The following is a 52,127-nucleotide window of genomic DNA, read 5'->3' as shown; positions in this document are numbered from 1 at the left end:
TCGAGGCTCATCTCGCCGTTCTGCACCATGTCCAGCGCCTGTTCCCAGATCGCCGTGGTACCGGGGTCGGCGATGGCGCGGGGCACCGCATCGATCAGGCTGAACGCCGCCGGAGTGGCAGACAGCGCCTTGCCGTTCTTGACCAGGTAGCCGCGGTCGAGCAGGCCCTGGATGATGCTGGCGCGGGTGGCCTCGGTGCCGATACCGGTGGTCTCCTTGAGCTTTTGTTTCAGGCGTGGGTCGTCCACCAGCTTGGCGACGTTCTTCATCGCCTTGATCAGGTCGCCCTCGGTGAACGGCTTGGGTGGCTGGGTCCACAGGTCCTTGAGCAGCAGGTCGTGCAGCGCGCAGTCCTGGCCTTCGCGCAGCGCGGGCAGGACCTGTGCCGGGGGCGCCTCGCGGCCCTTGGCCGGGCTGAGCGCCTCGGGCAGCGCGCGGCGCCAGCCGGGTTCGACGATCTGCTTGCCCACCGCCCGCAGGGCGTGGCCGGCGCAGTCGAACTCGGCCTGGGTGCGGTCGTATTCGTGGTTGGGCAGGAACTGCGCCAGGTAGCGGGCGCGGATCAGGGTATAGACCGCCTTGTACTTGGGCGGCAGGCGCGCCGGATCGCTGGCTGCGGCGGTGGGGATGATGCCGTGGTGGGCACTGACCTTCTGGTCGTTCCAGGCCCGCGAGCGGCGCTGCGCGTCGAGGTACGGCTGCAAGGGGGCCAGGCTGGCGTCGGCGCGTTGCAGCGCGGCCAGGATGCCGGCTGCCTCGCTGTGCTGGCTGAGCGGCAGATAGCCGCTGTCGCTGCGCGGGTAGGTGATGAGCTTGTGGGTCTCGTACAGGGCCTGGGCGATATCCAGGGTCTCCTGGGCGCCGAGGCCGAGCTTTTTCGAACACAGCTCCTGCAGGGTGCCGAGGTCGAAGGGCAGGGGCGCGGCCTCGCGCACGCGTTCGGTGGCGACCTTCAGCACCCGCGCGCCGGCAGCGGCCTGCATGTCGGCGGCGGCCTGTTGCGCCAGTGCCTGGTTCAGGCAGCGGCCCTGGTCGTCGCAGGCATCCTCGGGGGCGCGCCACTGGGCGTTGAACACTTGCCCTGCGCCTTGCAACTGCACATCGATGGCCCAGAACGGCACTGGCACGAAGTCGGCGATGCTGCGGTCACGGTCGACCACCAGGCGCAGCGTCGGTGTCTGTACCCGGCCCACTGGCAGCACGCCCTGATAGCCGGACTGGCGACCGAGCAGGGTGAACAGGCGACTCATGTTCATGCCGATCAACCAGTCGGCGCGGGAGCGCCCCAGGGCCGAATGGTACAGGCTGAAGGTCTCCTGTCCCGGCAGCAGGCGTGCCAGGGCCTTGCGGATCGAGGCGTCGTCCAGCGCCGACAGCCACAGGCGCTGGATCGGGCCGCGGTAGCGGCAATGCTCGACCAGTTCGCGGGCGATCATCTCGCCCTCGCGGTCGGCGTCGGTGGCGATCACCAGTTCGCGGGCCTCGCCGAGCAGGCGCTTGACCGCCTTGAACTGGCTGGCGGTCTTGGGCTTGACCGTCATCTTCCATTTCTCCGGGATGATCGGCAGGTCCTCGAGGCTCCAGCGCTTGTAGCGCGCGTCGTAGCTGTCAGGCGGCGCGGTCTCCAGCAGGTGGCCGATGCACCAGGTCACGCAGACGTCGGTGCCTTGCCAGCAGCCGTCGCCACGGCGCTGGGCACCGAGCACCTTGGCGATGTCTTTTGCCTGGGAGGGTTTTTCGCAGAGAAAGAGGCGCATGGCCGGCAACGCTTCATCGTGGGAGTTGCGCACTAGAATGCGCAAGCCAGGGCGTGCAGGCAAGCGATATCTGTATGCATGTACAGGTTTTTCGCCCGCACCTTTGGCAGGGTAGCCGCCTGTTCGCGTTGGACGTAATGCCGAGTGCGTGCCAGCTTTGCCTTTCGCCCGTCAGTTGTGTCACCGGACGATGTCGCTGGGGTGCTACTTCCTACAACAAGAACAGGGATGTGAACCAATGGCCGTATTCGATTACCGACAGCTCGACCGCACTGCCTCTTCCGCGCTCTACAAGGACGCCATGGCCCTGGCCACCTATGCCTACCATGGCATCGACGATGGTTTTACCGCCGGCTACCAGAAACATGGTTTCGGCCTTGGCCTGCCGGCCACGCTGGTCAAGGCGCTGATCGGCGGCACCGACAGCCAGGGCGTGATCCCCGGCATTCCGTGGAATCCCGACGCCGAGGCCAAGGCCCTGGTCCAGGTCAAGGCTGCCGGTTGGACGCCGATCAGCGCCGCGCAGCTGGGCTACCAGGGCAAGACCGACCAGCGTGGCACCTTCCACGGCGAGACGCCTGGCTACACCAGTGCCCAGGTGGAGATCCTCGGTCGCTACGATGATGCCGGCCGGCTCAGTGGTATTGGCGTTGCCTTCCGCGGCACCAGTGGCCCGCGGGAGAATTTGCTGGGCGACACCCTGGGCGACGCCATCAACGACCTGCTGGCCGCGATCGGCCCGGCCGGCTACGCCCGCGACTACACCGGCAATGCCTTCGACCGCCTGCTCGGCGATGTGGCGACGTTCGCCAAGGCCAATGGCTTGAGCGGCGCCGACGTCACCGTCAGCGGCCATAGCCTTGGCGGCCTCGCGGTCAACAGCCTGGCGGACCTGAGTACCTCGCGCTGGGGCGGTTTCTATCAGGACGCGCGATACGTCGCCTTCGCCTCGCCGACCCAGGCCGCCGACGCCGACAAGGTGCTCAATATCGGCTACGAGAACGACCCGGTGTTCCGCGTGCTCGATGGCACTTCGGCGACCTGGGCCACCCTGGGCGTGCATGACGGCGCCAAGGCTTCGGCCACCAACAACATCGTCAACTTCAACGACCACTACGCCTCCGATGCCTGGAACCTGCTGCCGTTCTCCATCGGCAACATCGCCACCTGGCTGTCGCACTTGCCGTCGGCCTACACCGATGGTCTGGGCCGGGTGCTGGGCTCATCGTTCTATCAGTGGACCAGCCGCGACTCGACCGTGGTGGTCAGCAACCTGTCCGATACGACGCGTGGCTCGACCTGGGTCGAAGACCTCAATCGCAACGCCGAGCCGCACAAGGGCAGCACCTTCATCGTCGGTTCGAACGGCGACGACCTGATCCATGGCGGGCGTGGCAATGACTACCTCGAGGGGGGCGCGGGTAATGACATCTTCCGCGACGACGGCGGCTTCAACCTGATCGACGGCGGGGCCGGGCATGACACCCTCAAGCTCCAGGACGCCCTGGCCAACCTGAGCATTGCCCGGGACGGCGAGGGCACGCTCTACGTGCGTGACGCCCAGGGCGGCATCAGCCTGGTGCGCAATGTCGAGACGCTGGTCAGCAAGGAGTCCAGCCTGCTGATCTTCAGCAAGGAGGTCAGTCACCAGGTGGGCGCCGGGGGGCTGCTGGACAGCGGCAAGATCAACCCGTATGCCCTCTCGCACAGTGGTGGCCAGGGCAACGACCAACTGCGGGCCGGGGACCAGGGGCAGTGGCTGTTCGGCCTCGGTGGGGATGATCGCCTGGTGGGCGGGGCGGGTAACGATGTGCTGGTCGGCGGCACGGGCAACGATGTGCTCAGTGGCGGTGGCGGTCGCGACACCTTCCTGTTCAGTGGGCATTTCGGCCAGGATCGGGTGCTGGACTTCAGCGGGCAGGACCGGCTGGTCTTCATCGGTGTCGAGGGCGGTACGGCGGCGCCGGACTGGCGGGCGCATGCCAGCCAGGAAGGGGCTGACCTGGTGCTGAAGTTCGGTTCGGACAGCGTGACCCTGGTGGGGATCGCGGGGCAGGGGCTGGGTGACGGGCAGGTGGTGATCGCTTGATCGCAGGGCCACGTTGTGGCCCATTCGCCGGCAAGGCCGGCTCCTACAGCGACCGTAGGAGCCGGCCTTGCCGGTGAGCATGATGGGTCAGGCGATCTCGCGTGAGTCGCGGACCATGTCCACGTGCGGGATGCCGGCTTCGAGGAACTCCTCGCTGACCACTCGGAAACCCAGGCGCTCGTAGAACGGCGTGGCATGTACCTGGGCACTGAGCATCTGCTGCCTGAGGTCACGCTGCTGCGCCTCGACGATCACCGCGCGCATCAGCGCGTCGCCGACCTTCAGGCCGCGCCAGTCCTTGAGCACCGAGACCCGGCCAATGGTGCCGTCGGGCAGCAGGCGGGCGGTACCGATCGGGTAGTCGCCCTCCATGGCCAGGAAGTGCACGGCGGTCGGGTCCTCTGCGTCGAACTCGAGCTCAGGCGGCACGTGCTGCTCGGCGACGAACACGGCGCTGCGGATACGGTGGATATCGGCGTTGTCTTTGTGCCAGTCGGCCAGTCGAACGCTGATCTTATTCATTGGCAAACCCCAGGCTTCCTTGTTTGACCAGCTGGCATACCAGCATCAGGCCTTCTTCGTCTTCCAGCCACTGTGCCAGATTTTCCATGTGCAGGGCATCGGCGGCGCAGATCAGCTTCAGCAGCTCGCGCAGGTGGCCAGAGAGCAGGCGGCTCTGGCCGCTGGCGAACAGCAGCAGGTTGTCGTCGACTTCCGACCAGGCCAGACGCGCGCTCGGGTTGCGAATCAGGATCGCACCCTGTTCCAGGCTGTAGATCAGGTCTTCTTCGCTGAGCTCCTCGCCGCTGACCATTTCCGGGTAGCGCGGCTCGGTCATGAACTGGCCGAACCAGGTCAGCAGCAGGCGCTCGTCGCCCATGTGCTCGGCCAGCAGGGCCTTGAGGCGGTCGAGGGCGTCGTGCTGGATCTGGTGCGGGTCGGCCACTGGCTGGGCGTCGGCGTCGCTGTAGCGCTCCTCGTCCGGGAGGAACTGGCTGAGGAAATCGGTGAAGTGGGTCAGCACTTCGGCGGCGCTCGGGGCGCGGAAACCGACCGAGTAGGTCAGGCAGTCATCCTCGGCCACGCCGTAGTGGGCCAGGCGCGGCGGCAGGTAGAGCATGTCGCCCGGCTCCAGGGTCCACTCGCCGCTCTGTTCGAACTCGGCGAGGATGCGCAGGTCGGCATGTTCGATCAGCGGGCTGTCGCTGTTGCACATCTGGCCGACTTTCCAGTTGCGTTTGCCATGGCCTTGCAGCAGGAACACGTCGTAGTTGTCGAAGTGCGGGCCGACGCTGCCACCGGGGGCGGCATAGCTGATCATCACATCGTCGATGCGCCAGCTCGGCAGGAAGCGGAAGTGCTCCAGCAGCTCGGCGACTTCCGGGACGAACTGGTCCACTGCCTGGACCAGCAGGGTCCAGTCACGCTCGGGCAGGTCGGCGAAGGCGTCTTCGGCGAACGGGCCGCGGCGCAATTCCCAGGGGCGCTCGCCGTGCTCGAGCACCAGGCGCGATTCGACTTCCTCTTCCAGTGCCAGGCCGGCCAGCTCGTCCGGATCGATCGGGCTTTCGAAGTCCGGGAAGGCCTGGCGCACCAGCAGCGGTTTCTTCTGCCAGTAGTCGCGCAGGAATTCACGGGCCGTCAGGCCGCCCAGCAGTTGCAGTGGAGTATCAGAATTCATGTTCAACCTATTGAAAAAACGTAGTTTTCAGACGGGAATAAAAACGCCCGGCCAGGCCGGGCGTCGTGCGCGACGGTCAGCTTAGATGCGTTTGGCCTGGGCCACGGCATTGCCGATGTAGGTCGCCGGGGTCAGTTGCTTGAGCTCGGCCTTGGCTTCGGCTGGCATGTCCAGGCCGTCGATGAAGGTCAGCAGCGCTTCAGGGGTGATGCCCTTGCCACGGGTCAGCTCCTTGAGCTTCTCGTAGGGGTTCTCGATGTTGAAGCGACGCATCACGGTCTGGATCGGCTCGGCGAGGACTTCCCAGCAGGCGTCCAGGTCGGCGGCGATACGGGCGGCGTTGACTTCCAGCTTGCCGATACCTTTCAGGCTGGCCTCGTAGGCGATGACGCTGTGGGCGAAGCCCACGCCGAGGTTGCGCAGCACGGTGGAGTCGGTCAGGTCACGCTGCCAGCGCGAGATCGGCAGCTTGCTGGCCAGGTGCTGGAACAGCGCGTTGGCGATGCCCAGGTTGCCTTCGGAGTTCTCGAAGTCGATCGGGTTGACCTTGTGCGGCATGGTCGAGGAGCCGATTTCGCCGGCGACGGTCTTCTGCTTGAAGTAGCCCAGCGAGATGTAGCCCCAGACGTCGCGGTCGAAGTCGATGAGGATGGTGTTGAAGCGGGCGATGGCGTCGAACAGCTCGGCGATGTAGTCGTGCGGTTCGATCTGGGTGGTGTAGGGGTTGAACACCAGGCCCAGTTCGTCCTCGATGAAGGCGCGGGCGTTGGCTTCCCAGTCGATCTGCGAGTAGGCCGACAGGTGAGCGTTGTAGTTGCCCACGGCGCCGTTGATCTTGCCCAGCAGCGGCACGGCGGCCACCTGGGCGATCTGGCGCTCCAGGCGGTAGACGACGTTGGCCAGTTCCTTGCCCAGGGTGGTCGGCGAGGCCGGCTGGCCGTGGGTGCGCGACAGCATCGGCACATCGGCGTGGGCGTGGGCCAGGGCGCGGATGGCGTCGGCGATCTGGCGCATCAGCGGCAGCAGCACGTCGTCACGGCCGGCGCGCAGCATCAGGGCGTGGGACAGGTTGTTGATGTCCTCGCTGGTGCAGGCGAAATGGATGAACTCGCTGACCTTGGCCAGTTCCGGCAGGGTCGCGGCCTGCTCCTTGAGCAGGTACTCGATCGCCTTGACGTCGTGGTTGGTGGTGCGCTCGATCTCTTTGACGCGTTCGGCGTGCTCGAGCTTGAAATCAGTGGCCAGGCTGTCCAGCAGGGCGTTGGCTTCGGCGGAGAATACCGGCACTTCGCCAATCTGTGGGTGGGCGGCCAGACGCTGCAGCCAGCGCACTTCGACCAGGGCACGGAAACGGATCAGACCGAATTCGCTGAAGATGGGGCGCAGGGCCTGGGTTTTGCCGGCGTAACGGCCGTCTACAGGGGAAACCGCAGTGAGCGAAGAGAGCTGCATGGGGTGTTCTCGGACAGTCAGGCTTTTGGAAGGGCGCATATCATACATGAAAAACACGCCCGGGTCGGGTGGCTGACCAAAGGTCTGGCCTGTGAAGCATGTGCCGGGTGTGCGGCGCTCAATCAGCGCTGCGCATCATCCCGTACAGTTCGTTGAGCAGCTTGCGCCGGCTGAACACCAGTTGCCAGCGATGCCCGCCGAGCTGGCGCCACAGGCGCGCGGCGCGGATACCGGCCAGCAGCAGGGCGCGGATCTTCGAGGCGTTGCTGGCCTGCTGCAGGAAGCGCATGTCGCCATGCACCTGGATGCGTTGGCGCAGGGTGCTCAGGGTGTCCTGGTACAAGGCTCCGCTGGAGGCGATGACATTATCGTGAACCAGGCCGAAATGCTCAGCCTGGGACTGGATCTGCGGCAGGCGGTTGCCAATGGTCTCGAGCAGGTCGCCGCGCTTGTTCAGCTGGCGTTCCAGGCCCAGCATCGACAAGGCGTAGCGCAGCGGTTCGCGCTGCAGGCTGCCGGGGTCGCGCTCGAGGGCACTGGCCAGCGCGCGGTAGCCGTCGCGCAGGTTGAGGTCGTCACCGCCGAACACCTCGAGGGTGTCCTTCGGGTCGACCACCAGCAGGCTGCCGAGCATGCAACCGATGTGAGCCTCGCTAGCCTGGCCGGTGCGGGCGATGCGGTCGACCAGCACGGCGGCCTGGAACACGCCGCCCAGGGCAATCAACTGCTCCTGGAGATTGTTCATGCGCGCGGGCTCCACGGCTCGGCGACTTCGATCACGCCGCCACCCAGGCACACCTCGCCGTCATAGAACACCACCGACTGGCCCGGGGTGACCGCGCGCTGCGGCTCGTCGAACACCGCGCGGTAGCCTTCGGCGGTACGCTCCAGGGTGCACTGCTGGTCGCCCTGGCGGTAGCGCACCTTGGCGGTGAGTTTGCGTGGGCTGCTCAGGTCGATCGGATTGACCCAGAAGATCTCCGAGGCGAGCAGGGCGCGGGAGAACAGCCACGGGTGTTCGTTGCCCTGGCCGACCACCAGCACGTTGCGGGTCAGGTCCTTGTGCAGCACGTACCACGGCTCGTCGCCGGCGTCTTTCAGGCCGCCGATGCCAAGGCCCTGGCGTTGGCCGATGGTGTGGTACATCAGGCCGTGGTGACGACCGATCACTTCACCTTCGGTGGTCTCGATGTCGCCCGGCTGGGCGGGCAGGTACTGCTTGAGGAAGTCGCTGAAGCGGCGCTCGCCGATGAAGCAGATACCGGTGGAGTCCTTCTTCTTCGCTGTGGCCAGGCCGTGTTTCTCGGCGATGGCGCGGACTTCGGGCTTTTCCAGTTCACCCACCGGGAACAGGGTGCGGGCGATTTCCTTGCCGCCGACGGCGTGCAGGAAGTAGCTCTGGTCCTTGTTCGGGTCCAGGCCCTTGAGCAGTTCGGTGAGCGTGCCGGTATCGCGGCGACGCACGTAGTGCCCGGTGGCGATCAGGTCGGCACCCAGCGACAGGGCGTAGTCGAGGAACGCTTTGAACTTGATCTCGCGGTTGCAGAGGATGTCCGGGTTCGGCGTGCGACCGGCCTTGTATTCTTCGAGGAAGTGCTCGAACACGTTGTCCCAGTATTCGGCGGCGAAGTTGGCGGTGTGCAGCTTGATGCCGATGCGGTCGCACACGGCCTGGGCGTCGGCCAGGTCTTCGCGGGCGGTGCAGTATTCGGTGCCGTCGTCCTCTTCCCAGTTCTTCATGAACAGACCTTCCACCTGGTAGCCCTGCTCCATGAGCAGGAGGGCGGAGACGGAAGAATCCACGCCGCCGGACATGCCGACGATGACGCGGGTCTTGGCGGGGTCTTTGAGTGCTGGGCTGGTCATGGCTACCGGTGTGTATCAGAGGGGAAAAACGTCGATTCTATCAAACCCGTGGCCGCGCGTCAGTCGCGCAGCAGAGCCAGGCTGTGCAACGGGCCGTCGAGGTAGTCGTCCAGGCAGCGTGGCACCAGTTCGCTGCGCCAGCGCGAGGGATCGGCCAGCAGTTCCTCGCGGGTCAGCCAGACGGCGCGGACGATGTCGCTGTCCAGGGCCAGGTCGGCATGGTGACGCAGCGGGCGGGCGGCGAAGCAGATGCGCTGGTAGGTGACGCCATTGCTCGGGGCGGTATAGAGGTAGATGCCAACCACGCCGGTGAGCTCGACTTCCCAGGCGGTTTCTTCCAGGGTTTCGCGCAGGGCGGCCTGGGGCAGCGTCTCGTTGGGTTCGAGGTGGCCGGCGGGCTGGTTGAAGACGTGCTGGCCGGCCTTGAACTCCTCGACGAAGAGGAACTTGCCCTCGTGCTCGACGACGGTGGCGACGGTGATGTGGGGTTGCCAGGTCATGAAAGGAGCCTCTGGGTATTTCAGGCCGTTCCTGCAAAGGCTGAGCCTGTCTTTCAGAAAGCACAAACCCCGGTGCGTGGCCGGGGTTTGTGCCGTTACTTCAAGCGAGCCTTACAGGGCGGCAATGGCGCTGTTCAGGGTCTGGCTTGGGCGCATCACCTTGGCGGTCAGCTCGGCATCCGGTGCGTAGTAGCCACCGATGTCGGCCGGCTTGCCCTGGACGGCGTTGAGCTCGGCGACGATGGTCGCTTCGTTCTCGCTCAGGGTCTTGGCCAGTGGGGCGAAGCGCGCCTGCAGGGCGGCGTCGTCGGTCTGGGCGGCCAGGGCCTGGGCCCAGTACAGGGTCAGGTAGAAGTGGCTGCCGCGGTTGTCGATACCGCCGACCTTGCGCGAAGGCGACTTGTTGGTGTCGAGGAACTTGCCGGTAGCCTGGTCGAGGGTGTTGGCCAGGACCTTGGCGCGCGGGTTGTCGTAAGTGTTGCCCAGGTGCTCCAGGGAGGCGGCCAGGGCCAGGAACTCACCCAGCGAATCCCAGCGCAGGAAGTTCTCTTCCACCAGTTGCTGCACGTGCTTCGGTGCCGAGCCGCCGGCGCCGGTCTCGAACAGGCCGCCACCGCTCATCAGCGGCACGATCGACAGCATCTTGGCGCTGGTGCCCAGTTCCATGATCGGGAACAGGTCGGTCAGGTAGTCGCGCAGCACGTTGCCGGTCACCGAAATGGTGTCCTTGCCTTCGCGGATGCGGGCCAGGGAGAACTTGATGGCATCGACCGGGGCCAGGATGCGGATGTCCAGGCCGGAGGTGTCGTGATCCTTCAGGTACTTCTGCACTTTCTCGATCATCACGCCGTCGTGGGCGCGGACCGGGTCCAGCCAGAACACCGCCGGGGTGTTGCTCAGGCGGGCGCGGTTGACGGCCAGCTTGACCCAGTCCTGGATCGGCGCGTCCTTGGTCTGGCACATGCGGAAGATGTCGCCCGCCTCGACGTTCTGCTCCAGCAGGACCTTGCCCTTGCCGTCGACCACGCGCACGACGCCATCGGCCTTGACCTGGAAGGTCTTGTCGTGGGAGCCGTACTCTTCGGCCTTCTGCGCCATCAGGCCGACGTTCGGTACGCTGCCCATGGTGGTCGGGTCGAAGGCGCCGTTGGCCTTGCAGTCCTCGATGGTGGCCTGGTAGATGCCGGCGTAGCAGCGGTCCGGGATGACGGCCTTGGCATCCTGCAGTTCACCGGCGGTGTTCCACATCTTGCCCGAGTCGCGGATCATCGCCGGCATCGAGGCGTCGACGATGACGTCGCTCGGCACGTGCAGGTTGGTGATGCCCTTGTCCGAGTTGACCATGGCCAGGGCCGGGCGAACGGCGTACAGGGCCTGGATGTCAGCTTCGATCTCGGCCTGCTTGTCGGCTGGCAGGTCCTTGATGCGGGCGTACAGGTCGCCGATACCGTTGTTGGCGTTGAAGCCCACTTCGGCCAGGGCGCTGGCGTGCTTGGCCAGTACGTCGTTGTAGAACTCTTCGACGATGACGCCGAACATGATCGGGTCGGAGACCTTCATCATGGTGGCTTTCAGGTGCACCGACAGCAGCACGCCCGAGGCCTTGGCGTCGGCGATCTGCTCGGCGATGAAGGCTTTCAGGGCCTTGCGGCTCATGGTGGCGCAGTCGATGACCTCGGCGGCCTTCACTGCGGTCTTTTCCTTCAGCACGGTGGTGCTGCCGTCTTTGGCGACCAGCTCGATGCGCAGGCTGTCGTCAGCCTCGATCAGCGCGGCTTTCTCGCTGCCGTAGAAGTCGCCCTGGGTCATGTGGGCAACATGCGACTTGGAGTCGGCGGCCCAGGCGCCCATCTTGTGCGGGTGCTTGCGTGCGTAGTTCTTGACCGACAGCGGCGCGCGGCGGTCGGAGTTGCCTTCGCGCAGGACCGGGTTCACGGCACTGCCCTTGATGCGGTCGTAGCGGGCGCGGGATTCTTTCTCTGCGGCGCTGACCGGTTCGTCGGCGTAGTCGGGGATGTTGAAGCCCTTGGCCTGCAGTTCCTTGATCGCCGCCTTCAGCTGCGGTACCGAAGCGGAGATGTTCGGCAGCTTGATGATGTTGGCTTCAGGCGTGGTGGCCAGCTGGCCCAGTTCCGCCAGGTGATCGCCTACCTGCTTCTCGGAGCCCAGTTGCTCGGGGAAGGCCGCGAGGATACGACCGGCCAGGGAGATATCGCGGGTTTCGACGGCGATGTCGGCCGAAGCGGTGAAGGCCTCGACGATCGGCAGCAGCGAGTAGGTGGCGAGGGCGGGAGCTTCGTCGGTGAAGGTATAGATGATCTTGGAACGGGTGGGCATGCGGGTTAACTCTCTATGTGCTGAGCGTACTCGAGTCTCGAGGTGCGCAGGGTAGGCGCTTCGCCCTGGCGACGCCATGAGCGGAAAGTCGAGAGGCTGCGAGCGGTGATGGTGGATGCATCAGTCGAGCGTCAAGTGCTGGGCAGCGGTAACCACCCAGGCTTCGTGGCCGTTCTCGGCCAAGGGCGAGCCGCATTTTTCCAAGGGTTCGCCCCGATGACCCTGCGGTCGCGGCGCAGTATATCAAACCCTCCGGACGATTCAGCAAGGCGAAGTGGTATCAGCGCATTTATAAGACCAAAGACGTAGGGGCAATGTGGCGTAGTGACGCAGGCCGAGCCCCTGTGTTCGGGGCGCCGGCTTGCAGGTCGGCGGATGTGGTTTAGGCTCATTGCATCGCACGATTTCCAAACACACCAGCGAAAAGCGGAGTAGTGCAGCATGGGATACCAGAAAATCAAGGTTCCGACCGACGGCAGCAAGATCACCGTCAATGCAGACCATTCGCTCAATGTTCCCGACAACCCCATCATTCCCTACATCGAGGGCGATGGCATCGGCGTGGATGTCTCGCCGGTGATGATCAAGGTGGTCGATGCTGCCGTGCACAAGGCCTATGGCGGCAAGCGCAAGATTGCCTGGATGGAGGTCTATGCCGGCGAGAAGGCCACCCAGGTATACGACCAGGACACCTGGTTGCCCCAGGAAACCCTGGATGCGGTCAAGGACTACGTGGTGTCGATCAAGGGGCCGCTGACCACCCCGGTCGGCGGCGGCATCCGTTCGCTCAACGTGGCGCTGCGCCAGCAGCTCGATCTCTACGTGTGCCTGCGCCCGGTGGTGTGGTTCCAGGGCGTGCCGAGCCCGGTGAAGAAGCCTGGCGATGTCGACATGGTGATCTTCCGTGAGAACTCCGAGGACATCTACGCCGGGATCGAGTGGAAGGCCGGCTCGCCGGAGGCGAACAAGGTGATCAAGTTCCTCAAGGAGGAAATGGGCGTCACCAAGATCCGCTTCGACCAGGACTGCGGCATCGGCGTCAAGCCGGTCTCGAAGGAGGGCACCAAGCGTCTGGTGCGCAAGGCCCTGCAGTACGTGGTGGACAACGACCGCAAGTCGCTGACCCTGGTGCACAAGGGCAACATCATGAAGTTCACCGAGGGCGCGTTCAAGGACTGGGGCTACGAGGTGGCGCGCGACGAGTTCGGCGCCGAGCTGCTCGATGGCGGGCCGTGGATGAAGTTCAAGAACCCCAAAACTGGTCGCGAGGTGATCGTCAAGGATGCCATCGCCGACGCCATGCTCCAGCAGATCCTGCTGCGCCCGGCCGAATACGACGTGATCGCCACCCTCAATCTCAACGGTGACTACCTGTCCGATGCCTTGGCGGCTGAGGTCGGCGGCATCGGTATCGCCCCGGGGGCCAACCTGTCGGACACGGTGGCCATGTTCGAGGCTACCCACGGTACCGCGCCCAAGTATGCCGGCAAGGACCAGGTCAACCCAGGGTCGGTGATCTTGTCTGCGGAGATGATGCTGCGGCACATGGGCTGGACCGAGGCCGCCGACCTGATCATCAAGGGCACCAATGGCGCTATCGCCGCCAAGACCGTGACCTACGACTTCGAGCGCCTGATGGACGGCGCGACGCTGGTCGGCAGTTCGGGCTTTGGCGAGGCGCTGATCAAGCACATGTAAGCGCAAAGAAAAACCGGCCGCTTCCTTATTAAAGAAGCGGCCGGTTTCTACGTATACCGGCAGATGCTCGGGGATCAGGCTTTGATGGTGTCGCCTGGCGTTTTCTCCGAGGTCTGCTGGGCGTCTTTGCCGGCGCCTTTGATCTCGGTTGCGTGCAGCCCTTTGGGGCCCTGGATGATCTCGAAGTTCACGCTTTGCCCTGCTTTCAGCGTCTTGTAGCCGTCCATCTGGATCGCTGAATAGTGGGCGAACAGATCATCTGTCTTGCCGTCTTCATTGATGAATCCGTAGCCCTTGGCATTGTTGAACCACTTGACTTTACCGCTTGCCATCCCTATGTCCCTCTGCAAAGGACTCCATCACTGGAGTATCATCCACTTCATCCGCATACGAACCGTGCGAGAAAATCTGGTTGACTGCGCGGATCTTTATCGACCACGGTGGGCTCTTATTGGTTGTAACACCGTTTTGCCGATAGTCAAGGTCAGGCGGGCCCGTGTAGACGGCGGCCTGCGCGGTCAACCCACAACCCTAAACCGTCGATATGATGAAATTCTTTCCATGCATCCGATCAGCCAGATTCGACTAACATTCAATCAGGATCGCCCGCAGCCGCATGAGGACGGGCATGAGGACGATGGTGCCGGTCTTGCGGTCCAGGAGGCCAAGCCACTTCTGCAGGCGCCACCGATGTACAAGGTGGTTTTGTTCAACGATGACTACACACCGATGGATTTCGTCGTCGAAGTGCTCGAGACGTTCTTCAATCTGAACCGCGAGCTGGCGACCAAGATCATGCTGACCGTCCATACCGAAGGGCGGGCAGTGTGCGGATTGTTTACCCGGGACATCGCCGAAACCAAGGCCATGCAGGTCAACCAATACGCCAGGGAAAGCCAGCATCCGCTACTCTGTGAAATCGAGAAGGACGGTTAATCGCCGACCACTTGGGTATGAGGTGAAGCTATGTTAAACCGCGAGCTCGAAGTCACCCTCAATCTGGCCTTCAAGGAGGCCCGTTCGAAACGTCATGAGTTCATGACCGTCGAACACCTGTTGTTGGCACTCCTTGACAATGAAGCCGCCGCGACCGTTCTGCGCGCCTGTGGCGCCAATCTCGAAAAACTCAAGCATGACCTGCAGGAGTTCATCGATTCGACCACGCCGTTGATCCCCGTGCATGATGAGGACCGTGAAACGCAGCCGACGCTGGGCTTCCAGCGCGTGCTGCAGCGTGCCGTGTTCCATGTGCAGAGCTCCGGCAAGCGTGAAGTGACCGGTGCCAACGTGCTGGTGGCGATTTTCAGCGAACAGGAAAGCCAGGCCGTGTTCCTGCTCAAGCAGCAGAGCGTGGCGCGCATCGACGTGGTCAACTATATCGCCCACGGCATCAGCAAGGTGCCGGGCCATGGGCCGCACACCGACAGCGACCAGGACATGCAGGACGAGGAGGGCGGCGAGGCGTCGTCCTCGAGCAATCCGCTGGACGCCTATGCCAGCAATCTCAACGAGCTGGCCCGGGCTGGTCGCATCGACCCGCTGGTCGGTCGCGAGCAGGAGGTCGAGCGCGTTGCGCAGATCCTGGCCCGCCGACGCAAGAACAACCCGCTGCTGGTCGGCGAGGCCGGTGTCGGCAAGACTGCCATCGCCGAAGGCCTGGCCAAGCGTATCGTCGATGGCCAGGTGCCCGATCTGCTGGCGCAGAGCGTGGTCTACTCCCTCGACCTCGGCGCGCTGCTGGCCGGCACCAAGTACCGCGGCGACTTCGAGAAACGCTTCAAGGCGCTGCTCGGCGAGTTGCGCAAGCGCCCGCAGGCAATCCTGTTCATCGACGAGATCCACACCATCATCGGCGCCGGGGCGGCGTCCGGCGGGGTGATGGATGCCTCCAACCTGCTCAAGCCGCTGCTGTCCTCGGGTGATATCCGGTGCATCGGCTCGACCACCTTCCAGGAGTTCCGCGGCATCTTCGAGAAGGACCGTGCCCTGGCGCGGCGCTTCCAGAAAGTCGATGTCAGCGAGCCGTCGGTGGAAGATACCGTAGGTATCCTGCGCGGACTCAAGGGGCGTTTCGAGACCCACCACAACATCGAGTACAGCGACGAAGCGCTGCGTGCCGCCGCCGAACTGGCCTCGCGCTACATCAATGACCGGCACATGCCGGACAAGGCCATCGACGTCATCGACGAGGCCGGTGCCTACCAGCGCCTGCAGCCAGAGGCCAACCGGCTCAAGCGCATCGACGTGCCGCAGGTCGAGGACATCGTCGCCAAGATCGCGCGGATTCCGCCAAAGCACGTCACCAGCTCGGACAAGGAGCTGCTGCGCAACCTCGAACGTGACCTGAAGCTGACCGTGTTCGGCCAGGATGCGGCGATCGACTCGCTGTCCACTGCGATCAAGCTGTCGCGCGCGGGCCTGAAGGCGCCGGACAAGCCGGTCGGCTCGTTCCTGTTCTCCGGCCCCACCGGGGTCGGCAAGACCGAGGTCGCTCGCCAGCTGGCCAAGGCGCTGGGTGTGGAGCTGGTGCGCTTCGACATGTCCGAGTACATGGAGCGCCACACCGTGTCGCGGCTGATTGGCGCGCCGCCCGGCTACGTCGGGTTCGACCAGGGCGGCTTGTTGACCGAGGCGATCACCAAGCAACCGCACTGCGTGCTGCTGCTCGATGAGATCGAGAAGGCCCATCCGGAAGTCTTCAACCTGCTGCTGCAGGTGATGGACCACGGCACCTTGACCGACAACAACGGGCGCAAGGCGGACTTTCGCAACGTGATCCTGATCATGACCACCAACGCCGGTGCTGAAACGGCCGCGCGGGCCTCGATCGGTTTCACCCATCAGGACCACTCGTCCGACGCCATGGAAGTCATCCGCAAGAGTTTCACGCCGGAGTTCCGCAACCGCCTGGATACCATCATCCAGTTCGGTCGCTTGTCTCACGAGACGATCAAGAGCATCGTCGACAAGTTCCTCATCGAGCTGCAGGCGCAGCTGGAGGACAAGCGTGTGCAACTGGAAGTCAGCGATGCCGCTCGTGGCTGGCTGGCGACCTCGGGCTACGACGTGCAGATGGGCGCCCGACCGATGGCGCGGCTGATCCAGGACAAGATCAAGCGGCCACTGGCCGAGGAGATCCTGTTCGGCGAGCTGGCCGAGCACGGTGGCGTGGTGCACGTGGACCTGCGCGACGGCGAACTGGTGTTCGACTACGAGACCACGGCAGAGGTCGCGTAAGCTCGCCGGGTTCGCCGGCAAGCCGCTCCGACAGCCTCTCCGGGCCGTAGGAGCTGGTCTTGCCGGCGAATCATCCGGTTGGCGAGCATTTTCAACGCCCATGAAAAAGCCCGGCACATGGCCGGGCTTTTTCATGGCTTGAGCTTAGCGCGCACGGTAGGTGATGCGGCCCTTGCTCAGGTCGTACGGCGTCAGTTCGACGCGGACCTTGTCGCCAGTGAGAATACGGATGTAGTTCTTGCGCATCTTTCCGGAGATGTGCGCGGTAACGACGTGCCCGTTTTCCAACTCCACGCGGAACATGGTGTTGGGCAGGGTGTCGACGACAGTGCCTTCCATTTCGAAGCTGTCTTCTTTCGACATGCAGTAAAGCCCTCGGTATCCAGTGATGGCCCGACGCGAGACTGCACCGGGCAAAAAAAGTGGCGTGGATTATGCCCGAAAACTGTGTTTCAAGCCAATGCTTTCAATTGAGCGTGACCCAGCGCTGGTTGATCAGCAGCTCGATAGGGCGGTACTGGGTCTTGTAGTTCATCTTCTTGCAGTTCTTGATCCAGTAGCCCAGGTATACGGCGTCGAGGTTCTGGCGCAGGGTTTCGCCAATCTGCCAGAGGATGGCGTAGCGGCCGAGGCTGCGTCGTTCTTCGTCAGGCTCATAGAAGGTGTAGACCGCCGACAGCCCGTTGGGCAGCAAGTCGCACACGGCTACCGCCAGCAGGCGCTCTGCGAGGCGGAACTCGTAGAACCAGCAGAACGGCAGGTCGCGGACCAGGAACGTGGAGAACTGGTCGCGGCTGGGCGGGTACATGTCGCCATCGGCGTGGCGCTGCTCGATGTAGCGTCGGTAGAGGTCGAAATACTCTTCCTTGAACGCAGGGCGGGCGGGGCTGACGGTCAAGTCGGCGTTGCGCTTGAGAATGCGCCGTTGCTGGCGGTTGGGGACGAAGCGGGCGGCAGGGATGCGCGCCGGTACGCAGGCGTTGCAGTGCTGGCAATGGGGGCGATAGAGGTGGTCGCCACTGCGGCGAAAGCCCATTTCCGAGAGGTCGGCGTACACGTGCACGTCCATCGGCTGGCTCGGGTCGAGAAACAGCGTGGTCGCCTGCTCGTCGGGCAGATAGCTGCAGGAGTGGGGCTGAGTGGCATAGAACTTCAACCGCGCCAGCTCTGTCATGATCAACCCCTTCGGTGAGACTTTGTCTCTAAGTGTAAGCCAGCTGTGGCAACTCGCCTAGGCGACCCAGCTGGCGCCGTTGGGCTGGTCGAGGTACTTCGCCAGGTGCTCGGCGAAGTGCTTGCGGCTGACGGTGCGAGCGCCAAGGCTGTGCAGATGATCGGTTGGCATCTGGCAGTCGATCAGCACGAAACCGGCCTGGCGCAGGTGCTCGACCAGCGTCGCAAACCCGACCTTGGAGGCATTGTCGGCGCGGCTGAACATCGATTCGCCGAAGAACAGCCGGCCCATGGCCAGGCCATACAGGCCGCCAACCAGTTCGCCGTCCTGGCGTACTTCTACCGAATGGGCGATACCCCGGCGGTGCAGTTCGCAGTAGGCGGCGCGCATGCTGTCGGTGATCCAGGTGCCGTCGGCATAGTCGCGCGGCGCGGCACAGGCCGCGATCACTGCCGGGAAGTCGGTATCGAAACTCACCTGGTAACGGCCCTGACGGATCAGCTTGGCCAGCGAGCGCGAGACGTGCAGCTCTTCGGGGAACAGCACGGTGCGTGGGTCGGGCGACCACCAGAGGATCGGCTGGCCGTCCTGGTACCAGGGGAAGCAGCCGTGGCGATAGGCGGCCACCAGGCGCTCGGGGGTCAGGTCGCCGCCAGCGGCGAGCAGCCCGTTGGGGTCGTGCAGGGCCTTTTCCAGGGGCGGGAAGGTCAGCGAGTCGCGGGTCAGCCAGGTGAGCATGGTCTATCGTGCGGTGGGGGAGGGGAGAGCGGTCAGCATGGCGTGGCTTGGAGAAGAGGTCAACGGCCGGGCTTCGCGGGCACAGGTTCATCCCGTCGCCGGGTGTTTTGTCCGGCCTTTGGCACCATCTGGCGCATTTGCTGTCACACCTGTGCAAAAACACAGCATAAGCCTTTGTCACAAAAGAAAATGCGTGCTCAAATTGCACCTATGTGAAAGTAGCCCCCGTTCACGCCTCGAGCGGCGTGCCGCCATGGCGGCTGGCGGGCAGTAATGTTAAAAGTAGTGGTTCATTGGCCAGTCACCGGCCGATCACTATTGGACGCGCAGCACGCGCAGGAATAGACGCGTTTTGAAGAAATCCACCGCAACCCCAGCTCCCTTGCCCGTGCCCCTGTGGCGGCAGCAGCTGCACTACCGCCTCAAGGAAGGTGCGCTGATCGCCGTTGGCGCCTTGTGCCTGTACCTGTGGATGGCCCTGTTGACCTACGACACGTCCGACCCAGGCTTCAGCCACACCAGCAATGCCGACCAGGTGCTCAACGCCGCGGGGCGCGCCGGCGCCTACTTCGCCGACATCCTGTTCATGGTGCTCGGCTACTTCGCCTATATCTTCCCGTTGCTGCTGGCGATCAAGACCTGGCAGATCTTCCGCGAGCGTCACCAGCCGTGGCAGTGGAGTGGCTGGCTGTTCTCCTGGCGGTTGATCGGCCTGGTTTTCCTGGTGTTGTCTGGCGCGGCGCTGGCCCATATTCACTTCCACCAGTCGGCGAGCATGCCGTTCTCCGCAGGTGGTGCCCTCGGCGAAAGCCTTGGCGACCTGGCGCGCAACCTGCTCAATGTGCAGGGCAGCACGCTGATGTTCATCGCCCTGTTCCTGTTCGGCCTGACCGTGTTCACCGACCTGTCGTGGTTCAAGGTGATGGACATCACCGGCAAGATCACCCTCGATCTGTTCGAGCTGGTACAAGGGGCGGCCAACCGCTGGTGGGAAGCGCGCAACGAGCGCAAGCGCCTGGTTGCGCAATTGCGTGAAGTTGACGAACCGGTCTTCGACCTCGGGGCGAAGAGCGCCGAGAAACGCGAGCCAGTCAAGCCGCAGGCGCGTGAGCGCATCAGCGAGCCGGACGAGCCTCCTGTCCGTCCGATTGCCCCGCGTGAGCCCACGATCGCGCGCGAGCCGGTCGTGCCACGTGAGCAGCCCGTGGCCCCGGTGATCATCCCGCCCACTCCGGCAAAAGCAGCGGAGCCCAGCAAGCGGGTGATGAAGGAGAAGCAGGCGCCGCTGTTCGTCGACAGCGCCGTGGAAGGCACCTTGCCGTCGATTTCCATCCTTGATCCGGCCGAGCAGAAGAAGATCGAGTATTCGCCAGAATCCCTGGCGGGTGTTGGCCAACTGCTGGAAATCAAGCTCAAGGAGTTCGGCGTGGAAGTCTCGGTGGACTCGATCCACCCAGGCCCGGTCATTACTCGTTACGAAATCCAGCCCGCAGCGGGCGTGAAGGTCAGCCGTATCGCCAACCTGGCCAAGGACCTTGCGCGCTCCCTGGCGGTGACCAGCGTGCGGGTGGTCGAGGTGATCCCCGGCAAGACCACCGTGGGTATCGAGATCCCCAACGAAAACCGGCAGATGGTGCGTTTCTCCGAAGTGCTTGCCACGCCGGAGTACGATGAGCAGAAATCGCCGGTCACCCTGGCTCTGGGCCACGACATCGGCGGCAAGCCGGTGATCACCGACCTGGCCAAGATGCCGCACCTGTTGGTGGCTGGTACCACCGGTTCCGGTAAGTCGGTGGGGGTGAACGCGATGATCCTGTCGATCCTGTTCAAGTCGGGCCCGGAAGACGCCCGGCTGATCATGATCGACCCGAAGATGCTCGAACTGTCGATCTACGAAGGCATCCCGCACCTGCTGTGCCCGGTGGTCACCGACATGAAGGACGCCGCCAACGCCCTGCGCTGGAGCGTCGCCGAGATGGAGCGCCGCTACAAGCTGATGGCGGCCATGGGCGTGCGTAACCTGGCGGGCTTCAACCGCAAGATCAAGGATGCCCAAGAGGCCGGCGAGGTCATCCACGACCCGTTGTACCGCCGCGAGAGCATGGACGACGAGCCGCCTGAACTGAAGACGTTGCCGACCATCGTGGTGGTGGTCGACGAATTCGCCGACATGATGATGATCGTCGGCAAGAAGGTCGAAGAGCTGATCGCCCGTATCGCCCAGAAGGCGCGGGCCGCTGGCATCCACCTGATCCTCGCTACCCAGCGTCCGTCGGTGGACGTGATCACCGGTCTGATCAAGGCCAACATCCCGACCCGCATGGCGTTCCAGGTGTCGAGCAAGATCGACTCGCGGACCATCATCGACCAGGGTGGCGCCGAGCAGTTGCTCGGCCATGGCGACATGCTCTACATGCCCCCGGGCACCAGCCTGCCGATCCGCGTGCACGGCGCGTTCGTCTCCGACGACGAGGTGCATCGCACGGTCGAGGCGTGGAAGCTGCGCGGCGCCCCGGACTACAACGACGACATCCTCAACGGCGTCGAGGAGGCCGGCAGCGGCTTCGACGGCGCTGGTGGCGGTGGCGGCGACGGTGATGATGCCGAAACCGACGCGCTCTACGACGAAGCGGTGCAGTTCGTCCTGGAGAGCCGCCGGGCGTCGATTTCCGCGGTGCAGCGCAAGTTGAAGATCGGCTACAACCGCGCCGCACGGATGATCGAGGCGATGGAGATGGCCGGCGTGGTCACCCCGATGAACAGCAATGGCTCGCGTGAAGTGATTGCACCGGGCGGTCCGCGCGATTGATGATCACCCTGCCGGGCGCCAACGAGGGCGCCCGGCCCACTAACCGTTCTACGAGGATTCCCATGCGCGCGATTCGCATGCTGTTGGTTTCTGCCCTGGCCGCGGCCAGCCTGTCGGCCCAGGCCGGCGACAAGGACGTGCAGCGTCTGACCCAGTTGCTGGAGAAGTCGCAGACCATCGAGGCCAATTTCTCCCAACTGACCCTGGACGCCAGTGGCACCAGCCTGCAGGAAGCCAACGGCACCATGACCGTCAAGCGTCCCGGCCTGTTCTACTGGCACACCGACGCCCCGCAGGAGCAGGTGGTGGTGTCCGACGGCAAGAACGTCACTCTGTGGGACCCGGACCTGGAGCAGGCGACCGTCAAGAAGCTCGACGTGCGCCTGAACCAGACCCCGGCGCTGCTGCTGTCCGGCGATGTGTCGAAGATCAGCCAGAGCTTCGACATCACTTCCAAGGAGCAGGGCGAAGTCATGGACTTCACCCTCAAGCCCAAGACCAAGGACACCCTGTTCGACTCGCTGCGCGTGTCGTTCCGCAAGGGCCTGATCAATGACATGCAGCTGGTCGACAGCGTCGGCCAGCGCACCAATATCCTGTTCAATGGCGTCAAGGCCAACCAGGCGGTGCCGGACAGCAAGTTCAAGTTCGACATCCCCAAGGGCGCGGACGTCATCAAGGAGTAAGCGGAGCCCGTGATGGACCTGTTTCGAAGCGAACCTGTCGCCCAGCCCCTGGCCGCTCGCCTGCGTCCGTCCAACCTGGACGAGTACGTCGGCCAGGAGCACCTGCTGGCGCGCGGCAAGCCGCTGCGCGAGGCGCTGGAGCAGGGGGCGCTGCACTCGATGATCTTCTGGGGCCCGCCGGGGGTCGGCAAGACCACCCTGGCGCGGCTGCTGGCGCAGTTCTGCGACGCGCATTTCGAGACCGTGTCGGCGGTGCTGGCCGGGGTCAAGGAGATCCGCCAGGCGGTCGAGGTGGCCAAGCAGCAGGCCGGCCAGTACGGCCGGCGCACCATCCTCTTCGTCGACGAGGTACACCGCTTCAACAAGTCGCAACAGGACGCCTTCCTGCCCTACGTGGAGGACGGCACGCTGATCTTCATCGGCGCGACCACCGAGAACCCTTCGTTCGAGCTGAACAACGCCTTGCTCTCGCGGGCGCGGGTCTATGTGCTCAAGAGCCTGGACGAGGCCGCCCTGCGCAAGCTGGTCGACCGTGCCCTGAGCGAGGAGCGCGGCCTGGGCAAGCGCCAGCTGCGGGTCGGTGACGAGGCCTTCAAGATGCTCATGGCCGCCGCCGACGGCGATGGCCGGCGCATGCTCAACTTCCTCGAGAACGCCTCGGACCTGGCCGAGGACGGCGGCGAGATCGGCGTCGAGCTGCTGCAGAGCCTGCTCGGCGACAGTCGTCGGCGGTTCGACAAGGGCGGCGAGGCGTTCTACGACCAGATCTCGGCGCTGCACAAGTCGGTGCGCGGCTCCAATCCCGACGCCGCGCTGTACTGGTATGCGCGCATGCTCGACGGTGGCTGCGACCCGCTGTACATCGCCCGGCGCGTGGTGCGCATGGCCAGCGAGGACATCGGCAACGCCGACCCGCGCGCGCTGAGCCTGTGCCTGGCGGCCTGGGACGTGCAGGAGCGCCTGGGGAGCCCAGAGGGCGAGCTGGCGGTGGCCCAGGCCATCACCTACATCGCCAGTGCCCCGAAGAGCAACGCCGTGTACATGGGCTTCAAGGCGGCGATGCGCGAGGCGGCCGAGCACGGTTCGCTGGAAGTGCCGCTGCACTTGCGCAATGCGCCGACCAAGCTGATGAAGCAGCTCGGCTACGGCGAGGAGTACCGCTACGCTCACGATGAGCCGGACGCCTACGCCGCCGGCGAGGACTATTTCCCCGAGCAGCTCGAGCCGCGCCATTACTATCAACCGGTGCCGCGCGGCCTGGAGCTGAAGATCGGCGAAAAACTGCGCCACCTCGCCGAACTTGACCGCAGCAGCCCGCGGCAACGGAGAAAACCGTGATCGCACTCATCGCCGCCGTCAGTGCCGGCGGCATCGCCGGTACCCTGCTGCGCTTCGCCACCGCCAACTGGGTGGCTGCCCACTGGCCACGGCACTTCTATCTGGGTACGCTGGCGGTCAACCTGGTCGGCTGCCTGCTGATCGGCTTGCTCTATGGCCTGTTCCTGCACAAGCCACTGGCGCCGGTCGAGCTGCGCGCCGGGTTGATCGTCGGCTTCCTTGGCGGCCTGACGACTTTTTCTTCCTTCTCGCTCGACACTGTGCGCCTGATGGAAAGCGGGCAGGCCCCGCTGGCCATCGGCTATGCCGGGGTCAGCGTGATGGGTGGGCTACTGGCCACCTGGGCCGGCCTGTCCCTGACCCGATTCTGAACCAACACCTATACCTGACGAGAGAACGATATGCTCGATTCCAAACTGTTACGCGGCCAACTTCAGGAAGTGGCGGATCGCCTGGCTTCCCGTGGCTTCAGCCTGGATGTCGCGCGCATCGAATCGCTGGAAGAGCGCCGCAAGTCGGTGCAGACCCGTACCGAGCAACTGCAGGCCGAGCGTAATGCCCGTTCCAAGTCGATCGGCCAGGCCAAGGCCAAGGGCGAGGACATCGCGCCGCTGATGGCCGACGTCGAGCGCATGGCTAACGAACTGGCTTCCGGCAAGGTCGAACTGGACGCGATCCAGGCCGAGTTGGACGGTATCCTGCTGACCATCCCCAACCTGCCGGACGCCAGCGTGCCGGTCGGTGCCAGCGAAGACGACAACGTCGAAGTGCGTCGCTGGGGTACCCCGCGCAGCTTCGATTTCGAGATCAAGGATCACGTGGCCCTGGGCGAGATCAGCGGTGGCCTGGACTTCGAGGCAGCAGCCAAGATGTCCGGTGCGCGCTTTGCCGTGCTGCGCGGGCCGATCGCCCGTCTGCACCGCGCCCTGGCGCAGTTCATGATCAACCTGCACACCGGCGAGCACGGCTACGAAGAGGCCTATACCCCGTACCTGGTGCAGGCGCCGGCCCTGCAGGGCACTGGCCAGTTGCCGAAGTTCGAGGAAGACCTGTTCAAGATCAGCCGCGAAGGCGAGGCCGATTTCTACCTGATTCCGACTTCCGAAGTGTCGCTGACCAACCTGGTGTCTGGTGAGATCCTCGATGCCAAGCAATTGCCGGTGAAGTTCGTCGCCCATTCCCCGTGCTTCCGCAGTGAAGCCGGCGCGTCGGGTCGTGATACCCGCGGGATGATCCGCCAGCACCAGTTCGACAAGGTCGAGATGGTCCAGGTGGTGGAACCGAGCAAGTCCATGGAAGCCCTGGACAGCATGACCGCCAACGCCGAGCGTGTGCTCCAGCTGCTGGAGCTGCCTTACCGCGTGCTGGCCTTGTGCACCGGCGACATGGGCTTTGGCGCGGTGAAGACCTTCGACCTGGAAGTCTGGGTGCCGAGCCAGGACAAGTACCGCGAGATCAGCTCCTGCTCCAACTGTGGTGACTTCCAGGCTCGCCGCATGCAGGCGCGCTGGCGCAACCCGGAAACCGGCAAGCCGGAGCTGGTGCATACCCTCAACGGCTCGGGCCTGGCCGTTGGTCGTACCTTGGTGGCCGTGCTGGAAAACTACCAGGAAGCCGACGGTTCGATCCGTGTGCCTGAGGTGCTCAAGCCGTACATGGGCGGTGTCGAGGTCATCCGCTAAATGGATTACCTGCCGCTGTTCCACAAGCTGCAGGGCGGTCGGGTGCTGGTCGTCGGCGGTGGCGAGATCGCCCTGCGCAAAGCGCGTCTGCTGGCCGATGCCGGCGCCGCGCTGCGGGTGGTGGCGCCGGACGTCGACGGCCAGCTCGCCACGCTGGCCCGTGAGGGCGGTGGCGAAGTCCTGGTACGGGGCTACCAGGTGGCTGACCTGGACGGTTGCCGCCTGGTGATCGCGGCCACCGACGACCCCGGGCTCAATGCCCAGGTCTCGGCGGATGCACAGGCGCGCAGCCTGCCGGTCAACGTGGTGGACGCCCCGGCCCTGTGCACGGTGATCTTCCCAGCCATCGTCGACCGTTCGCCATTGGTGGTGGCGGTGTCCAGCGGCGGCGACGCCCCGGTGTTGGCGCGGCTGATCCGCGCCAGGCTGGAAGCCTGGATTCCTTCCGCCTATGGCGAACTGGCCGGCCTGGCCGCGCGCTTTCGCGACAAGGTCAAGGCCTTGTATCCGGACGTCAACCAGCGCCGCGGCTTTTGGGAAACAGTGTTCCAGGGGCCGATCGCCGAGCGCCAGTTGGCGGGGCAGGGTGGTGAGGCCGAGCGCCTGTTGCAGGCGATGGTCGATGGCGCGCCGGTGCAGCAAGGTGGCGAGGTGTACCTGGTCGGTGCCGGCCCGGGTGATCCGGACCTGCTGACTTTCCGCGCCCTGCGCCTGATGCAGCAGGCCGATGTGGTGCTCTACGACCGCCTGGTGGCACCCGCCATCATCGAAATGTGCCGGCGCGATGCCGAGCGCATCTACGTGGGCAAGCGCCGCGCCGACCATGCCGTGCCCCAGGACCAGATCAACCGCCTGCTGGTCGACCTGGCCCGTCAGGGCAAGCGCGTGCTGCGCCTCAAGGGCGGCGATCCGTTCATCTTCGGCCGTGGTGGCGAAGAGATCGAGGAGCTGGCCGAGCAGGGCATTGCGTTCCAGGTGGTGCCGGGCATCACTGCAGCCAGCGGCTGCTCCGCCTACGCAGGGATACCGCTGACCCACCGCGATTATGCCCAGTCGGTACGTTTCGTCACCGGCCATTTGAAGGACGGTACCAGCAACCTGCCCTGGCATGATCTGGTGGCGCCGGCCCAGACCCTGGTGTTCTACATGGGGCTGGTCGGCTTGCCGACCATCTGTGCGCAGTTGATCCGGCACGGTCGTGCCGCCAGCACGCCTGCGGCACTGGTGCAGCAAGGCACCACGCGCAATCAGCGGGTGTTCACCGGTACATTGGCAGACTTGCCAGACCTGGTGGCCCGGCATGAAGTGCATGCGCCGACCCTGGTGATCGTCGGGGAAGTGGTGCAGCTGCGCGAGAAGCTGGCCTGGTTCGAAGGTTCGCAGCACAGTTGAAATCGCTTGGGCCGCATTGCGGCCCTTTCACGATACAAGACCGCTCTTGTGCAGGCGCGGCCTTGTATCGTGAAAGGGCTGTGAAGCAGCCCCGGCTATTTCAAGCGTGCCAGATCCCCTTGCCCGACAACCGTTCCCGGTCGTGCGGCAGGGTGAAGTCCTGCAGCGGCCCCTTGGGCACGATCCCGTTCGGGTTGATGGTCTTGTGGCTCATGTAGTAGTGCTTCTGGATGTGTTCCATGTTCACCGTGCCCGCCACGCCTGGCCATTGGTACAGCTCGCGCAGCCGGTTGGACAGGTTCGGGTAGTCGGCCAGGCGGCGCAGGTTGCACTTGAAGTGACCGTGGTACACCGCGTCGAAACGCACCAGCGTGGTGAACAGGCGCACATCGGCCTCGGTCAGGTATTCGCCGGCCAGGTAGCGCTGGCGGCCCAATAGCGCGTCGAGATGGTCCAGTTCGTTGAACACGTCGTCGAAGGCACTTTCGTAGGCGTCCTGCGAGGTGGCGAAGCCGGCGCGGTATACCCCATTGTTCACGGCTGGGTAGATCCGCTCGTTGAGGGCGTCGATGGTGGCGCGCAGCGGTTCGGGATACAGGTCCAGGGTATTGCCTGTGAGTTCGTTGAATGCGCTGTTGAAGATGCGGATGATCTCGGCCGACTCATTGTTGACGATGCGCTTCTCCTGCTTGTCCCACAGCACGGGCACGGTTACGCGGCCGGTATAGCGCGGGTCATCCTGGGTATAGCGCTGGTGCAGGTACTGCAGGGCGTCGAGATGATCGCCGCTGGAGCCCTCACGCTGGTCGAAGGTCCAGCCGTGTTCGCCCATCAGCCAGCTGACCACGGATACGTCGATCAGCGGCTCCAGGCCCTTGATGGCACGCAAGATCAGGGTGCGGTGGGCCCAGGGGCAGGCCAGCGACACATACAGATGGTAGCGACCGGCTTCGGCGCCCGGCAGTTGATTGCGGCGCTGGGCATTCTCGCGCTGGAAGGCGCCATCCTTGCTGGTCTGGTACCACTGGTCATGCCAGCGTCCATCGATCAAAAGGCCCATGCTGAGCTCCTCGGAACAAAATGTTTGTCGTTGGAGCTCAGTCTAGAGAGAAACGTTCGAACAACTAGCGCAAAGACTGCGTCGAACCAATCGACTTATTTGATGTTTTTGCGGGCGGCCCAGCAAGCACGGGCATTGTCGAATGCCTGCTCGCGCTCCTGGCCGAGGCCGCACAGCGCCAAGGCCATGGTTGCCACCACGGCCAGTTCGCCATAATCGTCCTCGGCTTCGCCGCGCCAGACGGCGAGCAAGTGCGCGCCTTGCAGGCTGGCTGGTTTGACATGACGCTGGGCGCTCAAGGCCGGCCATTCTTCATCCCAGGCCTCGCCAGCAGCGGTGCCATAGAGGTGACTGACGACATCCGGATTGATCTCGATCTCGCCGCCGTCGCCCTTGACCACCAGCGCCGTGTCGCCGAGCAGGCGGCTGGCCTCGCGGTGCACGGCCTGGTAGCCGGGGTGGAAGATGCTCTGCAGGCCGCAGCGGGCGGCGAGGGGATTGAGCACCCGGGCCAGGGAGTGGATCGGTGAGCGCAGGCCGAGGGTGTTGCGCAGGTCGATCATGCGCTGCAGTCGCGGCGCCCAGTCCTGCAATGGGAAAAAGGCCAGCTGGTGGTTGTCCAGGGCCTGCTCCACGGCTGTCCAATCGCGGCACAGCGGGATGTCCAGCAGGCTAAGCAACTGTTCGGTATACAGGCGTCCGGCCGTGTGGGCGCCGCCACCGTGCATGAAGATGCGCACACCATTGCCGGCCAGGCACTTGGCTGCCAGCAGGTACCAGGGTAGGTGGCGCTTCTTGCCGGCATAGCTCGGCCAGTCCAGGTCGACGGCGATGGCCGGTGCGCGCAGCTGGGCGCGCAGGGCCTCGGTGAAGCCGGCCAGTTCCTCGGCACTTTCCTCTTTATGCCGCAGCAACATCAGGAAGGCACCGAGCTGGGTGTCCTCGACCTTGCCTTCGAGCAGCAGGCTCATGGCGGCGCGGGCTTCTTCGCGGGTCAGGCCACGGGCGCCGCGCTTGCCTTTGCCAAGAATGCGCACGAACTCGGCGAAGGGGTGCTCGGCAGGGGTTTCCAAGGTCAGGGGGCGTGGCTCGGTCATATGCAGTTGGTCGGTTTGGGCAGGCCCGCCAGCTTGGCGGCGAGTTTGGCGGGAGTACCATTGAACAGGCGGTTCAGGTGCGGGCTGTTGCCCTTTTCCACGCCCAGCTTGAGCGCGGTGTACTTGATCAGCGGGCGGGTGGCCGGCGACAGCTGGTACTCGGCGTAGAACTGGCGCAGCACTTCGAGCACTTCCCAGTGTTCCGCAGTCAGGGTGATGCTTTCGCGGGTAGCGAGGGCCTCGGCGGCTTCGCGGGACCAGTCTTGCAGGTCGACCAGGAAGCCATCCTTGTCCAGGGCGATCACACGGTCGCCGACAGTCAGGGTACTCATAGCCAGCTGTTGACCTTGTCGAAGTGCAGGGTGAGCTCGATGAAGGCCGGGTAGTCCACGGGTTGGGCCAAGGTACTGGTCAGGGCGCGGCCTTCGAGGTCTTCGGCGAGGGCGAACAGGCGCCCATCCAGGGCGGCGGCTTGTAGGGCGCGTAGTGGTTCGCTGCCGGGATTCAGCGCGTAGGTGGCGTCGCCGCACAGCAGCAGGGCGTCATCCGCGCCCAGCAGGCGCAGGCAACTGCTCAGGCGCTCGTCGCCGAAGGGCGAATGGGCGATTACATGCAAGGTCGTCATCAGAGCGTCACCACCTGGTCGAAACGGGCAATCAGTGCGGCCAGCGCGGCATCATCGAGCACCTCGACCGGCAGCCCCAGCGTGCTGCTGTCCAGGCCGCGACGGGTGAGACTGTGGCCACAGGCGAACAGTTCGTCGACGCCGAACATTGGCAGGGCCTGGAGATTGGCAGTCAGGTTCTTCTGCTGCAGCGCATCGGGCTGCTGGCCGGGCGCAAGCTGGAACACCCCGTCATCGAGGAACAGCATGCCCAGCGGCAGGTCGAAGGCACCGCCAGCCAGAGCGATATCCAGTGCCTCGCGGGCGGACGGGCCGCTCCACGGTGCCTGGCGGCTGATGATCAACAGTGACTTGGCCATATCAGTCGCCTCCGAAGCAGACCAGACGGTCGGCCAGTTGCGCGGCTTCGTGCAGTTGGCCAAGGCCGGACAGTTCCCAGGGCATGGGCAGGTTCACCGCCGGGCGCTGGTAGCGGTTGGCCTCGGCATCGTCGAGTACCCCGCGGCGCAGGGCGGCGGCGATGCACACTACTGCGTCGAGTCGCTGCTCGCTGACGAAGGCGCGCCATTGCGCGGCGATGTCCTGTTCATCCTGGGGGGCGACGATATTGGCCGAAGCGCTGTGCACTCCGTCCTGGTAGAAGAACAGTCGGGCAATCTCGTGCCCGCCCGCCAGCACCGCTTCGGCGAAGCGCAGGGCGCGGCGCGAGGAGGGCGCATGGGCGGGGGAAAAAACCGCGATCGCGAATTTCATGGAAAGCTCTTGCAGAAGAATGCCGCCATGATAAAGCAAAAAGCCCACGTCGGTGGACGCGGGCTTTTTGTGCTGGAGCGGTTGCCGATCAGGCCTGCTCTTTGCTCTCTGGCAGGAACCAGTTGAGCAACAGGGCGCAGATGCCGCCGGTGGCGACGCCCGACTCCAGCACGTTGCGCAGTGCCGACGGCATGTGCGCGAGGAACTCCGGCACCTGCGCCACGCCCAGGCCCAAAGCCAGCGACACGGAGATGATCAACAGCGCGCGACGGTCGAGGCGGGTGCTGGCGAGAATATTGATACCCGACGCGGCTACCGCGCCGAACATCACCATGGCCGCCCCACCGAGCACCGGCTCCGGCACGGCCTGGATCACCCCGGCCACGCTGGGGAACAGGCCCAGCAGGACGAGCATCACGGCGATCCACAGGCCGATATGGCGGCTGGCGATTCCCGTCAGCTGAATCACGCCGTTGTTCTGGGCGAAGATCGAGCTGGGGAAGGTGTTGAACAGGCCGGCCAGCAACGAGTTGGCGCCGTTGACCAACACGCCACCCTTGATCCGCTGCATCCATACCGGGCCTTCCACGGGTTGGCGCGACACCTTGCTGGTGGCGGTGACGTCGCCGATGGCTTCCAGGGAGGTGACCAGGTAGATCACCAGCATCGGGATGAACAGCGCCCAGGAGAAGCTCAGGCCGAAGTGCAGTGGCGTCGGTACCTGGAACAGTGCGGCCTGGTGCATGCCGGTGAAGTCCAGGCGGCCCAGGTAGCCGGCCAGCGCATAGCCGACGGCCAGGGCGATGACGATGGCGCAGCTGCGCATCCACACCACCGGGATGCGGTTGAGGATGACGATGATTGCCAGCACCACTCCCGACAACAGCAGGTTCTCGCCATTGGCGAAGGTGCCGTTGGCCATGGCGCCGAAACCACCGCCCATGCTGATCAGGCCGACCTTGATCAGGGTCAGGCCGATCATCAGCACGACGATGCCAGTCACCAGTGGGGTGATCAGGCGTTTGACGAAGGGCAGGATGCGCGAAACACCCATCTCGATGAACGAGCCGGCGATGACCACACCGAAAATCGCTGCCATCACGCTTTCCACCGGCGTGCCCTGCTTGACCATCAACGCGCCGCCGGCGATCAGCGGCCCGACGAAGTTGAAGCTGGTGCCCTGGACGATCAGTAGTCCGGCGCCGAACGGCCCGAAGCGTTTGCACTGGACGAAGGTGGCGATGCCGGAGATGACCAGTGACATCGACACGATCAGGTTGGTGTCCCGTGGCGACACGCCCAGGGCCTGGCAGATCAGCAGGCCAGGGGTGACGATCGGCACGATGATCGCCAGCAGGTGCTGCAGCGCCGCCAGCAGGCTGATCAGCAAGCGAGGCTTGTCCTCGAGGCCGAGAACCAGTTCGTTGGCAGGCGCTGCCGCGCCCGGACCGTGCTCTTGTGAACTCATGGGAAAGTGCTGCCCCGGCTGAAAAAGGAGCGCATTCTACGGGCTGAAACGGCAGAGGGGTAGAGGCAAGCACGATGGCGGCACAATCGCAGATTAACCCTTCAATAAACTGACTTTTAGGTCAATGTTTCTCTGGGCTGCCATCCACTTTACAAGGGGTATGAAAAAGCCCGCTGAAGCGGGCTTTTTCATGAGGCTATCAGCGGCTGACGCTAACGATCAGTCGTCGCGGCCCATCAGGCCGAACAGTTGCAGCAGGCTGACGAACAGGTTGTAGATCGACACGTACAAGCTGATGGTCGCCATGATGTAGTTGCGTTCGCCGCCCTGAATGATGGCGCTGGTCTGGAACAGGATGCAGACCGACGAGAACAGCACGAAGCCAGCGCTGATCGCCAGTTGCAGGCCGCTGATCTTGAAGAAGAAGCTGGCCAGTACGGCGCCCATCAGGACGAAGAAGCCGGCAGTGATGAAGCCGCCGAGGAAACTCATGTCCTTACGGGTGATCAGGACGTAGGCCGACAGGCCGCCGAACACCAGTGCGGTCATGGCGAAGGCCGAGCTGACCACTTCGGCGCCGCCGCTCATGCCCAGGTAGCGGTTGAGGATCGGACCGAGGATGAAGCCCATGAAGCCGGTGAGGGCGAAGGTGGAGACCAGGCCCCAGGCCGAGTCACGCAGTTTGTTGGTGAGGAAGAACAGGCCGTAGAAGCCGATCAGCACGACGAACACGTTCGGGTAGGCGACGCGCATCTGCTGGGCAACGAAGGCCATGATGCCGCTGAAGGCGAGGGTGAGCGCCAGCAGGCTGTACGTGTTGCGCAGGACCTTGCTGACCTCCTGCTGCTCGACCTGCTGGCCGTTGTGAACGGCGTAATCCTGTTCGCGCATGGCGCACTCCTTTGGTGTGTAGCCGCGGGTCATGGACCTGCGGTATTGGAACGTATGGTGCAAAAGCATACCAGAGCTGTCGCAACCCGCGACACAGAGAGTTTGACAGCTTGTTTCATTACGGTATTATTGCCGCCGCAAAACCAGCTGGAAGCGTGGCCGAGTGGTTTAAGGCAACGGTCTTGAAAACCGTCGATGGGCAACTATCCTAGAGTTCGAATCTCTACGCTTCCGCCACATTCAAAGCCCTGATTTTTCAGGGCTTTTTGCGTTTTTGTGGAATGAAAAAACTACCCATGGGAACACCCTTGGGAATGGTTTCGATGCAATGGTATTAGGACGCGTCCTAATACTTTCCTCATTTGGTCGGCTTGGCGAGTGCCCCGACGCGTCGGTAGACCCTTTCGGTGATGTCACCTTTCGTGTGGCCGAGCAGTAGGCTGGCGTGGTCAACATCGGCAATTTCCGAGGCCGCCTTGGGTCGAATGTCGCGGAATTGAAATTGGCTGATCCGGTCGGCCAGTACTCGGTCCCCGGCGGCGGCCGCGTCCTTTACCGCTTCCTCCCGCGCATCGTCCCAACGGTGCCTCAGCATCGCCGCAGTAACCCGTTTACCGGCATCGGTAAGTATCAAATAAGGCGATCCGTGCGCCGCATTGCGCTTCAAGATCTCCTCAATGAGGACGCCCAGGCCGCTGGCCAAGCCGTCCACCTCCAGCAGGATCCGCAGCTTCTTGTGGGTCTTCTTCTGCTTCACACCGAGGGCTTTGTCCTCGATGTCATCCTTCCTCATCACCAGCACGTCCGCAGGGCGCTGGCCCGTCAAGTACGCCAAATCCATGGCGACCTTCAACTCCTCAACCGCTTTTGCATAGACCGCCTTCCATACCGCGTCATTGGCGTAGAAGTCTCGCGGAACCTCCTTGTTCTTCCGCACGCCCTGGCAGGGGTTTTCCTTCGTCGTCAGGCCCCACTCTCGGGCGAGGTTGTAGACGTGCGAAAGGAGTGCGATCTCCCTGTTTGCCCGGACTGGCGCTGACCGGGCGTCGCGGTACTGGGCAACCAACGCCGGCGTAATTACATCAATGGGTGCTCCCTCGAAGAACGGGCGCAACTGACGCAGTTCGGCGAGGTTGTCCTTTTGCGTGCGGGGTGCCTTCTTGGGGATGATGTCCCGCTCATAGCGGTCGAAGATCGACCTCATGAGCAACAGATCGCGAGGTTTGTCCTTCGCTTCCAGTTCGGCCCATTTCAACCTGGCCACGTTCAGGTCTGGTCCAAGGGCGATTTCCTTGCCCGACTTGTCGAGGTAGTAATAGCTGATCCAGACCTTGCCACTCTTGCGCGTGCGCTTGCGTTCGTACAGACGGGGAGGAAGGTGACGGTTTTCAGTCTTGCGGGGGCGCATATCACCTCACCTTTGAAAAGTCCGGCGTCCAGGCCGGTGCTTGCGTTTGTGGGGCCGGTGCCAGTGGCACCACCTCCAGGGTCACACCCAGCTTCAAGCGGGCGTACTGACGGCCTACCAGAGGGCGGCCGCCTCGGCTCTCGACGAAGCGCCAGCCGCGCTCATTGAGCCAGCGGCGCTGCCAGCCCCTGGATTTGTAGCCGGTAAGGTCGGCCAGCTCTTCGTCCGAAAGGATCTCGGTTTCCATGGGATGGTCTCCACGCCGCCGGTGGCGGCAGGTTTGTTGTCAGGCCAGCAGCACGTCGCGCACGACTTCCCAGAGTCGCGCCGCCGGCCACTGGAAGCGGTCGAAGTCCGTGTCCGGCTGAACGCCGTAGCGGCAGGTGGAGTGGGCGCCGGCCGGGTACTCGCCGCGCTTCTGCATGATGGTGGCTACGCGACCGTCACCGCCTGGCTCAGTCCGGTGGTATTCGTAGGCCCTGGTGGTGTACACATCGCCAGCGGCAATGGTGCATGTTGAGTGGTGCACCATGTTGGCTCTGCCGTCTGGTGTCCATGGTCTTCCCCCGCCAGCTTGACGCGCGCCCTCATGCAGGTAGAGAACGAATTCTCCTTCATCCAACCGGCGCATGTTGTAGCAGTGGTTGATCTGCTTTCCGACCAGGATCCGCGATACGAAGTTGAAGCGGTGGTCGTGGATTGCCGAGTGCTCGAAGCAGGATCGTCGGGGCAGTTCGGGATGCCATACGTGCAGGCGCTGGTTGCCCTGCAGCTGGACCTGAACGAAGCCCAAGCCGTGGAGCGTGATTCTGTCGGTCATCACATCGTCGATGATCATGGCAATAGCTCTCCATGCCCGCGCATGTCGGCGGGCTTGAGTAGTTGGGGGAGGGGTTACTCGCTGTACTGCTTGCGGATGCGGCGGGCGATGGCGCGTAGGTCGCCGTCAATCTCGAACATCTCGTTGTTGTCCCGGCGCGAGACGACCCCGGACCTGGTGACGTTGCGGCCACCAAGGATCCAGGCGGCCAGCAGGATCAGCGCAGACTCGAGCTGGCGCCGTAGCCAGCCGGTATGCGGGATCACCGCGGCCACCGGTACAGGTGGAAGGCGACGAAGGTGAGGGCGATCATGGCTGGGCCTCCTTCGGCGGATGAATCGGGCACGGCCAGCGCAGTGAGCCGTTGCCGCTCGGGCAGGTGCAAAGCGCGTCATCAGGCACGTCAAAGAACCCAAGACGTCCCTTCATCGGTAGGAACGGCAGCGGTCGCGGATCGCGCAGGACGAACCCCTTGGCGCCCATGTACCAGTCCGAATCGCTGGTATCGACGCTGTCGACCAGCTCAACCGAGCCGATGATGCCGCCACGCTGCAGGTCGGCCAGCGCCATAGGGATTGGCAGACCGCGCGCCATGCAGAAGCGGTTCGCCTCACGCAGCTCGCGCTTCGTCATGCCTTGAGCGGCGTGCACCAGGAAGCGGCCACGGAACTTCGTGTGCCAGTTGCGGTTTTCGATGTCCTTGCTGCCATGGATGATCTGGTAGGCCCATGGCTGGCGAATTGAAAGCGCCTTCACAGCTGATACCTCTCATCAGTCCAGGCCGCCGGTGCGGCCGCTGGTGTTGGTCCGTTGTCGCGTTCGTGTGGGGAGAGCTGGCGCTCGTTGCCGGCAACCTGCGGCAGCCAGACCTTCACGCAGCTGATGGCGTTGTTGCCCAGCGAGTTCATGACGTAGCAGACGACGCCGCGGGGCTTATCCTCGAAGGACGAGACGCCTGGCGGCAGTTCGGTTGCGCTGGCGCCGGTGGCCAGCAGCAGGAGGCAGAGGGCGAGGCGGGTCATGCTGTGAGCTCCAGTTGTGGGTCGGCTTTGGCGGCCAATTCAGCGACGACGATGGCGTATGCTTCGGGGTGCTGCTTGTCGAACGGAGGCATGGTTTCCGCCTCGATCCATGTTCCCCGCACCGTGCCGCGGTCAAGCCAGCCAGGGTGACCTGGGGTCGAGCGCGTCCAGGCCGTAGGGCTGATGCCAAGCTCTTGGATCTGCTTTGCCGCGATGTAGCCCTGCGAGCGCATTAAGGCGATCACCCGAAGCGCCGCTTCCTTCCAGGGTGTGAGGCTGACCGGAGATGGAACGCCAGCCTGATGAGCTCCGACCACCATCGGTACCCGGCATCGTTCAGTCGGGTTCCAGTCGAACAGGTGCAGGTACTCTTCGTTGGTGAAGAACGCCCAGCTGCTACGGCTTTCCTCACATCGCAATTCGAACTCCCATCCCGACTTGTCGCCGCCGCGATGCATCCAGCGGGGGAGCAGCACTGGCACGCCAAGCAGCGCGAGCATTCGGCAAATGCCGAGACTGGCATCGCTGGCCTTGCTGACGATCACCAGGCGATGGTCAGGGCCTGGGCGACCATAGAAGTTCTCGTAGTCCTTCGGCAGGATCTGGTCGGCCACCTTGGCGTTGAGGGTCATCTTCGCCTCGACGCCGATCTGCCTGCCGCTGGCGTGCACAGCCAGGATGTCGAAGCCTGCAGCCTCGGGGTAGCAGGTCCAATCGGCCTGCTTGTTCATCGACTGGATGAAGGCCGCGCACAACTCGGCCTCCGTCTTGATCGGTGTCCTTTCGAGCATGTCGATTCCTTTGCCGCGAGCGAGCGGCAGTGAATAGAGGGGAGAGGGGTTACAGCTTGGCGGAGTACAAATGTGCTCTCTCGGCTCTGAGGCCGCCGCTTAGAAGCATCCGCACTTTGGGCAAGAGCCAGAAACGAACTTGATCCGTCCGTCGCAGCGGGCGCATTCCTGAGGCTTGTGGATGGCGTAGAGGGGAATGCTGTAGGCGCTAGTGTTCCAGCCCTGCAGGTCACTTTGTGCCTTGTCTTTCGCGTGCATCACGCTCAGACCACTCTCGATCATGTACCACACTGGCTCCCCGTGAGGCTCCTCGACAGGCTGATCAAGCAGGCTTTGCCAATACTCAGCATGTGGCGAGGGGTATGGGTGGGCTTGGTAGGCAAGGAGCTTGACCAGGCGCTCGACCTCGTCGCGTGGCACGCTGACCATCTCGGTGTTGCTGGATCGGTTTTCTGTGGGCATGACATACTCCGGTACGGAATCTCATCGGGGAGTGGTGATAGTGTTCAGTAGGACCAAAATTGCAGCAATTTTCACGCTGCTTTATTTAGCTGGAATCGCTCTAATTGTCTGGTTTAAAGGAGTTAACCCATTTAGCCTTGATCTAAATAATCTTGGGGATTTTGTTGCTGGAGCATTTGGCCCTCTGGCTCTCGCGTGGTTGATCTTCGGTTACTTACAACAAGGCGAAGAACTTAGGCAGAGCACATTTGCTCTCAAAGTTCAGGGTGATGAGCTTAAGAATTCAGTTGAGCAGCAGCAGCGTCTGGCAGAGATTTCTATGGAAGCACTTGCGATGGAGAAGGCGATAAGGGTTTCTCAAGAAAAAATGTATAGAAACTCCCTTCGCCCTATCCTTGCCTTAGGAGAATCTTACCCAGTTTTGGCGAATAAGCTGTACGTCGCAGAATGCGATCTCTTTAATGATGGGGCGCAGATTTTTGTTGTGGAGGCATACGCCACAAAAGATGGAGCCCGGAAGTCTGCTGGAAAGCATCGAACTATTGAGAAGGGCGGCTCTGTGAAAATAAACATTATATGGGATCCGCAAGCTGGTACTGGAGACCTTCTGGTAGATATACTTTATTCAGAGCTAGACAGTACTAGAGGTGTTGCGAGATTTAAGGCAATTCAAGGCGAAGAGCTTGGCTCGGTTCTATTTGTGAAGGATGAAAGTTTTTCCTCGTGAGATAATTTCAATCTCCGCAGAAGCAGTCGATGTCTTCAGCCAGGTAGTCGAAATCGAAATCCGTCTGCCTGGCGCGCTGGTCGGCTGACCAGGCCAATGAACGGTAGTTTGGGCGGTCCTGCCGGAACACCTGGCCGAACCGCTCTTCGGTGCCAGACCACCAGATCACCCGGGAAGGATCTTCCTGGATGGTCCTGATCAGCTTGGCCTCGTTCTTCTTCCAGCACAGGTCGCAGTTGCCGTAATCCGAATCCATGCCAAGGTCGAATGGCTGCGCTTCCCAGAATGCCGCCACGTCCTCCTTGATGACGCCCGCGACGTATGAGGGGCAGACGCTGTCCCAGCGGGCATTGCCGCGCTCGTTGGCCGTCATCATCCGGCTGTAGCGCCGCGGCTCGTCGTAGCGGATGCCGACGATGCAGTCCCACTCGTCGTAGCCCAGGGCGCGCATGTGCTTCTCGCCAATCTTCACCTTCAGGTAGGCGGTGCACATGTTGTTGCTGAAGTTCGGCAGCACGGCCGGCAGGCTCTTCTCCGCCTTCCGGTAGGCCTCGTAGTACTCGAGCATCATGGTGAACGGCTCGCCGTTGCGGCTGGCCGTCTCGAAGTCGACGATCTTGTACCAGGGCGCGTCGTCCGGCTGACCATACACCCGGCACCACTCCATCCAGACGATGTTGACGCCCCAGTGCTTGGCCATGGCGTCGATGAAGATCAGCGTTTCCTCGCGCTCCTTGCCAGTGTTCTGGAAGAAGGCGTGCATATCTGCCGGGAGCTTGCCGCCGTGGGCCTCAAGGATTTTCCAGAGCATGTGTCCGCTGGTGCGGCCACCACTGACGCCGATCTGCGCCGGCCCAGTGATCTGGTAGGGGTTAATGGTCATACGCTTCCCAGCCTGAACTGATCTTGGCCACCCGCAGCCAGCCCCGCGTTGAGCTCGACACACTGCCCGGCAAGCATGCCGGCGATCTGAGCTGCCATGTCGAGCTCGATCGGGCGCGCCCTACGGGGCTTGCCGATTTCCTGGCCGGCCAAATACTGCTCGATCAATGCCTTGTCCTGACTTTCCACTGCCACGAGGTCTCGCCCATTGGAGCGTTGCTCAAGGGCCGGATCTTCCTCGCCGCGGGGCACCAACTCATGGATCTTGCCGTGCACCGCCGAAACCCAGGCGATTGCGAAATGATCGCCGGCAGTCTCAGGGGAGTAGCCGCTGCGCCGCTTGCCTTTCCTGACCTGGGCCACATACTCGCGTCGGGCCAGCGTGAGCTTGGCGAGCAAAGCCTCATAGGCGTATATCGCGATTTGTGGCGCTGGCGTAACGCCGACGAACAAGGCACGTTCAACCATGCGCCCGGAGGCGTCGCACCAGTGGCGGTACGAGAGCGGTCGGCAACCAAACACCCTGGCCACGATCCCGCTTAGGTGACGATCCCAGGTCGGCCGGCGGTTCGCTCTGGACTTGTCCGACTGAACCTCATCCACATCGCTCAGGCGCACATCCAGCTCAGTCAGGCGATACTCGCGCATCAGCGCTTGGGCCTGACGCATAGCAGTGGCGGCCTCATTCTCGTTCGAGCTTTTGGAAAGGGCCAGGCAGCGCTTGATCTTGCGGATGACCCGCTCGAGCTTGCTTTCGTCGTGCTGTTGTTCGGTCATGTCTTTGTCCTAGCGTGCAGGCGCCGCCCTCGCCGGGTCGGCGTTATCGTTGAATAGGGGAAGGCGCTGGCGGGCAGCGCAGGATGTTCGGTAGATGGCAGATTGCAATTACTGCCAGGGCGATGATAAGATCGAGGCACGCGGTCGATGTTGGACCCAAAAGAGTCGATGATTCAGGCGGTATACAACGTTAAGTCCATCGATATTTTGTCTGTTGTTTCTGGTCTCCTAACTGTGTTTGTTTTTATTAACGACAACGCTTATTGGGGGTATGTTATGGCAGCGATACCAATGTTCATCTGTGCTGGGGCTGTGCTGCGGGACCAAGCGAAATCAGAGAAAATGTTGGGATTTGACGTTACTGCTTGATAGATAGCACCGGGGAAACCCGCCCCGCACCAATTATGAAAGGGCTGACTTGTTCAGCCCTTTCGCATTTCCGGCGGTTGGATTTCGTCGCCGGGATCACGCCTCAGTTCGGCCATGCTGGCCGCTTCAAACTGACGCGCTAGTTTGGGCGAGATGTAAAAAGCTGGCGCGTCAGGTCGTTCAAGCCGGCGCGCACGCTCTTCTGGATCTTGGGCAATCCAAGACAGGGCCATGTCCTGCCACAGCTCCTGCACCTGCTTGTAGCCGTGACGCTTGATCTCCTCTGCGAGGGCTTTCTTGATCCCTACGGGCATCGTGATGGTGATGTCCTCGATCCCCAGCTTCGCGGCCTTCTTCTTCTCGCGGTCGCGATAGTCCGCAGAGTGCTTGGCGGCTCCCGTCTTCTCCTCGGCCATGGCCGATACCTCCCAAGCCGCTGGGCGGCAGATTGATGTGTTGCTGGCGCCGGCCGTGCCGGACGCGCGCGGTGATGCGTTTCATCCTTTGTGCTGTGCTCGCTTCTCTGCTGTGGTGGGAAACTTGATATCGAACAAGCGCATGATCCGGTGAATCTGCGTGTACGAGATCTCCAGGCGTCGACACACCTGTGCCATGGTCACGCCGACGTCGCGCATTGCTGTGATCCGCTCGGCAAGTGCTTTGTCTTTTGCTGGATCTGTTATCTGCTTCCCGAGGTTGCCCTTCCCGCGATTGGGGTCTGGCTGGAACTTGAATCCACCATCGAGGGCATATCGCCCGAGGCAGGCCGTTGAGAGGCCCGTGTGTGCCCGCGCCTGGGCATAGGTCATGCGCTTTGCCAACTCTCGCACCTCCGCAATGCGCCGTTCGCGTTGCGCTGCTCGCTGGCCAGGCTCGCGGGCTTTCTCCCGGGCTGCTTTTGCAGGCCTTGTCTCAGCCTTGGCGCTCACTTGGGCGCGATGTGGGCGCCGTGGCACGTAGTCGCAGGCGGGAAGGCTCTGAACATCACCGCCGGCCTGAAAGTAACTGTCAATGCTCGCATTGAGCGCGGCCAGCACCGCTTCGCGCTGGCTTGGAATTGGCTCTCCGTTCATTGCATAACGCCTCTCTTAGTCGCCGCGCCTGCCTCCATTGCAGATGCGAAACGCAGCGCCGCTTGGTACGTGAAGGCGAACCCCTGAATGGCCCCGGTGGTGACATCGACTACATCCCAGGCATGGCCATGGCACTTCACCTGGAAGCGAGGTGCGCCGATCTTCTCGCGGGCTTCTGCCCGCAGCGTCTTCCCGCGTTCAAGTAGAACGGCGAGCATGGCAAGTTTCTCCGCGAAAGCAGGGTGCATTGCTGTCTGCATGGGGTGATCCTCTGGGGATTCAGGCGTGGTACTCGAAGGCCTCGGCCTTGCGAACGATTCGAACTTGAGCTGTGCGCCGCTCGGGCGCCCGACGATCGCGGCGCATCGGGTCGCTGTCGTCGATGACCGCGTGCATGGCGATCAGCGAAGCCAGCAGGAAGCACATAGGGCTGATGATGTTGCGCCGCATGGCCTCGGCGACCAGGGCCGCGCGGCGTGGCACGTCGAGCTTGAACATTGCCGCCGCGATCCGCTTCTCGACGCCGCCCTCGCTGATGCCGAAGCGGCGAGCGATTTGCTTCGATGTCATGCCCTGGGCAACGTCGAGAACGCATTCCAGCTCGCGGGGCGCGAGACCCCGGCCCAGGTAGCCTTTCCATTGGCCAATGGTGATCGTGTCCATGGGTAACCTCGGTTAGCTGCATTGGAGAACCGATCCCGCCTGTATCCCTGCACGTTGATTGTGTGGGTCGGGAAGGGCTCTCCGATGCAGCCTGGTGATGGGGAACCAGGTGATCGGGCAGTTAACGTCAGGCTGACGTGGTGCTGGTTGACTATGGAAGCGGTTTCGCAAGAGCCAAGCGATCGAAGTACTGAGAGCGATACTTGTCCCACTGAGCACGGATGCTCGGGCGATCCGCGTAGCCTTTCGAGATGGCGAACAGCTCGCGTTGCTCTTGAATCCAGGCCTGAATGTTCACGCAGACGCCGCGAGCGCGACGGGAACGGAACTGCTCAGTGGTTTCGCCTGGCTTGCGGAACTGGTTGATGTTGCGCATCGTCTTGCCCTCCAGGGCGGTTGATTTCCCGTCTGGCCCTGTCGCCAAGGCCAGCCAGTGAAATCAGGCTGTCAGCTCCAACAGAGCCCAGATGCACCCGCCCAGGGCGGCGAACAAGCTGAGCAGAAAGAGCCAAGCGCCAATCGTGAGTCTCGGCATTGCGATCCTCCGTCAGATCCACGGCCTTGCTACTGGCGACAGGCCGTGAAACGTCTTCAAGTTGGTGACTCCGACCGCGGACCTTCCCGCCGGATAACTGATCTTGGTGCTTTACCCTGCACACCTGGGGCAGTTGCCACCCCTCTGGACTGTTGAGGCCTGTCCATCGCTGCCTTTGCTGCGGCCGGTGTCGATCCGGCGACGAGTCAAATATGTACCTATGGTTCACATCGGTCAAGTACCAAAAGTACATAATTTTCCTTTGGGCGTAAAAAAACCCGCCGGGAGCGGGTTCTTGGAGTCAGGCGGGAGGACTTAAAGCGAGGAGCGCGGCCACTTGGCGTCTACGACGCGACCGACCAGGCACCATTCGCCATCCATCTCAACTGTCGGAAATGCTGCATTCAGAGGTTTTAGGTATGCCTTGCCTGAATCCCAGACAAATTGCTTGAACGTGGCTTCATTGGAGTCAATTAGCTTGGCGACGACGTATTGCCCATGCTCTACATCAAAGCCTGGTGCTACCAGGATGACCATTCCCTCAGAGAAGGACATACCGTTCGGGGACGTCATCGATGGGCCTTTGACTTTCAGCCAAAAGCCGTTTGGACCTGCCCATGCGTCGGATGGGTGAACCTCGCAGGAGGCTACGTTTGATAGCTCAATAGCTTCCATAGGCATCCCGGCCTGCACCCAACTGATCTCAGGGTATTCGTAGTAGCGAACCGGCCCTGCAGACGGCTCAATGTTGGCGTCGAACTCTGGCCGGTCTTCGACCATTTGGCCTTTTCCGTACTCAAGCCATTCGAGGCGAACTTTCAGTGCGTTGGCAAGGGCAAGCATCTTCACGCCACCTGGCATGGATTCCCCATTCAGCCATTTGCTGGCTGCTTTTGGTGTAACGCTTGCGATTGAGGCAAGGCGCGCACCTGCACCCCACGCAGGGATGTCGCTGGCAGCGAGTGCTTGCTTGAGGCGTGCCGCAAAGGCCGCCCTGATATCTTCGATATGAACCATGGGTTCAATATCGCATGCGCTTGCATGTACTTTCAGTTCCGACATACTATGTACTTACAGTTCATATTTGCCTGGAGGCCCTATGACGGCGCTCAAGAAGGCGATCGACGATGCTGGCGGAGTCTTCGCTGTATCGGTCGTCTGCGAGAAAACACCGCGTGCTGTTTACAAATGGCTTGCCTCTGGCTGCCTGCCGCGTACCGAGTACACGGGCGAGACCCGCTACGCGGAAAAGATCGCCGAATTGGCCCGAGCCAACGGCAAGCCATTCAAGGCTAAGCAACTGTTAGCTCGCATAGCACCTATCAAGTCGACTGCGTGAAGTATGCGTGACCTGGCCTTGCGCCAGTAGTGAACTGAACCAGCTGTGAATTTAACCAGTAAGGAAGCGGACATGAAGCCAGTCGCCTTGATAGCTCTCCCCAAACGCCGGTCGCCAACATCAACTGAGATCTTCGTCCAGGCCGAAACCGACATGGACGAAGTATTCGTTGAGCTTTGGGGGGGAGGGGCTCTGATTGCGTACGCCCGTCTGTTACGTGCTCAGGAGGCGGGTGAGTTCAGGGCTGGCCGTTCTGTAGCAACGTTTGAATTAGCGGAAGTGCTTTCTGCGCATTCTCCATGCCCAGGTCCACTAGTTTCGTTATCAGCTGTTTTGTGGTCTCGCCAGGAGCTTCACGCAGAGCTTTCAGAATCCCACTTTTCTGATCCTCGGGAAGGCTCGATGCCTGAACTTTCGCCTCGATCAGCTGGCGGAGCGTGTCCTCATGGAGCTTGATCGTAACCGTGGCGAGGATTGCGCCCATCCCGCCGTCATCTTCAAGGAAGTCCAAACCCTTCGCTGTGATTTTCGCTTGGGTAAGGGTTTTGGCTCCGCTCAATCCACTGAATTCAATTCCACTTTCAACCAAACCGTGCTCCTGCATGTAAATCAGGTTGGCGACGCATTCGGCCTGGGAGTATTCGCCCATCCCATAAACCGACGAGGACCTGCCGGGGTAGTGGTCCCTGAGTTCTGCCAGCAATTCTCGCTGGAGTTCTCTATTCATCTTCATATGTCCGGGCTCCGATGGCCTTTTCGTGTGGAGCCAAAAAGCTACCACGGATGCTCCAGGCACCCATAACTCCCGAATCGCGGGCGAAAAAAAACCGCCTGGCAGGGCGGCTTCTCTACAACAAACATCGAGGTCGATTATGCACTCTGCAATGGACGCAAGCAACACCGCGTCACAGGCCGTTTCGCACCAGAAAGCCTACCACCAGTCCGCCGCCCTCCATGCCGCGCGGATGATCCGCCTCCAGTATGCGCCAGAGTCGAAAAACGCCTTCCGTATCGAATGCGTTGAACACCTGCGCGCCTCCCTGTGTGAGAGCAAGTCATGAGCACCATTGTGATGACGGCCTGCTGGCCATTGCAGGGGATGAGCCCTGCGCAAAAGGCGGTGCTGATTTCATTGGCCGACAACGCCAACGACGACGGTGTTTGCTGGCCATCCCTCGCCACCATTGGATCGCGTACCTGCCTATCGGAGCGAGCTGTGCGCAATGCATTGCGTTGGCTTGAGGAGGTCGATCTGCTGAAGAGCCATCAACGCTTCGGTCGCTCGACCTGGTACACCATCACCCCGGCAGCATATGCCCCCGGCACGAAATGCCCCCCGGCACCAGATGCCCCATCACCCCGGCACGAAATGCCCCCCACCCCGGCACCAGATGCCCCCAGAACCGTAAAGGAACCATCAATTGAACCGTCACCTGATGGCAACCGCGTTCCGCGCTCGCCGTCTTGCCCGGTTCAGGACATCGTGAATCTGTTCAACCGACTGCTCACGCCAACCCTGCCTGCCGTCGTTCTCGTGTCGGAGGCTCGCAAGAAACAAATCCGCGCCCGTTGGAACCAGAGCGATGTTCACCAGAGCCTGGAATTCTGGACCGAGTACTTCGCTGACGTCGCGAAGTCGGATTTCTTGATGGGGCGTGCCGCTGGGAAATTTGGCGGTGCGCCATTCCGAGCCACCTTCGACTGGCTGATTGCCCCGTCCAACTTCGTCAAGGTCGTGGAGGGCAACTACCATGCGTGACCCCTACAGCGCAGAAGCCGAACACAGCCTGCTGGGCGCCATGCTCCAGCGCCCGGAACTGATCGACGTGTTGACCGACGATTTGTCGCCGGAGTCGTTCTACTTCGCTGACAACGCCGACGTTTATCGCGGGATCATGGGTGTGCGTGCGGCAGGTGGATCTGTCGACTTCCTCACTGTGGCTGACCGCATCGGCACGCTGCCTTCCGGCGACAACGCGCTGGCGTACTGCGCGGAGATCGTGAAGAACACTCCGAGCGTGGCCAACGCAGCGTCCTATGCCGGCATCGTCCGAGAGCGTGCGATCGAGCGCGCCTTGTACGACTTGAGTGATCGCACTATTGAGATCGCCCAGGGCGGCGCGGACATTCAGGACAAGATCGCTGCGGTGCAAGCGGCGGCCATGGCCATTGACTCCGGCAGCGACGGCGAGGAGGTCGTTAAGGCTGCCGACCTGATGGCCGACCAGCTGGAGGTGTGGCAGGAGCGTCACGACCGGTTGTCACGCGGCGAAACTCTGATCGGCTTATCTACCGGACTGGCCGACCTCGACGAGAAAACCGGCGGCCTACAGCCTGAGCAGTTGATCATTGTGGCCGGCCGCCCTGGCATGGGTAAGACCACGCTTGGCATGGGCTTTGTGTTGGACGCCGTGGTGCGCCAGAAGAAGGCCGGCCTGGTTGTCAGCCTGGAGATGAGCAAAGGCCAGTTGATCGACCGCGCGACTGCTGCCGAGGGCAAGATCCCGCTGGGCTTGGTTAAGAACGGATCGGCCTGTGAGTCGCACGGTGCCGAGCTGTGCGCGGCGGCAGCCAAGCTGCAGCACGCAAACCTGTTTATCGCTGACCGCGCCACTGCCACCGTTGGGCGCATCCGCTCGCTGGCTCGTCGTCACAAGATGCGCTATGGCCTCGACATCCTGCTGATCGATTACTTGCAACTGATGGAGGGTGAGGGCGGCAATCGTACCGAGGAGATCAGTGGCATCAGCCGTGGCTGCAAGCAGCTTGCACGCGAGCTTGGCATCCCCGTCGTGCTGCTCAGCCAGCTCTCCCGCAAGTGCGAAGAGCGCCCGAACAAGCGCCCAGTGCCGTCCGACCTGCGTGAATCGGGCGCCATCGAGCAGGATGCCGACGTGATCCTGTTCGTGTACCGCGACGAGGTTTACCACGAGAACAGCGAATACAAGGGCATCGCCGAGATCATCGTCGGAAAGGGCAGAGACATTGAGACCGGTACCGTCCGCGCGGCATTCCTTGGCCAGTACAACCGTTTCGAGAACCTGTCCGCCAGCTGGCAGCCGCCGGTGAAGGTCCAGCCGTCGAACGACAGGCCACTGTCAGCACGATATCGCCGAAAGGAGATCGCCGAATGAGGCTTCCGATCCCAGACCTTGCCGACTACCGCTACGCACTGTACTGCAGAGCCGACCTGTTTGGCCTGCCCGATCAACAGCGCCCGCCGGTGGCGCTCTACCGCGACCAAGACATGGCGATTGCACACGGCCAGCGCATGTGGCCCAGCGCCTACACCATCATTGACCTTCACGGGGAGGACGCCCCATGCGGCAAACGAAACTGACCAAGGCCGCACGCGGCCGTGAATGCCAAGTGCGCATCCCAGGGGTGTGCAACGGCAACCCCGAAACCACCGTTCTTGCCCACTATCGGCTGGCCGGTACCTGCGGTGTCGGTATCAAGCCACACGACATGCAGGGCGCCTGGGCCTGTAGCGCATGCCACGACGCCTGCGACGGCCGGAGTCGCATCATTGACCGCGACACCGCTCGTCAGTACCACGCCGAGGGTGTAATGCGCACTCAGGCCATCTTGGTTCGCGAAGGGGTGCTGGTCGCATGAGCAAGACATTGACCGTCACCCTGTCTGACGCCGAGATCCGCCGACACGCCGCTGACGAGGTGCGTGATCTGAGGGACGCCCGGCAGCCTGCGTTCCGCTTTCGCTACAAGCAGGATCGATCCCGCGGATCGTGGTACCTGGTCACCGGCAGCAAGTGGAACAAGATCGCCAATTACCCCGACCTGGGCACGAAAGCGGTGCTGGCTGTGCTGCCAGAGGTGCGCGCACGCCTGACGGTAACCCCCAGTGCTGAGGTGGCTGTGGGCACCTGGCAGAGCACAGGGCAGTTGCTGGCTTGGTTCGATGAGCGGATGAGCAAGGACCGCAACTTGTCGGCAAAGCGCAAGGCGACCGCTCATTCGGCCATGGTCAAGCACCTTATTCCGCGCCTAGGCGAATTGCCGCTGGTAGCCGTCAGTAAGGCAGAGGTCGATCAGCGCCTGATGTGGCCCCTTCAGGCCGAACTGTCCCTCGAGTATTTGCGGCTGATCTTCCGGCTGCTGGCCCTGGCCTTCAAGCAGGCGGCGCGGCTCAACCTGATCAACACCAACCCGATGGCCGCCATCCGCTTCAGCGACTTCTCCAAGGCCAAGATCAAACCCAAGGCGGCGCGGCTGCGCGATGGCCAAGTCGAGGGCCTGCTCACGCAGCTGTCCGGACACTTCGAGCAGGCGCCGGCCGAAGCCATGCTCGCCTTGATGATGCTGTGCCACGGCACCCGGGTATCGGAGACTCGGCTGGCGTCGTGGCGGGACTTCACCCTGGAGGATCGCCAGTGGCACATCCCGGCGCTGCACACCAAGACCCGGGTTGAGCTGAACCTTCCTCTGACCGACCAGGTGTGCGCACTGCTCAAGCGCTACCACCAACAACAGGCCGCGACCGGCTACAACGGCCTGTATCTGTTCCCTGCCAAGTCCGGCAAGGCGATCAGTGACAGCCAGGCCTTCGCCATCTTCGCGCGCCTGGGGCAGGGCGAGTGGACCAGCCATGACCTGCGCAAGGTGGCACGCACTGCCTGGGTGGACCTGGGTATCGACTTCCTGATCGGCGAGCTGCTGCTCAACCACGCAATGGGGCGCAACGTGCAGACCTACATCCACTCCTGGGTGGAGACCGGCAAGCGCGAGGCGCTGGAGAAGTGGCACACCTGGCTTGATGAGCGTGGTTTCAGTGGCATCCACACCATTGCCGAGCCATTACGCGAAGTTTCGCAGTTTCCAGCGCAGGCCAGCCACGGCGGGGCCTCTAGCGCATCCAATGACCAACCATAGGCGAGGATTCGAAATGCTGATTCAGCTCGTAAAGCGATCCCGTCTCGCCGTCAATCCGGCGGACATCAGTGCGATGTTCATCTACAGCAGCAATGGCGATCTGGTGCTCGAGGTGAAGATGAAGGGCGGTGAGGCGTACCGGGTCAGGCATCAGCCAGAGTGCCTGGATGGTGACGACATCTACCAAGTCCACAAGCAGCTGATGGAGGCCCAATGAGGAAGAACCACGGCCCAGCCTTCAAGAAGGCCGTGATCGAGTTGGGTAAGTGCCCTTTGTGCCGTGGGAGAGCGGTCACTCAGGGTGTGTTTCACGAACTGCCATGCGACCACTGCAACGCCTCGGGCTGGGTAGCGGCTGCAACTGGCGAGGCCCTGGCCCTGGATGAACTAGTGACCCAGCTCAGCATGAGGCTTCGGGCAGCGCTCCGGCAGATCGAGCAATTGAAGAACCTTCAGGCATCCGGGCCTGAGGCGACATATCAGGGAAGCAACCGGCGCGGCGCCGGCGGCACCAACTACACCGGGGATTGAGGGGAAAGGACATGGTTTACAGCAGCGTTTCGGGTGCAGTAGTTGCCGCTCTGGCGGCGGGCGAGAAAGGGTCGGCGAAGGCCCAGGCATGGCAGAAGCTGTACAAGTCGGCAGAGGAGGATGGTGGTTGCCTGGCCTCGTTGGGTGGGCAGTCGGGCGGCATCGACCGCACCCAGGTCGATTACTGGCTGTCGGCGCGGCTGCACCACTTGCTCAAGGGGCGGCACTGGGATGCCCTGGTCGCCAAGTACAGCACCAACAAGGCAAAAAAGGTGCAGGCCATCACGCTGGTAAGGCCGCTCATCGCAAGCCCAGCGCCGATGTTGTTCATCTACAAGGCGGTGACCGCCTGGGCGATCCCGAAATTGAAGGGTGCTCGCCGCAAGGCGCCGCAATCTGTGTCAGTGGACATTCCGCTTGATGCATCGGCCTGGCGTCGGGAAGCGGCGGTGAATGCCGCCGTTGCCGCTGGCCGGGCCGCGAAGAAGCGCATCGAGGCGCTCGAAGAGGACGTGATCATCCTGCCTGACAGCTTCTACGACATGAACACCTGGGATCTCGACGCCACGCCAGAGTCGACGCGCCGTCGCTGGAGGCTGGATATCAACGAGAAGCTCGACGGAATGATCGACGATGCGCTGGCTGAAGTTCGGGTGATTCTGGAGGTCGAGGGGCTGCTGATGAATGAGGCTGCGTGATTGCCTGTTGACATCAGTGAGCGACTGAGCGAAATTATCCCCATCCTGTCATTCCTGCGCGTGTTGAGGAGTGACTACAAAAGCCCGGCCATTTAGTCGGGTTTTTTTGTGGCTATATGCCATGCCTTGTGCGATCTTCTCGTTTTTCCAAGGAGGTCACATGTCTGTATTTGATGAATTAAATGCTCAGTATGCAAAGTTCGATGCAGCCATTAATTTGCAGTGCCATTTGCTGGTCAAATCGATTGGCGAACTGGCGATAGGGTTTGAAAAATATCTTGAGCTGCCTCATATCCACTGGTTCCAAGAAGGCGGCAAACGCGGCGACCGATATGTCAGGCTCGGGACCGGCACTCCAAAGACGTTTAAAGAGCAGGCTTGGCCTACCTATACCGCGTTAGATGGCGTTGTATCGTTCTCTCTTGCCTTGACTCTCACTGATTCGGAGTCGGGTTCTCCCCGGTTCCATTTTGTCTTCGAAGGTACCGTCCAGTTCGGACAGGATGGGTACGAATACCGCTTCAACGGTCTTGAAGCCCCAGTGATTCTGTCTGCCGTAGAAGTTGAGTCGGGAGATTTCAAAAAGGTCTGTGACGAGTTGGTCTTCCTCTTGAAGTCGAGGATCAATCCAGAGTCGATCTTAATCAAGAAAGGGAACTGACCCATCTCTCAGTAGAAGCCCGCTCATAGCGGGCTTTTTTGATTCTGGCCCCTGCAAAAGTCAGTGGCTTTCAAGGAGCAATGCTTATGGCCGAGCCAAGTACCGGCGCCCTCGCAGTGACCGGCGTACTTGCCAGCGTCGGCCTGGGTGCTGCATTCCCCCAGTTGGATCTCGCCGCACTTGTCGGCGCGTTCGGCGGGGCTTTCTTCTACGTGGTGTTCGCCAAGGACATCAGCACTTGGCGCCGTGTCGGCTATCTACTGGCTGGCTGGATCGGCGGCTACTTCGGAGCAGCAGAGCTGATGGGGCGGGCCTGGACCCAGACCGCTGGCTTCAGCGCATTCGTATGCGGCGTGCTCTGCGTCGTCACATTCTCTGGCTTGCTGGAGTGGATGCAGACCGGTCGCATGCCTACCTGGCTTCAATGGGTCTTCCGCCTGCGTACCAGGAAGGAGGGTTGAATGGTTGCCGTTATCCAGGCCGGGCTCTGCGCCGTCATCTTCGTGATGATCGGCCTGCGCTATCGGCCTTACCCGGACTCCCGCTACAAGCTGGGCGTCTCGCTGATGGCCTGGGCTGCGTGCGCTGTCACTGGCATGCAGTTCGTCAGCCTGGTCGGTCGCATGGTGATGCATGACGAGTTCGCTGATGCGTCCTGGTTCAACACCGCGTTCTACCTGCTGGCCGCCGTTCTGGTGTGCCGGGCCAAGGGCAACGTGGCCAAGATCCTGCGGGTGGACTGATGGCTTGCAGTGGATGCGCCGACCGGCGCGAATGGATCAACAAATGGATGAAGGTGGCCCGTGAACGAGCAAGCAATCTCTTTGCTCCAGAAGATCCTGGAGCAGCAGCAGAAGCAGACCGGCCTGCTGGAGACGATCGCAAGCCAGAACCTGGCACTGATCGAAGCCCTGGCCGACGGTGAGGAAGCAGACCCGGATGCCCAACCATCGACCTACCTGAGCGGCGCGCCCGTTCTGGCTGGACGGTGATGGGTAAGCTCAACACCCTCAAGGCCCAGGTCAAGATGCTTGAGGTCGCGCCCGTCCAGCAGGTACAGCAAACGCAGTGGGGTTCTGGTCGAGGAGGAAGGCCATGGCGCCGTATCCGTGAGCGCATCCTGCTGCGCGATCAGTACACCTGCCGTTGCTGCGGGGTAGTCACGCACGAGCTTGAGGTGGACCACATCATCAACGCTGCCGAGGGTGGCGGCGATGACGACTCGAATCTCCAGGGCTTGTGCGTCCCTTGTCATCAGGCGAAGACGGCTGCCGAGGCAGCCAGAGGTCGCGGCACGGCGATTTGAAGCACGTCAAATCCCCATTTCGCGCACCTTTTTGGTGCTCTGCGGGCGGGGGGAGGGTCGAGCCTCAGAAACGTTTTCTCTCGGACACCGCGCCCAACTCATTCGCAGATTTTTTCCTCTCAGGAGTTTTTTGTTAATGGCTTTAACACCCAAAAAGCGTCGGTTCATTGACGCTGTCAGGGGAGGTGCGTCCAATCGAGACGCAGCCATTGCAGCTGGATGTCCAGAAAAGACGGCATCTGCAGCCGGTTCAAGGCTGGCAAAAGACCCTGACGTGGTTAATGAGCTGCACAAGCTCAACGCTCTACATCCTGTTAAAGGCAGTGTTAAACAGCCTCCGCCCAAGGGGACCCCGGAAGCACCCGGTGACGATGTTGAATCAGCAGGCTTCGACCTGGGCGCAGCCCTGCTTCATCGAGACCCGAAGGATTTCCTGCTGGCCGTGATGAACGATGCCGGTTCAGAACCCAAGCTGCGTGTCGATGCAGCCAAAGCGCTGATGCCTTTTCTGCATCCCCGTAAAGGAGAGGGTGGCAAGAAGGAGGAGCGGCAGAAGGCAGCAGAGCAGGCCGCCAGTAAATTCAGTCGCCAGGCGCCGCCCCGCCTGGCTGCCGCAAACGGCAAGAAGGTGTAGCGATGGAATGGACCACCGCATGCCTGGATTGGGAAAGGCGATTGGTTCGTAAGCAGTCGATCATCCCGCCGCCGATTTTTGCCGATGAGGCCGAACGCGCTGTTCAGATCTTCAAGGAGCTCAAGGTTCCGGATCTTCCCGGCAAGCCACGAATGGCGGACTGCTGTGATGAGTGGGTTTTTGATTTCGTCCGGGCAATCTTTGGTG

Annotated in this window: 66 protein-coding genes and 1 tRNA gene (2 of these 67 cut by a window edge); 29 read left to right on the top strand and 38 right to left on the bottom strand. The window is 62.7% G+C overall.

Features of this window, described 5'->3' with window-relative positions; genetic code table 11:
• A protein-coding gene (locus tag F3J43_RS01550; RefSeq protein ID WP_166883056.1) for a DNA topoisomerase III crosses the window boundary here: on the bottom strand, positions 1 to 1,757 show its 5' portion. 181 nt of this gene lie to the left of the window's left edge; only the first 1,757 of its 1,938 coding nucleotides appear in the window; its start codon is at positions 1,755 to 1,757; its stop codon lies off the left edge, out of view.
• A gap of 238 nt (positions 1,758 to 1,995) precedes the next feature.
• Between F3J43_RS01550 and F3J43_RS01545 the strand changes: the two genes are divergently transcribed.
• A complete protein-coding gene (locus F3J43_RS01545) occupies positions 1,996 to 3,846 on the top strand; it encodes a polyurethane esterase (protein ID WP_166883055.1) in 1,851 nt (616 codons plus the stop codon).
• Positions 3,847 to 3,933: 87 nt separating this feature from the next.
• On the opposite strand, the gene F3J43_RS01540 is transcribed toward F3J43_RS01545, so the two are convergent.
• The 7 genes from F3J43_RS01540 to F3J43_RS01510 form a co-directional block, all read right to left on the bottom strand.
• A complete protein-coding gene (locus F3J43_RS01540) occupies positions 3,934 to 4,368 on the bottom strand; it encodes a GNAT family N-acetyltransferase (RefSeq protein WP_166883054.1) in 435 nt (144 codons plus the stop codon).
• Complete coding sequence (locus tag F3J43_RS01535) at positions 4,361 to 5,527, bottom strand: ribosomal protein uL16 3-hydroxylase (protein WP_166883053.1); 1,167 nt, start codon at positions 5,525 to 5,527, stop codon at positions 4,361 to 4,363. Before F3J43_RS01535 ends, F3J43_RS01540 begins: the two co-directional genes overlap by 8 nt.
• An 81-nt stretch (positions 5,528 to 5,608) precedes the next feature.
• Complete coding sequence (gene purB, locus F3J43_RS01530) at positions 5,609 to 6,979, bottom strand: adenylosuccinate lyase (protein WP_166883052.1); 1,371 nt, start codon at positions 6,977 to 6,979, stop codon at positions 5,609 to 5,611.
• 118 nt (positions 6,980 to 7,097) lie between these two features.
• Positions 7,098 to 7,724 carry a high frequency lysogenization protein HflD gene (gene hflD, locus F3J43_RS01525; protein ID WP_166883051.1) on the bottom strand — a complete coding sequence of 209 codons (627 nt, stop codon included), beginning with the start codon at positions 7,722 to 7,724 and terminating at the stop codon, positions 7,098 to 7,100.
• On the bottom strand, positions 7,721 to 8,845 hold the full coding sequence (gene mnmA / locus F3J43_RS01520) for a tRNA 2-thiouridine(34) synthase MnmA (RefSeq protein WP_166883050.1): 1,125 nt from the start codon (positions 8,843 to 8,845) through the stop codon (positions 7,721 to 7,723). Before mnmA ends, hflD begins: the two co-directional genes overlap by 4 nt.
• Before the next feature lie 59 nt (positions 8,846 to 8,904).
• Positions 8,905 to 9,345 carry an NUDIX hydrolase gene (locus tag F3J43_RS01515; protein ID WP_166883049.1) on the bottom strand — a complete coding sequence of 147 codons (441 nt, stop codon included), beginning with the start codon at positions 9,343 to 9,345 and terminating at the stop codon, positions 8,905 to 8,907.
• 111 nt (positions 9,346 to 9,456) lie between these two features.
• Positions 9,457 to 11,682 (bottom strand): NADP-dependent isocitrate dehydrogenase, encoded by a 2,226-nt coding sequence (locus tag F3J43_RS01510; protein WP_166883048.1) that lies wholly within the window; start codon positions 11,680 to 11,682, stop codon positions 9,457 to 9,459.
• Between the two features lie 441 nt (positions 11,683 to 12,123).
• Between F3J43_RS01510 and icd the strand changes: the two genes are divergently transcribed.
• Positions 12,124 to 13,380, top strand: a complete 1,257-nt coding sequence (icd, locus tag F3J43_RS01505; RefSeq protein WP_166883047.1) for an NADP-dependent isocitrate dehydrogenase — start codon at positions 12,124 to 12,126, stop codon at positions 13,378 to 13,380.
• Positions 13,381 to 13,454: 74 nt separating this feature from the next.
• Here the strand turns inward: icd and cspD are convergent, their stop codons facing one another.
• Positions 13,455 to 13,712 (bottom strand): cold shock domain-containing protein CspD, encoded by a 258-nt coding sequence (gene cspD / locus F3J43_RS01500; protein WP_166883046.1) that lies wholly within the window; start codon positions 13,710 to 13,712, stop codon positions 13,455 to 13,457.
• Positions 13,713 to 13,941: 229 nt separating this feature from the next.
• Between cspD and clpS the strand changes: the two genes are divergently transcribed.
• Complete coding sequence (gene clpS, locus F3J43_RS01495) at positions 13,942 to 14,316, top strand: ATP-dependent Clp protease adapter ClpS (RefSeq protein WP_166883045.1); 375 nt, start codon at positions 13,942 to 13,944, stop codon at positions 14,314 to 14,316.
• 30 nt (positions 14,317 to 14,346) lie between these two features.
• Positions 14,347 to 16,617 carry an ATP-dependent Clp protease ATP-binding subunit ClpA gene (clpA, locus tag F3J43_RS01490; protein WP_166883044.1) on the top strand — a complete coding sequence of 757 codons (2,271 nt, stop codon included), beginning with the start codon at positions 14,347 to 14,349 and terminating at the stop codon, positions 16,615 to 16,617.
• A gap of 144 nt (positions 16,618 to 16,761) precedes the next feature.
• Here clpA and infA read toward each other — a convergent pair whose 3' ends face one another.
• The 3 genes from infA to aat all read right to left on the bottom strand — a co-directional run bounded on the left by infA (position 16,762) and on the right by aat (position 18,529).
• The gene (infA, locus tag F3J43_RS01485) at positions 16,762 to 16,980 is read right to left on the bottom strand and encodes a translation initiation factor IF-1 (RefSeq protein WP_002553999.1); all 219 of its coding nucleotides are present in this window, start codon (positions 16,978 to 16,980) and stop codon (positions 16,762 to 16,764) included.
• A gap of 103 nt (positions 16,981 to 17,083) precedes the next feature.
• Positions 17,084 to 17,791 carry an arginyltransferase gene (locus F3J43_RS01480; protein ID WP_166883043.1) on the bottom strand — a complete coding sequence of 236 codons (708 nt, stop codon included), beginning with the start codon at positions 17,789 to 17,791 and terminating at the stop codon, positions 17,084 to 17,086.
• 57 nt (positions 17,792 to 17,848) lie between these two features.
• Positions 17,849 to 18,529, bottom strand: coding sequence for a leucyl/phenylalanyl-tRNA--protein transferase (gene aat, locus F3J43_RS01475; protein ID WP_166883042.1), 681 nt, complete (start codon positions 18,527 to 18,529; stop codon positions 17,849 to 17,851).
• Positions 18,530 to 18,821: 292 nt separating this feature from the next.
• Here aat and F3J43_RS01470 point away from each other — a divergent pair, with 292 nt between their 5' ends.
• The 6 genes from F3J43_RS01470 (at position 18,822) to cysG (ending at position 26,436) form a co-directional block, all read left to right on the top strand.
• On the top strand, positions 18,822 to 21,338 hold the full coding sequence (locus tag F3J43_RS01470; RefSeq protein WP_502706593.1) for a DNA translocase FtsK: 2,517 nt from the start codon (positions 18,822 to 18,824) through the stop codon (positions 21,336 to 21,338).
• Between the two features lie 62 nt (positions 21,339 to 21,400).
• Positions 21,401 to 22,024, top strand: a complete 624-nt coding sequence (gene lolA, locus F3J43_RS01465) for an outer membrane lipoprotein periplasmic chaperone LolA (RefSeq protein ID WP_166883040.1) — start codon at positions 21,401 to 21,403, stop codon at positions 22,022 to 22,024.
• Between the two features lie 12 nt (positions 22,025 to 22,036).
• Positions 22,037 to 23,362: a replication-associated recombination protein A gene (locus F3J43_RS01460; protein WP_166883039.1), complete on the top strand. Its 1,326-nt coding sequence runs from the start codon at positions 22,037 to 22,039 to the stop codon at positions 23,360 to 23,362.
• Positions 23,359 to 23,733: a fluoride efflux transporter CrcB gene (gene crcB / locus F3J43_RS01455; RefSeq protein ID WP_166883038.1), complete on the top strand. Its 375-nt coding sequence runs from the start codon at positions 23,359 to 23,361 to the stop codon at positions 23,731 to 23,733. The genes F3J43_RS01460 and crcB overlap by 4 nt, the downstream gene beginning before the upstream one ends.
• 30 nt (positions 23,734 to 23,763) lie before the next feature.
• The gene (gene serS / locus F3J43_RS01450; RefSeq protein ID WP_166883037.1) at positions 23,764 to 25,044 is read left to right on the top strand and encodes a serine--tRNA ligase; all 1,281 of its coding nucleotides are present in this window, start codon (positions 23,764 to 23,766) and stop codon (positions 25,042 to 25,044) included.
• Complete coding sequence (cysG, locus tag F3J43_RS01445; RefSeq protein WP_166883036.1) at positions 25,045 to 26,436, top strand: siroheme synthase CysG; 1,392 nt, start codon at positions 25,045 to 25,047, stop codon at positions 26,434 to 26,436. It begins immediately after the preceding gene.
• A 100-nt stretch (positions 26,437 to 26,536) separates the two neighbouring features.
• Here the strand turns inward: cysG and F3J43_RS01440 are convergent, their stop codons facing one another.
• The 8 genes from F3J43_RS01440 to F3J43_RS01405 all read right to left on the bottom strand — a co-directional run bounded on the left by F3J43_RS01440 (position 26,537) and on the right by F3J43_RS01405 (position 32,330).
• Positions 26,537 to 27,496, bottom strand: coding sequence for a glutathione S-transferase family protein (locus F3J43_RS01440; RefSeq protein ID WP_166883035.1), 960 nt, complete (start codon positions 27,494 to 27,496; stop codon positions 26,537 to 26,539).
• Between the two features lie 95 nt (positions 27,497 to 27,591).
• On the bottom strand, positions 27,592 to 28,593 hold the full coding sequence (locus tag F3J43_RS01435) for a glycosyl transferase family protein (RefSeq protein ID WP_166883034.1): 1,002 nt from the start codon (positions 28,591 to 28,593) through the stop codon (positions 27,592 to 27,594).
• The gene (locus F3J43_RS01430) at positions 28,590 to 28,925 is read right to left on the bottom strand and encodes a TusE/DsrC/DsvC family sulfur relay protein (RefSeq protein WP_166883033.1); all 336 of its coding nucleotides are present in this window, start codon (positions 28,923 to 28,925) and stop codon (positions 28,590 to 28,592) included. Before F3J43_RS01430 ends, F3J43_RS01435 begins: the two co-directional genes overlap by 4 nt.
• Entirely contained in the window at positions 28,922 to 29,218 is a 297-nt protein-coding gene (tusB, locus tag F3J43_RS01425) for a sulfurtransferase complex subunit TusB (RefSeq protein ID WP_166883032.1), read from the bottom strand. The genes F3J43_RS01430 and tusB overlap by 4 nt, the downstream gene beginning before the upstream one ends.
• On the bottom strand, positions 29,218 to 29,577 hold the full coding sequence (gene tusC, locus F3J43_RS01420; RefSeq protein WP_166883031.1) for a sulfurtransferase complex subunit TusC: 360 nt from the start codon (positions 29,575 to 29,577) through the stop codon (positions 29,218 to 29,220). Before tusC ends, tusB begins: the two co-directional genes overlap by 1 nt.
• A gap of 1 nt (position 29,578) precedes the next feature.
• The gene (gene tusD, locus F3J43_RS01415) at positions 29,579 to 29,971 is read right to left on the bottom strand and encodes a sulfurtransferase complex subunit TusD (RefSeq protein ID WP_166883030.1); all 393 of its coding nucleotides are present in this window, start codon (positions 29,969 to 29,971) and stop codon (positions 29,579 to 29,581) included.
• A gap of 88 nt (positions 29,972 to 30,059) precedes the next feature.
• Positions 30,060 to 31,439 (bottom strand): nucleobase:cation symporter-2 family protein, encoded by a 1,380-nt coding sequence (locus F3J43_RS01410; protein ID WP_166883029.1) that lies wholly within the window; start codon positions 31,437 to 31,439, stop codon positions 30,060 to 30,062.
• Between the two features lie 219 nt (positions 31,440 to 31,658).
• Positions 31,659 to 32,330 carry a Bax inhibitor-1/YccA family protein gene (locus F3J43_RS01405; protein ID WP_166883028.1) on the bottom strand — a complete coding sequence of 224 codons (672 nt, stop codon included), beginning with the start codon at positions 32,328 to 32,330 and terminating at the stop codon, positions 31,659 to 31,661.
• Between the two features lie 149 nt (positions 32,331 to 32,479).
• On the opposite strand from F3J43_RS01405, the gene F3J43_RS01400 reads away from it, so the two are divergent.
• Positions 32,480 to 32,567, top strand: a tRNA-Ser gene (locus F3J43_RS01400).
• Between the two features lie 121 nt (positions 32,568 to 32,688).
• Here the strand turns inward: F3J43_RS01400 and F3J43_RS01395 are convergent.
• From F3J43_RS01395 to F3J43_RS01360, 8 genes are all read right to left on the bottom strand, one after another.
• Complete coding sequence (locus F3J43_RS01395; RefSeq protein WP_166883027.1) at positions 32,689 to 33,738, bottom strand: tyrosine-type recombinase/integrase; 1,050 nt, start codon at positions 33,736 to 33,738, stop codon at positions 32,689 to 32,691.
• A 1-nt stretch (position 33,739) separates the two neighbouring features.
• Entirely contained in the window at positions 33,740 to 33,985 is a 246-nt protein-coding gene (locus F3J43_RS01390; protein ID WP_166883026.1) for a DUF4224 domain-containing protein, read from the bottom strand.
• Between the two features lie 39 nt (positions 33,986 to 34,024).
• Positions 34,025 to 34,576 carry a hypothetical protein gene (locus F3J43_RS01385; RefSeq protein WP_166883025.1) on the bottom strand — a complete coding sequence of 184 codons (552 nt, stop codon included), beginning with the start codon at positions 34,574 to 34,576 and terminating at the stop codon, positions 34,025 to 34,027.
• A 56-nt stretch (positions 34,577 to 34,632) separates the two neighbouring features.
• Positions 34,633 to 34,824, bottom strand: a complete 192-nt coding sequence (locus tag F3J43_RS01380; RefSeq protein ID WP_166883024.1) for a hypothetical protein — start codon at positions 34,822 to 34,824, stop codon at positions 34,633 to 34,635.
• A 43-nt stretch (positions 34,825 to 34,867) separates the two neighbouring features.
• Positions 34,868 to 35,314 carry an ASCH domain-containing protein gene (locus tag F3J43_RS01375; RefSeq protein WP_166883023.1) on the bottom strand — a complete coding sequence of 149 codons (447 nt, stop codon included), beginning with the start codon at positions 35,312 to 35,314 and terminating at the stop codon, positions 34,868 to 34,870.
• Positions 35,311 to 35,580, bottom strand: coding sequence for a hypothetical protein (locus F3J43_RS01370; RefSeq protein WP_166883022.1), 270 nt, complete (start codon positions 35,578 to 35,580; stop codon positions 35,311 to 35,313). Before F3J43_RS01370 ends, F3J43_RS01375 begins: the two co-directional genes overlap by 4 nt.
• On the bottom strand, positions 35,577 to 36,371 hold the full coding sequence (locus F3J43_RS01365; RefSeq protein ID WP_166883021.1) for a hypothetical protein: 795 nt from the start codon (positions 36,369 to 36,371) through the stop codon (positions 35,577 to 35,579). Before F3J43_RS01365 ends, F3J43_RS01370 begins: the two co-directional genes overlap by 4 nt.
• A 99-nt stretch (positions 36,372 to 36,470) precedes the next feature.
• On the bottom strand, positions 36,471 to 36,833 hold the full coding sequence (locus tag F3J43_RS01360; RefSeq protein ID WP_166883020.1) for a hypothetical protein: 363 nt from the start codon (positions 36,831 to 36,833) through the stop codon (positions 36,471 to 36,473).
• Between the two features lie 40 nt (positions 36,834 to 36,873).
• Between F3J43_RS01360 and F3J43_RS01355 the strand changes: the two genes are divergently transcribed.
• Positions 36,874 to 37,560 carry a hypothetical protein gene (locus F3J43_RS01355; RefSeq protein WP_166883019.1) on the top strand — a complete coding sequence of 229 codons (687 nt, stop codon included), beginning with the start codon at positions 36,874 to 36,876 and terminating at the stop codon, positions 37,558 to 37,560.
• A 7-nt stretch (positions 37,561 to 37,567) separates the two neighbouring features.
• Here the strand turns inward: F3J43_RS01355 and F3J43_RS01350 are convergent, their stop codons facing one another.
• Together F3J43_RS01350 and F3J43_RS01345 are read right to left on the bottom strand one after the other, a co-directional pair.
• Positions 37,568 to 38,443 (bottom strand): adenine nucleotide alpha hydrolase family protein, encoded by an 876-nt coding sequence (locus tag F3J43_RS01350; protein ID WP_166883018.1) that lies wholly within the window; start codon positions 38,441 to 38,443, stop codon positions 37,568 to 37,570.
• Positions 38,440 to 39,219, bottom strand: a complete 780-nt coding sequence (locus F3J43_RS01345) for a DUF2786 domain-containing protein (protein WP_166883017.1) — start codon at positions 39,217 to 39,219, stop codon at positions 38,440 to 38,442. The genes F3J43_RS01350 and F3J43_RS01345 overlap by 4 nt, the downstream gene beginning before the upstream one ends.
• A gap of 147 nt (positions 39,220 to 39,366) precedes the next feature.
• Here F3J43_RS01345 and F3J43_RS01340 point away from each other — a divergent pair, with 147 nt between their 5' ends.
• A complete protein-coding gene (locus F3J43_RS01340) occupies positions 39,367 to 39,588 on the top strand; it encodes a hypothetical protein (protein WP_166883016.1) in 222 nt (73 codons plus the stop codon).
• Positions 39,589 to 39,641: 53 nt separating this feature from the next.
• Here F3J43_RS01340 and F3J43_RS01335 read toward each other — a convergent pair whose 3' ends face one another.
• The 6 genes from F3J43_RS01335 to F3J43_RS01310 all read right to left on the bottom strand — a co-directional run bounded on the left by F3J43_RS01335 (position 39,642) and on the right by F3J43_RS01310 (position 42,921).
• On the bottom strand, positions 39,642 to 40,004 hold the full coding sequence (locus tag F3J43_RS01335; protein ID WP_166883015.1) for a hypothetical protein: 363 nt from the start codon (positions 40,002 to 40,004) through the stop codon (positions 39,642 to 39,644).
• An 81-nt stretch (positions 40,005 to 40,085) separates the two neighbouring features.
• The gene (locus tag F3J43_RS01330; RefSeq protein ID WP_166883014.1) at positions 40,086 to 40,661 is read right to left on the bottom strand and encodes a hypothetical protein; all 576 of its coding nucleotides are present in this window, start codon (positions 40,659 to 40,661) and stop codon (positions 40,086 to 40,088) included.
• Complete coding sequence (locus tag F3J43_RS01325; RefSeq protein ID WP_166883013.1) at positions 40,658 to 40,921, bottom strand: hypothetical protein; 264 nt, start codon at positions 40,919 to 40,921, stop codon at positions 40,658 to 40,660. The genes F3J43_RS01330 and F3J43_RS01325 overlap by 4 nt, the downstream gene beginning before the upstream one ends.
• A gap of 19 nt (positions 40,922 to 40,940) precedes the next feature.
• Positions 40,941 to 41,324, bottom strand: coding sequence for a response regulator transcription factor (locus F3J43_RS01320; protein WP_166883012.1), 384 nt, complete (start codon positions 41,322 to 41,324; stop codon positions 40,941 to 40,943).
• A 151-nt stretch (positions 41,325 to 41,475) separates the two neighbouring features.
• Positions 41,476 to 41,700 (bottom strand): hypothetical protein, encoded by a 225-nt coding sequence (locus F3J43_RS01315; protein WP_166883011.1) that lies wholly within the window; start codon positions 41,698 to 41,700, stop codon positions 41,476 to 41,478.
• 474 nt (positions 41,701 to 42,174) lie between these two features.
• Positions 42,175 to 42,921: a helix-turn-helix domain-containing protein gene (locus F3J43_RS01310; protein ID WP_166883010.1), complete on the bottom strand. Its 747-nt coding sequence runs from the start codon at positions 42,919 to 42,921 to the stop codon at positions 42,175 to 42,177.
• A 37-nt stretch (positions 42,922 to 42,958) separates the two neighbouring features.
• Between F3J43_RS01310 and F3J43_RS01305 the strand changes: the two genes are divergently transcribed.
• On the top strand, positions 42,959 to 43,198 hold the full coding sequence (locus F3J43_RS01305) for a hypothetical protein (RefSeq protein ID WP_166883009.1): 240 nt from the start codon (positions 42,959 to 42,961) through the stop codon (positions 43,196 to 43,198).
• Positions 43,199 to 43,436: 238 nt separating this feature from the next.
• On the opposite strand, the gene F3J43_RS01300 is transcribed toward F3J43_RS01305, so the two are convergent.
• Complete coding sequence (locus tag F3J43_RS01300) at positions 43,437 to 43,925, bottom strand: hypothetical protein (protein ID WP_166883008.1); 489 nt, start codon at positions 43,923 to 43,925, stop codon at positions 43,437 to 43,439.
• A 178-nt stretch (positions 43,926 to 44,103) separates the two neighbouring features.
• Complete coding sequence (locus F3J43_RS23930) at positions 44,104 to 44,226, bottom strand: hypothetical protein (protein WP_286184301.1); 123 nt, start codon at positions 44,224 to 44,226, stop codon at positions 44,104 to 44,106.
• Between the two features lie 29 nt (positions 44,227 to 44,255).
• Between F3J43_RS23930 and F3J43_RS01295 the strand changes: the two genes are divergently transcribed.
• The 15 genes from F3J43_RS01295 to F3J43_RS01225 form a co-directional block, all read left to right on the top strand.
• Entirely contained in the window at positions 44,256 to 44,957 is a 702-nt protein-coding gene (locus tag F3J43_RS01295) for a helix-turn-helix domain-containing protein (RefSeq protein ID WP_205297567.1), read from the top strand.
• The gene (gene dnaB / locus F3J43_RS01290) at positions 44,950 to 46,332 is read left to right on the top strand and encodes a replicative DNA helicase (RefSeq protein WP_166883007.1); all 1,383 of its coding nucleotides are present in this window, start codon (positions 44,950 to 44,952) and stop codon (positions 46,330 to 46,332) included. Before F3J43_RS01295 ends, dnaB begins: the two co-directional genes overlap by 8 nt.
• Entirely contained in the window at positions 46,329 to 46,538 is a 210-nt protein-coding gene (locus tag F3J43_RS01285) for a hypothetical protein (protein ID WP_166883006.1), read from the top strand. Before dnaB ends, F3J43_RS01285 begins: the two co-directional genes overlap by 4 nt.
• The gene (locus F3J43_RS01280) at positions 46,520 to 46,816 is read left to right on the top strand and encodes a DUF1364 domain-containing protein (RefSeq protein ID WP_166883005.1); all 297 of its coding nucleotides are present in this window, start codon (positions 46,520 to 46,522) and stop codon (positions 46,814 to 46,816) included. Before F3J43_RS01285 ends, F3J43_RS01280 begins: the two co-directional genes overlap by 19 nt.
• Positions 46,813 to 48,090: a tyrosine-type recombinase/integrase gene (locus F3J43_RS01275; RefSeq protein ID WP_205297566.1), complete on the top strand. Its 1,278-nt coding sequence runs from the start codon at positions 46,813 to 46,815 to the stop codon at positions 48,088 to 48,090. The genes F3J43_RS01280 and F3J43_RS01275 overlap by 4 nt, the downstream gene beginning before the upstream one ends.
• Before the next feature lie 13 nt (positions 48,091 to 48,103).
• A complete protein-coding gene (locus F3J43_RS01270; RefSeq protein ID WP_166883004.1) occupies positions 48,104 to 48,307 on the top strand; it encodes a hypothetical protein in 204 nt (67 codons plus the stop codon).
• Complete coding sequence (locus tag F3J43_RS01265; protein WP_166883003.1) at positions 48,304 to 48,621, top strand: hypothetical protein; 318 nt, start codon at positions 48,304 to 48,306, stop codon at positions 48,619 to 48,621. The genes F3J43_RS01270 and F3J43_RS01265 overlap by 4 nt, the downstream gene beginning before the upstream one ends.
• 11 nt (positions 48,622 to 48,632) lie before the next feature.
• Positions 48,633 to 49,319, top strand: a complete 687-nt coding sequence (locus F3J43_RS01260) for a hypothetical protein (protein ID WP_166883002.1) — start codon at positions 48,633 to 48,635, stop codon at positions 49,317 to 49,319.
• A gap of 160 nt (positions 49,320 to 49,479) precedes the next feature.
• Entirely contained in the window at positions 49,480 to 49,980 is a 501-nt protein-coding gene (locus F3J43_RS01255) for a hypothetical protein (RefSeq protein ID WP_166883001.1), read from the top strand.
• Between the two features lie 86 nt (positions 49,981 to 50,066).
• Entirely contained in the window at positions 50,067 to 50,441 is a 375-nt protein-coding gene (locus F3J43_RS01250) for a putative holin (RefSeq protein ID WP_166883000.1), read from the top strand.
• Positions 50,442 to 50,723: a phage holin family protein gene (locus tag F3J43_RS01245; RefSeq protein WP_166882999.1), complete on the top strand. Its 282-nt coding sequence runs from the start codon at positions 50,442 to 50,444 to the stop codon at positions 50,721 to 50,723.
• Between the two features lie 60 nt (positions 50,724 to 50,783).
• Positions 50,784 to 50,972: a YebO family protein gene (locus F3J43_RS01240; RefSeq protein ID WP_166882998.1), complete on the top strand. Its 189-nt coding sequence runs from the start codon at positions 50,784 to 50,786 to the stop codon at positions 50,970 to 50,972.
• Positions 50,972 to 51,286 carry an HNH endonuclease gene (locus F3J43_RS01235; RefSeq protein ID WP_166882997.1) on the top strand — a complete coding sequence of 105 codons (315 nt, stop codon included), beginning with the start codon at positions 50,972 to 50,974 and terminating at the stop codon, positions 51,284 to 51,286. Before F3J43_RS01240 ends, F3J43_RS01235 begins: the two co-directional genes overlap by 1 nt.
• A 136-nt stretch (positions 51,287 to 51,422) precedes the next feature.
• Entirely contained in the window at positions 51,423 to 51,920 is a 498-nt protein-coding gene (locus F3J43_RS01230; protein WP_166882996.1) for a terminase small subunit, read from the top strand.
• 2 nt (positions 51,921 to 51,922) lie between these two features.
• On the top strand, positions 51,923 to 52,127 hold the beginning of the coding sequence (locus F3J43_RS01225; protein WP_166882995.1) for a terminase large subunit. Its footprint extends 1,463 nt past the window's final position; only the first 205 of its 1,668 coding nucleotides appear in the window; its start codon is at positions 51,923 to 51,925; its stop codon lies off the right edge, out of view.

This window comes from Pantoea sp. Cy-639, from assembly GCF_011752525.1.
GTDB lineage: Bacteria > Pseudomonadota > Gammaproteobacteria > Pseudomonadales > Pseudomonadaceae > Aquipseudomonas.
This window is presented reverse-complemented; position numbering and strand designations above follow the sequence as displayed.

Excerpts from the sequence above, each read along its gene's own strand:
- F3J43_RS01335 (WP_166883015.1), bottom strand. The coding sequence starts at position 40,004 with ATGGCCGAGGAGAAGACGGGAGCCGCCAAGCACTCTGCGGACTATCGC.
- F3J43_RS01275 (WP_205297566.1), top strand. The coding sequence starts at position 46,813 with ATGAGCAAGACATTGACCGTCACCCTGTCTGACGCCGAGATCCGCCGA.
- F3J43_RS01325 (WP_166883013.1), bottom strand. The coding sequence starts at position 40,921 with ATGCAGACAGCAATGCACCCTGCTTTCGCGGAGAAACTTGCCATGCTC.
- cysG (WP_166883036.1), top strand. The coding sequence starts at position 25,045 with ATGGATTACCTGCCGCTGTTCCACAAGCTGCAGGGCGGTCGGGTGCTG.
- F3J43_RS01430 (WP_166883033.1), bottom strand. The coding sequence starts at position 28,925 with ATGAGTACCCTGACTGTCGGCGACCGTGTGATCGCCCTGGACAAGGAT.
- F3J43_RS01395 (WP_166883027.1), bottom strand. The coding sequence starts at position 33,738 with ATGCGCCCCCGCAAGACTGAAAACCGTCACCTTCCTCCCCGTCTGTAC.
- infA (WP_002553999.1), bottom strand. The coding sequence starts at position 16,980 with ATGTCGAAAGAAGACAGCTTCGAAATGGAAGGCACTGTCGTCGACACC.
- dnaB (WP_166883007.1), top strand. The coding sequence starts at position 44,950 with ATGCGTGACCCCTACAGCGCAGAAGCCGAACACAGCCTGCTGGGCGCC.
- purB (WP_166883052.1), bottom strand. The coding sequence starts at position 6,979 with ATGCAGCTCTCTTCGCTCACTGCGGTTTCCCCTGTAGACGGCCGTTAC.
- F3J43_RS01460 (WP_166883039.1), top strand. The coding sequence starts at position 22,037 with ATGGACCTGTTTCGAAGCGAACCTGTCGCCCAGCCCCTGGCCGCTCGC.
- F3J43_RS01265 (WP_166883003.1), top strand. The coding sequence starts at position 48,304 with ATGAGGAAGAACCACGGCCCAGCCTTCAAGAAGGCCGTGATCGAGTTG.
- F3J43_RS01230 (WP_166882996.1), top strand. The coding sequence starts at position 51,423 with ATGGCTTTAACACCCAAAAAGCGTCGGTTCATTGACGCTGTCAGGGGA.
- F3J43_RS01545 (WP_166883055.1), top strand. The coding sequence starts at position 1,996 with ATGGCCGTATTCGATTACCGACAGCTCGACCGCACTGCCTCTTCCGCG.
- hflD (WP_166883051.1), bottom strand. The coding sequence starts at position 7,724 with ATGAACAATCTCCAGGAGCAGTTGATTGCCCTGGGCGGCGTGTTCCAG.
- lolA (WP_166883040.1), top strand. The coding sequence starts at position 21,401 with ATGCGCGCGATTCGCATGCTGTTGGTTTCTGCCCTGGCCGCGGCCAGC.
- F3J43_RS01515 (WP_166883049.1), bottom strand. The coding sequence starts at position 9,345 with ATGACCTGGCAACCCCACATCACCGTCGCCACCGTCGTCGAGCACGAG.
- F3J43_RS01360 (WP_166883020.1), bottom strand. The coding sequence starts at position 36,833 with ATGCCCACAGAAAACCGATCCAGCAACACCGAGATGGTCAGCGTGCCA.
- F3J43_RS01260 (WP_166883002.1), top strand. The coding sequence starts at position 48,633 with ATGGTTTACAGCAGCGTTTCGGGTGCAGTAGTTGCCGCTCTGGCGGCG.
- F3J43_RS01270 (WP_166883004.1), top strand. The coding sequence starts at position 48,104 with ATGCTGATTCAGCTCGTAAAGCGATCCCGTCTCGCCGTCAATCCGGCG.
- F3J43_RS01370 (WP_166883022.1), bottom strand. The coding sequence starts at position 35,580 with ATGACCCGCCTCGCCCTCTGCCTCCTGCTGCTGGCCACCGGCGCCAGC.
- F3J43_RS01245 (WP_166882999.1), top strand. The coding sequence starts at position 50,442 with ATGGTTGCCGTTATCCAGGCCGGGCTCTGCGCCGTCATCTTCGTGATG.
- F3J43_RS01340 (WP_166883016.1), top strand. The coding sequence starts at position 39,367 with ATGTTGGACCCAAAAGAGTCGATGATTCAGGCGGTATACAACGTTAAG.
- F3J43_RS01295 (WP_205297567.1), top strand. The coding sequence starts at position 44,256 with ATGAGCACCATTGTGATGACGGCCTGCTGGCCATTGCAGGGGATGAGC.
- F3J43_RS01300 (WP_166883008.1), bottom strand. The coding sequence starts at position 43,925 with ATGAATAGAGAACTCCAGCGAGAATTGCTGGCAGAACTCAGGGACCAC.
- tusB (WP_166883032.1), bottom strand. The coding sequence starts at position 29,218 with ATGACGACCTTGCATGTAATCGCCCATTCGCCCTTCGGCGACGAGCGC.
- clpS (WP_166883045.1), top strand. The coding sequence starts at position 13,942 with ATGCATCCGATCAGCCAGATTCGACTAACATTCAATCAGGATCGCCCG.
- F3J43_RS01330 (WP_166883014.1), bottom strand. The coding sequence starts at position 40,661 with ATGAACGGAGAGCCAATTCCAAGCCAGCGCGAAGCGGTGCTGGCCGCG.
- F3J43_RS01285 (WP_166883006.1), top strand. The coding sequence starts at position 46,329 with ATGAGGCTTCCGATCCCAGACCTTGCCGACTACCGCTACGCACTGTAC.
- icd (WP_166883047.1), top strand. The coding sequence starts at position 12,124 with ATGGGATACCAGAAAATCAAGGTTCCGACCGACGGCAGCAAGATCACC.
- clpA (WP_166883044.1), top strand. The coding sequence starts at position 14,347 with ATGTTAAACCGCGAGCTCGAAGTCACCCTCAATCTGGCCTTCAAGGAG.
- F3J43_RS01535 (WP_166883053.1), bottom strand. The coding sequence starts at position 5,527 with ATGAATTCTGATACTCCACTGCAACTGCTGGGCGGCCTGACGGCCCGT.
- F3J43_RS01320 (WP_166883012.1), bottom strand. The coding sequence starts at position 41,324 with ATGGACACGATCACCATTGGCCAATGGAAAGGCTACCTGGGCCGGGGT.
- F3J43_RS01480 (WP_166883043.1), bottom strand. The coding sequence starts at position 17,791 with ATGACAGAGCTGGCGCGGTTGAAGTTCTATGCCACTCAGCCCCACTCC.
- F3J43_RS01435 (WP_166883034.1), bottom strand. The coding sequence starts at position 28,593 with ATGACCGAGCCACGCCCCCTGACCTTGGAAACCCCTGCCGAGCACCCC.
- aat (WP_166883042.1), bottom strand. The coding sequence starts at position 18,529 with ATGCTCACCTGGCTGACCCGCGACTCGCTGACCTTCCCGCCCCTGGAA.
- F3J43_RS01315 (WP_166883011.1), bottom strand. The coding sequence starts at position 41,700 with ATGCGCAACATCAACCAGTTCCGCAAGCCAGGCGAAACCACTGAGCAG.
- F3J43_RS01510 (WP_166883048.1), bottom strand. The coding sequence starts at position 11,682 with ATGCCCACCCGTTCCAAGATCATCTATACCTTCACCGACGAAGCTCCC.
- F3J43_RS01280 (WP_166883005.1), top strand. The coding sequence starts at position 46,520 with ATGCGGCAAACGAAACTGACCAAGGCCGCACGCGGCCGTGAATGCCAA.
- F3J43_RS01410 (WP_166883029.1), bottom strand. The coding sequence starts at position 31,439 with ATGAGTTCACAAGAGCACGGTCCGGGCGCGGCAGCGCCTGCCAACGAA.
- F3J43_RS01310 (WP_166883010.1), bottom strand. The coding sequence starts at position 42,921 with ATGTCGGAACTGAAAGTACATGCAAGCGCATGCGATATTGAACCCATG.
- tusC (WP_166883031.1), bottom strand. The coding sequence starts at position 29,577 with ATGGCCAAGTCACTGTTGATCATCAGCCGCCAGGCACCGTGGAGCGGC.
- F3J43_RS01440 (WP_166883035.1), bottom strand. The coding sequence starts at position 27,496 with ATGGGCCTTTTGATCGATGGACGCTGGCATGACCAGTGGTACCAGACC.
- serS (WP_166883037.1), top strand. The coding sequence starts at position 23,764 with ATGCTCGATTCCAAACTGTTACGCGGCCAACTTCAGGAAGTGGCGGAT.
- F3J43_RS01250 (WP_166883000.1), top strand. The coding sequence starts at position 50,067 with ATGGCCGAGCCAAGTACCGGCGCCCTCGCAGTGACCGGCGTACTTGCC.
- F3J43_RS01350 (WP_166883018.1), bottom strand. The coding sequence starts at position 38,443 with ATGACCATTAACCCCTACCAGATCACTGGGCCGGCGCAGATCGGCGTC.
- F3J43_RS01235 (WP_166882997.1), top strand. The coding sequence starts at position 50,972 with ATGGGTAAGCTCAACACCCTCAAGGCCCAGGTCAAGATGCTTGAGGTC.
- tusD (WP_166883030.1), bottom strand. The coding sequence starts at position 29,971 with ATGAAATTCGCGATCGCGGTTTTTTCCCCCGCCCATGCGCCCTCCTCG.
- F3J43_RS01540 (WP_166883054.1), bottom strand. The coding sequence starts at position 4,368 with ATGAATAAGATCAGCGTTCGACTGGCCGACTGGCACAAAGACAACGCC.
- F3J43_RS01405 (WP_166883028.1), bottom strand. The coding sequence starts at position 32,330 with ATGCGCGAACAGGATTACGCCGTTCACAACGGCCAGCAGGTCGAGCAG.
- F3J43_RS01345 (WP_166883017.1), bottom strand. The coding sequence starts at position 39,219 with ATGACCGAACAACAGCACGACGAAAGCAAGCTCGAGCGGGTCATCCGC.
- cspD (WP_166883046.1), bottom strand. The coding sequence starts at position 13,712 with ATGGCAAGCGGTAAAGTCAAGTGGTTCAACAATGCCAAGGGCTACGGA.
- F3J43_RS01385 (WP_166883025.1), bottom strand. The coding sequence starts at position 34,576 with ATGATCATCGACGATGTGATGACCGACAGAATCACGCTCCACGGCTTG.
- F3J43_RS01255 (WP_166883001.1), top strand. The coding sequence starts at position 49,480 with ATGTCTGTATTTGATGAATTAAATGCTCAGTATGCAAAGTTCGATGCA.
- F3J43_RS01305 (WP_166883009.1), top strand. The coding sequence starts at position 42,959 with ATGACGGCGCTCAAGAAGGCGATCGACGATGCTGGCGGAGTCTTCGCT.
- F3J43_RS01365 (WP_166883021.1), bottom strand. The coding sequence starts at position 36,371 with ATGCTCGAAAGGACACCGATCAAGACGGAGGCCGAGTTGTGCGCGGCC.
- F3J43_RS01390 (WP_166883026.1), bottom strand. The coding sequence starts at position 33,985 with ATGGAAACCGAGATCCTTTCGGACGAAGAGCTGGCCGACCTTACCGGC.
- mnmA (WP_166883050.1), bottom strand. The coding sequence starts at position 8,845 with ATGACCAGCCCAGCACTCAAAGACCCCGCCAAGACCCGCGTCATCGTC.